Below are 57,671 nucleotides of genomic sequence, written 5' to 3' on the forward strand. Positions count from 1 at the left end.
ATTTCATTATTTTCCCTGAAGCATTTCGAGGGAGTTGATCGACAAATAGTACCTTTCTCGGTACTTTATACCCAGCTAGATGTTGCCGAAGAAAATTTATTAGTTCTTCTTCATCAGCTTTTTGTTGGTGTAAAACGACGACAGCGGTTACAATTTCTCCCCAAGTCGTATCAGGAATACCAATAATTGCAGCTTCCATAACAGCAGGATGTTGGTATAAACAATTTTCTACTTCAATTGAATAGACATTTTCACCGCCTGATATAATCATATCTTTCTTACGGTCTACTAGTTTAATAAAACCATGTTCATCCTTCACTGCTAAATCCCCGGTAAATAACCAGCCTTCACGTAATGCATCTTGAGTTTCCTTTTCCTTTCGGTAATATTCTTTCATAATCGTTTCACCGCGAAGAATAAATTCACCTACTTCACCAGGTACTACGTCCTTACCTTGTTCGTTGACAACCCTTGCTTCAGTTAACAATGTTGGATCCTTCCCTGAAGCACCCAAATTCTCTTTATGATCTTCCGGTGTTAGAAAAATTCCAGCCGGTCCACCTTCAGACAATCCACATAAATTATAAAATTGATCAGTTTGAAATAATTCCATACTTTTTTTCACGAGTTCTGGTGCCATTGGTGCTGCACCGTATGAGCACTTTTTAATAGAACTCAAATTGTATTCCTTTGCATTTGGTACGTGCAATAAAAAGTTATACATCGTTGGTACTCCAAAATATTGCGTAATTTCATATTTTTCAATTGCTCTCAGTACTTCGACAGGATTAAATTCTTTATGAATGACATGTGATGCACCCACACTAATACCAGGAATGAGAAATAAACCTAATTGAGCACTATGAAAAAGAGGTGCAACATGTAATAGTTTTTCAAATGAAGCTAAACCAGTTGTCCCGATTGATGCAATGACGAGGTTTAATACTCGTTTATGATCAAATAAAGCACCTTTTGGGTAGCCTGTCGTTCCAGACGTATATAAAATATGCAAATCATCCTCTTCTATAACTTCTACCTCTGGTTCCGAAATGTTTTCAGATACTACTTCCTTGATTGAAAGATGTTCAGGTCTGTTTGGACGAGTTACTGCTATTACTTGCCTTATTGAATGAACATCTTGTTTTGCTTCATAAATAATGTCATCAAACTCTTGATCATATATCACAACAACACTATCTGATTGGTGCAAAATATAATTTAATTCACGTGCCATGAGACGAAAATTAAGCGGAACGACTACAGCACCTATTTTCGCAGCAGCAAAATAGCTAATTACGAAATAATCTGAATTCTTAAGTAATAGAGCGACTTTTTCACCCTTTGTTACTCCTACTTTTAGAAGACCGTGCGCAAGTTGATTTACAACTTGGTTTAACTGTTTGTACGTATACTCTCTGTCCTCAAATATCACAGCCCATTTTTCTGGATGCCTTCTTGCATTGATCGCGAGACAACTTCCAATATTCAAATTGATCCCCCTATATTATTTTACGTGACCAATATCGTGTACAATATCTCTGAGAACAACTATTAAACGAACTTTAAGTCTTTTAGTATTACAATCTTTCAATGTGAGTGGTCAGACACAGCGCTAAAAATTCATTCCTTTCCACATATAACATACAATTACAGAAATTGTTCATTAATTACGGCTCTACTCGTAACCTATGTTGATATTGAGACTAATTTAGAAAGGCTATTAATAATTTTATGGTAATTGACCTCATTATAAATGAGAAAAGGTAGTATCTAGTTCTTAGTACAATATGAACCACCAATGCGAAAACAGCGTTAGTCAAAGTTCACAATAAGCTAATTACATAACATGTGGGTTCCTCTGATTACTTTTTTTAAAAATAGCACAGCTTATTAAGTTTTTTAACTCCCTCCTTCTGCACTCTCATGAAACAAATACTCTTTCGTAATTTAAGAAGCAAGTTCTGTGCCAAATAGTTAATAGTTATATAGTTATTTAGTAACTTTATACGTATACACATGAATACTCATTTGCAAATTCAAACAACACTGATTATTACAGCTAGGTATTTACAATGCTTATGTATATTATTAATACAATTGTTTAGATTGACTGTCTTAAATTAAGACAAACATAACCAATATTAAGGAAACACTTTTTACATAAGCTGATATTTTTCAAGTTTTTTATATAGTAGAGAGCGACTTATACCTAGCATTTTTGCAGCTTTTGTTTTATTACCTTCTACTTTTTCCATCATTTCTTTAATAACTCTCATTTCTGCTTCATCCAATAATGCTTGTTTGTTCATGGAATTTTCCATTTTTGTAGAATGTATCTTTACTTTATTTAGTAAATAATCAGGTAAATCATGAGCTTCAATTTTCCCATGCTCTGCAAAAACCATACCTCTTTCTATTACATTGCGAAGTTCACGTATATTTCCAGGCCAATCGTATGACAACATAACCTTTTTGGCATCATCATCGATCCCCGTTATACTCGTGCCATTTATTTGATTGAGATCATCTATAAAAGCATCACTTAAAATTAATATATCTCCCTGCCGCTTCCTTAAGGGAGGTACTTCAAATGAAATGACATTAAGTCGATAATATAAATCTTCTCTAAATTTTCCACTTTCTACCATGTTTTCTAAGGGCCGGTTTGTCGCTGCAATAATTCTAACATTTACTTGAACCCTCTCATTTCCTCCAACTCTATAAAACTCTTTCTCTTGTAATACCCTTAATAGTTTTGCTTGAAGCTGCAAAGACATATCACCGACTTCATCCAAAAACAGCGTACCCTCATTTGCATGATCGAATTTTCCGTATTTCCCCTTTTGTTTAGCGCCAGTAAAAGCCCCAGCTTCATAACCAAAAAACTCAGATTCCAGCAAATGCTCAGGTATCGCAGCACAATTCACTGTAACAAAAGGACCATTACTAGTCATACTGACACTATGAATAGCATGAGCAAAAAGTTCCTTTCCTGTCCCACTTTCTCCTCGAACTAAAATAGTAGATTTCCCCTTAGCAGCTTTCCTAACACTTCTAATTAACTTTTCCATATTAGCACTTCTTGTAATGATGTGATCAAATGAATACCTAGATGTTTCAGTTACATGATTACTTATGCTAACTGTTTTATTTTCCTGGTCGATTTTCCTGAATTGTTCTTGGACTTCCTTTAGTTGACGAAAGCTGATTTTACCAATTGCCCCAATAATCATGTTGTCTTGATAAACAGGAATACGATGAAGCATGTATTTAATACCTTTGATCTTCATAACCTTACTTACAGTAGCAACACCTGTCTTCATAACCTCTTGCAAATTGAAATGAGGAAGAATTTGATCAACATGTTGATTTTTTATATGATGTGAGTCCAACTCAAATAAATCACATAACATCGAATTGAAAAAAACAATTTTTGCTTCCTCATTTATCATCAATATTCCATCATAGGCATTATCAATCGCTGTTTCTACTAATCTTTTAAGTTTTTTTACAGTCTCTAATTCTTGAGCTATTTGTTCAAGTTCAGTTACATTTTGAAATAAAGCGATGTATCCCTTTTTTCCATTAACTAAGTTGTATGTCGAAACTCTCACAATCGTGTGGTGATGATTGAATGTCATTCTTTTCGGTAGCTTTTTTTCCAAGTCATTTAAATAATGTTTTGGGAGGTAATTTGTGACGTCTTCATGAAGTACATCTTGTTCATTAAGATCAAAAATGGTACAGAGCTGTTCATTTACATATGAAATATATCCGTTCTCATCAGTCATGCATGCACCTAATTGAGATGTTTCTAATATCTTTTCTAATTGATTCGTTAAATATTGTGACGATTGTAAAAAAGTCACTACTAAATCTGTTTTTGTTACGAGACCAACTACTTTACTACTCTCATCTATTACGACTGCAGTACCTACTTTGCTTTCTAAAGTAAGTGGATGTAATTTTTCGTACGGTGTATTAGTCGGCAGCACATATACTTCTTTGCGAATAAAATCTCCTATTGAGCTAGAAAGATTAGTATGATTTAATAATTGTTTATATAGAATGCTCCTCGTAAAAACACCAACTAATTTCTGATTATTATCACATACAGGAATCGTATTCCATTTGAGCCTTCTCATTATATCAATTGCTTCAGAAATTGAACTATGCTCATAAAGAAACTCTTCTACTTTTGTCATAATATCTGTTACTCTTAACATTCATTCACCTTCTAACTCTATTAATACCAAAACCTATTGTTACGTTTTTCGATAAGTATTGGCAATTTTCCTCTAATCACATACATCAATTGTATACATCTAGTCACCAGTTATTACAATATATTAAAAAGTTTTATAAATATATTTATCATTTTATTTAATAATTAAAGAATTTTAGCGAAAAAAGATGATTTTTGCTAGTTTTTCAGCTATTAGCAATGTTATTCATAGTTTATAGAAAATTCATAATTATATAATATATTAATTATAAAACTAAAGGAGGTTTTTATATTGAAAAAAAACATGAAATCATTATTACTTACAATGATTGTTGTACTTTTAGTTATCCCCATTATAAAAACTAGCAATATTGCAAGTGCAGCAAACGACAATTCAAATTGGATGGAGCAAGTTAGTATGGCAAACCCTGAGTTTGGGGAAAGAACATTACGTGAGGTTATTTTACCAGGAACGCATGATTCTGGGACAGCCACTATGGATGATGCGAATGATCCAAGAGATCCGGGTCCAGATTTTTGGGATCTTAAGAACTTGTTACAAAACGGAGCTGCACAAGCAGGAAAGTCTATCGTTGCTGACTGGTCACAAACACAAGGGCTTACTATTGAGCAACAATTAAATGAAGGGATTCGTTATTTTGATTTACGTGTTGCACCTAATGTATGGCAACCGGTATTTGATGACTATCAAATACAAGAAACTAACTTACGCACTCTTCATGGCTTATACGGTGAGTCTGTAGATGAAATACTTGCTGCATCAAAAAGATTCATAGAAAATAATGAAAAGGAAATCATAATCTTAGACTTCCAGCACTTTTACGAAATGACTCAAAAAAGCTACGATTACTTAAATAACCTACTCATAAATACGTTCGGAGAATTATTAATTCCTTCATCATATGGGGTCCATGTACCTTTAGAACAACTTTGGAACGAAAATAAACGTGTCATTGTCTTATATGGTACTGATCATCAACGATATACGAATACATTAGATATAAGGGCTCTCTATGATGATGAATTTAACAATTGGTTGTGGGATCGAAAATCTAGTATGCAATCGGATTGGGCAAATACAACCGATGTAGAGATCCTTAAAGAAAAGCTTAATGAAAGTATAGAGTCGGCAAGCCAAAACAAGCTTTTTGTACTTCAAGGTGTGTTAACGGCCGATGAAGATGTTATTGTTGATGCAGTTCTAGGTGGTTTTGATCCATTTTCTGCAACAGGAGTTAATTCGTTACATGATCTAGTCAGGCTTGCCAACAATGAAATTCCTAGCTTAGTACAAAATGAATGGTCTAGTAAACCATTAAACATCATCATGTTGGATTGGTTTCACGAAACAGAAATCGTAGATATAATTAAAAGCATGAATGAAGGAAGCACGTTTGATGGGCCTAATAAAGAAGATTTAACGCTGATTGGGACTATTTCATCTGAAGGTGGACCACAATCTGGTCAAAAACACCGTTCTAGTAACAATTTCACCACAACTAATATACCAGCTGGTACAAAACAATTATATTGGGAGATAGTTGGCAATGCTAACGCACAGTCGATTAGCTTCAGTGTGAAAGAAGATGTTGCCATTTGGACTGACCCTATCGTTTTTAACTCATTAAAAAATGGTTCCTACACTGAAGTAGTAAAAAATGATTCTTTATATATTGCTGACCCATTAAGTACATCAGGTCAATCATTTACCGTTAATATATATGCTGTTAAATAAATCAATTCCCAAAGTTTTCAAGAGAAGAATTGATTCATGGCTTAAAATATGCATTTCACCTAAGACAACTACACAAGCTGATCAATTTTGCTCGCATAAGATATACTAATCCACTTGTAAATCCGGCCTCCCTACTTAAACAAACACCTCACCTGTGATAGTAGGGAGGTTACATACGTATACAGGAGTAAAAATTGAATGTTTAAGATAAAAGTTATTGTTATAAAATTTTAAGGATAAACTGTTTATGTATACCCATCGTACCTTAAAAATAAATTCTAACATCTCAGTCACTTTCATATAGTAATCTTTAAATTGGAAATTCGAACATGAACATTTCGTACTACTTTCCACTAAGGCTTTATTCGTTAGCTTTGTTGTTCCAACAAAAACACCATAGGTATATTGCTGAATTCTGCTGATTCTTTTAATGAGAGGAAACATCCTAGGGAACTTTTATTCATACGATTAATAAGGTTCTTTTCGTAAACTTTGTTACTTTTTTCACTTACATTTGAGTATCTGATGGTTATAAAATGACTCATATGGACTTTAGCGAAGAAAAAATGCCCCGAACGTTAGTTATACTCAGGGGTTTTGCTCTAATTACGAAAAGTAACAATCAATGCTAAAACAGCTTTTGAATTAAAATAGAGAGGTTTTTGGACCTCCCTATTTGAAATGACAAGTTTTTTATTTACACAATTGCACACACACCGACTAGTACGATAATGAGTAGAATAAATAATACAACGATCAATGCAAACCCTGATCCAAATGCTCCTCCTACTCCAGGGCCATAACCGTACCCAGGGTAGCCAGCACCTGCTACACCACCATAACCACACATAATATCACCTCCCCATTCTTATCTATATATTTCTATGAAAGATTAGTGTATTTTGTTTGTACGAATGGACATGATGAAAACGTACAATTTTTTGGGTACATTATAAAAATATGGAATAACAAGAAAAATTTGATCTATACTTATGCTGTTACACAAATAAATATTTTTAGAAAACGTAATCATTACTATTTGCAAATCGTAACGATTACGATATAATACATAAGTAGTTTGAAAGAAAGGAAGAACTTATATATGTCATTACTTAATCGTGTATACGCAATAGCAATAATAATTATGCTTGTATTGGTTGGCTGTAGTAACCAGAATAATACAGTAGCAACAAGCCCAACAAATGAGGAAACCTTACAGATTTATACGACTCTTTATCCATTGGAGGATTTCACAAAAAAAATAGGAAAAGAACATGTTGAAGTAGTATCCGTCATTCCTGCTGGAGCTGACGCACATACATTTGAACCTACCCCCAAAAAAATGATCGAAATTGCCAATGCAAATCTGTTTATTTATAGCAGTAATCAACTAGAAAATTATGTAGATAAAATGAAGGATGCGTTAGAAAAAGAGAATGTTCAATTTGTGGCAACCGCTGACAAATTGATGAGTGAGGAGCAAAATCATTCCGAAGAAGAGAAGCCGGAAGAAAATGAGCATGAAGATAGCGATCATGACCAACATGACGATGATCTTAATCCACATGTTTGGCTAGACCCGACATTAGCGATTGAACTGGCTGCGGAAATAACAGATGCCTTAACTGCCTTAAAACCTGAGGCAAAAGATGATTTCGAAAACAACTTTCTATTATTAAAAGAAGAGTTAACAAATCTCGACAATCAGTTCCAGACAACAATAGAACAAGCAGAACGCAGAGAAATACTTGTATCTCATGCTGCATATAGTTATTGGGAATCAAGGTATGGCATCAAACAAATAGCTGTTGCTGGAATTTCTTCAACTAATGAGCCGTCACAAAAACAATTAGCTGAAATTATTGAAACTGCTAACGAACATCAAATAAAATATATTTTATTAGAACAAAATGTAAAACCAAAAGTGATAGATGTTATTAAAAACGAGCTTAATGCAACTCCATTACAAATTCATAACTTGTCTGTCTTAACTGATGACGACATTTCAAATGGTGAAGATTATTTTAGCCTGATGGAGAAAAACCTTGAAACTCTTAAAATAGCCTTGAACTAAATTAACAATAACAACAGTTTATCCCGTATCATAGTATTGTGGTACGGGTTAGTTGTGATATAATCATAGTTTATATTAAAGGTGTTTGAACAACCAACTAAATAATGATTTTTCTCATTACTTTGTCATTTTCGTCCTATGCATAACAAAAAATCACAACCGCTTATGGTTCTCGAAGTAAAAATCAATTTGCTCATAAATGTATGTTAGGTTTTCCACTTTATCTATTTACATCCGTATAAATGTTCATCCCACTATTTGAGGAGATTACAAATGAAAGAAACTAACACAAAATCTGAAAAGCTAAAACAGTTTACCTCCATTTTAATTCCAATTCTAATTACTCAGCTAGGCATGTTTTCGATGAATTTTTTCGACACAATTATGTCTGGTCATGCCGGAAAAAATGACTTGGCTGGTGTTGCAATAGGTTCAAGCCTATGGGTACCAATATTTACAGGATTAGCAGGAATTCTTATGGCACTAACACCCATAGTTTCACAATATGTAGGTGCTGATGAGACAAGAAAAGTCTCTTTTTCTGTCATTCAAGCAGTATATTTATCATTAGTCATCGCCTTAGTAGTATTCATTATCGGATTATTCTTTTTAGAACCGATTATTAATGCTATGGATCTAGATAACCATGTAAGTAATATTGCTTTTGACTATTTAAAAGCATTGTCGTTCGGTTTACTTCCTTTATTTTTTTACAACGTTTTACGTTTCTTTATTGATGGTCTTGGGCAAACTCGAACAACAATGATCATTACGCTTATTTCACTCCCTATCAATGTTCTATTGAACTATTTACTGATTTTTGGGAAATTTGGTTTTCCAAAATTAGGCGGAGTAGGAGCTGGCTATGCCTCGGCTATTACGTATTGGTGTTTATTAATTATTACAATTTTTATTATTAAAAAAGTACAACCCTTTGCTAAATTTCAACTCTTTTCTAAGTTTGAAAGATTGTCATTGACAGCTTGGAAAGAGCAAATAAAAATCGGTGTACCCATTGGATTTGCGATCTTTTTTGAGACGAGTATATTTGCTGCCGTCACTTTGCTAATGAGTCAATTTAATACAGACACCATTGCAGCTCATCAAGCTGCACTAAATTTTTCATCATTTTTATACATGCTACCGTTAAGTATTTCAATGGCATTAACTATCTCGGTAGGATTTGAAGTAGGCGCAAATCGATATAAAGACGCTGTACAATATAGCTACTTAGGAATTAGCATTGCAGTCATATTAGCTATTGGGTGTGCTGTAGGTTTGTTTATATTTAAAGATACTGTTGCAGGCCTCTATTCAACTGATCCAACGGTCTTATCATTAACTAAGCAGTTTTTATTTTTTGCTATTTTTTTTCAATTATCAGATGCAATCGGGAGCCCTATTCAAGGAGCACTCAGAGGCTATAAAGATGTAAATGTAACCTTTATGTTGGCATTTGTGTCTTATTGGATTATTGGTCTTCCACTAGGATATATACTCGCTAACTATACATCATTTGGTGCATTTGGTTATTGGATTGGCTTAATATCAGGATTAACGGTTGGAGCAATTTGTTTATTTACACGCTTAATATTTATTCAACGAAATAAGTTTGTCGTTCATAAAATGGAATTATTACAAGGAAAAAATTAATTATTTATCTGTCCCCCTTCTCTAAGCATTAAGATGGGGGATTGTTTTTATTAAATTTTAATGAATATACAGCCCCATAATATACACTCCGCTTTTATTTTCTGGATTTTGGTCAATTTGATTTGTATAACATTTTATAGTGAAATTCCGCAAAGATGATATCCTTGATGTAAAATGCCAAATTAACAGGTTCATTTTTTGTTATAGAAGCAATACATTTAATTGTTTAACTATGTTCAGTATTTGTTAATAAACAGTATTACACCCTAATAGTTATGAAGAAAATAATAATTGCAATTGTTTTTAACCAATAGATAATTTTTAATTTTTTGTAAGAATAAAAGGGACCAAGTATCTTACAAACATTCGTAGCCTTTTTCCTTCAATAAAAAGCGATTTCAATCTTTTCTTTTTTATGCCGTATAGAAACTATTTCAACAAAATATACGAAAAACTATAAAGAACTTACATAAACGATTTTACTTTTTGCCTTTCTTCTCTCGTTCTAATCCCTAGTACTTGTTAACTATGTCGTACTACTCATTTATTGATAATTCTATTTTCTTGCCTTTTTATAAAGTTAATAATGAGATAGAATACCTTTTGAGGATAATTATACTAATAGATTTTTCAGATCTAATTTCTGTATAGCTATTAAACCACCTTAAAAATAACGAATGGAAAAGGAGATGAGAAGATGACAGGTTTTCAAAAGATAGCTCAAATATTACTAGCAATTACTCTGTTAACAGTTGGATTCAATACTAACCACGTGCATGCTAGTATCATGTTTTCTGATGTTCCCTCTGATCATTGGGCTAAGGAAGAAATAGAAGGTTTAGCTTCACAGGGAGTTATTAATGGTTATCCAGATGGCTCATTTCATCCGAACGAATATATTACTAGAGCTCATGCTGCAGTAATTATAGGGAGGTCACTAAATATTGATCTAGTTAATCGGCCAAATCCACATTTTGTAGATGTTAGCACATCAAATTCGGCCTACCCATACATAGCTGCTCTAGTAGATGAAGAAGTTTTTGGTAGAAATGATGCATTTAATCCTAACAATCCCTTGACTCGTGCTCAAATGGCAAAAATATTAGTAGAGGCCTTTAAGATTGAAGGCGAATCTAATAAAGTGTTCGATGATCTTCCCTATCATCATTGGGCAACAACTTATGTTACCAAGCTAGTGGCTTCTAATATTACGACTGGCATATCTCCCACTGAATTTTCACCTAATGGGTACGTAACGCGAGCGCAAATGGCAGTGTTTGTAATTCGAACACTAGATTCTCAGGAGAAAAATACCAACAAAGTTGAAAACTCTTTTATTTATGATGTACTAGATTTAGTAAACATAGAACGAGCAAAAGAAAACATACACCCACTTGAACTATCTACTGAAGTAACCGAAGTAGCTCAAATAAAAGCTGAAGATATGCGTGATCAGAACTATTTTTCACATACATCTCCGACATACGGAAGTCCATTCGATATGCTGAAGCAATTCGGTGTACAGTGGACTAGTGCAGGAGAAAATATCGCAGCTGGGCAATCAACACCAGAAGCAGTTGTAACAGGATGGATGAATAGTGACGGTCACCGTAAAAACATTCTTTCATCTAACTATACTGAAATTGGTATTGGATTTGCTGAAGGTGGTTCACATGGTTTCTATTGGGTACAGATGTTTATTGACAAGTAGGAATCTTTTCAAACACTTTTAACTATTTTTACTTAATAAATGCAGTTGGACCGAGGATCTTTCTACAAGGCAAGGCATATCACACGGTTTTCTGGACTAATATGTGGTATGCCTTGTATATGTATCGCTTAAATATAGTACATTCATAACTATCCAAATATTATATAGTTGTTTTATTTTCAAAGTAAACACCTTGGCATTATATTGAAAGTTAAATTAAGTCGTTAATAGTGCCATTTCGATGAATACCCATCCATCTGTGTTTTGCTTCAATACCCAGTAAACTCACACTATAAAAAAGGACTAATAATAGTCCTTAATCACCTCAATGATCAACATATTTATTTGATCATTTAAATCATCTATATTTATACACGATAATAGTCTCCACGCCAATGCTTTACTGCTTTTTTAATATCTTTAGGTTGTAGATTTTCTTTAATAGCACGTTCACATAAAGCTGGGAACTCATCATCACTCGCAAAACGCAAAGCAATGATTTGTTGGATCGTTAACCTTGAGTTTAGCATAGTATTCGTAAGCGTATAATGACGTAAATTCTCTTCTGAACGTATGATACGGTCTTGCATCTTCGTAGAATATAGTCTTACTAAAGAAAATGTTATAAATAAGCCTAATGTAATCGCTAACCACAATAAAGCTGTTAAAATCCCTTCACCACTATAAATTGCCATAATTAAATTGACAACTGTTGCAATAAAGACCACTGTAACAAGTGGCGCTCCTATGTAATGATAAATTGGATGCATACGAACATGGTTTTTAAAATTTTGACTTTTCATTGCAAATTCCCCACCCCTTTTTATTATTTGAGAAAATATCTACTAGAACGTTAAATATACTTAATTTTACCAATATTCGGATAATTTAGTCAAGTGTACTTAACAGTTTAGCTAATTACTACTCCTATTTAAATGGATTTCTTCGTAAACTTTTTGCTATTACTGAGTATGATATAGAAAAGCTGCCGACGAAAAATTTATTCGTGCAATACTAGGAATGGAAAGTATTAATCAATGTGAAAACAGCCAAAACAGCATTAAACTCTTATCATTATTAAATCTTATTTTCTTACTGAATTGTTTCATAGCTCCTGCATTATTGAAGATGATATTTACTTATCTTTTTCTATTTTATTTAACTGTCATCACCATTAGAATAAGATTTTATTCATTTTGTAATGTTAATTTATCTATCATTAATGATACTTTTTCACTATTCTGTAGAATTGTTGCCTAAATAGGACCACCTCTTTCGCATTTGTGACTCATTACATTAAATAAAAAATTGTATCAACTACATCATTACTTTCTACATACATACTATGTTTCTTTTCATAGTGTTTGCACATTCCAACTTCTTAACAGATTCAAATGTTCATAGTTGACGTAACAACCTCATTCTGCATTTTTTCAACCGCTATATTTCCCTCTATTCCCTCTTGAACAACAAAGTAGCTTTTTTGGACTTATAAGTAATGATAAATAAAAAATTATTTCCTCATATTTTCATTTATAATTTTTTTTTCATAAGTAGATAGGCTCAAAATCGGTAGGTCAATAGTATCCGTTCACCTAAGGAATAAAGAAAAATAAGTGAATCATCCTATAGGAAAGATTATCATACAAATGTAAAATAAGGGAGGTATATTTTCGACATATGAGGTGATATTTTGCAAGATCCAACAAACGCTAGTGTAGAAAACAAATTTTTAACACGTAAAATGACGATTTATGCAATTCTATTTATTATTTTCATAACAATAGTTACAGGTAATTATTTATTTAGAGCAAATAATCCAACAGAAGCAAGTACTGAAGCTCAACTCGAAAGCAAGAAGTTAGATTATGTAATAGATACTAATAATAATGACGAGGTAGAAGATTTAAATTCACATACTAATGAAACGCTACAAGAAAATGAAGACTTCTCTACCGAAGATAAAACCAGCACAAGTTCAAATCGTATCAGTGAAGATTCTGTTGAAGATGTACAAGAAACTGTAGAGGTTGCAGAGCCTGTTTCTGAGTCTGAATCTACAAATACAGAAGAGGGACAATCTACTAAAATAGAGAGTAAACAATCTTCGGAAACCCTTTTTAGTTCTACGGAGGCATCAATTAATAGCCAAAAACAGATTTCCATCCAATATGAGATTTCAAAGGGAGTAACACTTTTTCAAATTTCCAAATTATTTTATAATGAAAATAACACTGAATTTTTACAATTACATAATAATATTACGCATCCTGAATTAGATGTCAAAGAAGGAATGCAAATTGTTGTTCCAAATCCAGACAAATTAGCTGTTTATACTGTACAAGATGGTGACACATTATATCAAGTAGCAAGAAAATTCTATAGTAAATCTAAACTATTAAACTACATAATGGAATATAACGCTATACTTAACCCTGAAACCGATGTAAAAGCTGGTATTAATATTGAAATACCTACTAGTACTGGGATCGTAGTACATACCGTCCAACAAGCAGAAACGCTATATAGTATTATGAATACATATTATCAACTAGCGTATTATGTTGAACAAATAAGTAAAGTAAATGGTAATATCGAATCAATAAAAACTGGTGAAACATTAATCATACCTAATATTTTCAAACAGCATCAAACAGCTATGATCGGAAATAACCCGGCTGTAAATACTAACTATTTAATAGAAATCAATAGATCCAATAATCTTCTTATCGCATATAAAAATGGTGATGAGTTTTTCAAAACAACAGTTTCAACGGGTGAAAATCTATCAACTCCTTCGGGTATATTTGAAATCATTACTAAATTTGTTGAACCCTCATACACCGCTAAAAATATTCCAGGTGGAGATCCGTCAAACCCATTAGGCAGTAGATGGCTAGGTCTAAGTGTACCAGGTACAACAGGCAGAACATATGGCATACATGGGACGATAAACCCTGGATCAATTGGAGAATATGTAACACAAGGTTGTATTCGAATGGAAAATGAAAAGATTGAATGGTTATTTGATCGAATTCCAATAGGTACTAAAGTAAAGATCGTATAACCTTGCTTTTCATAATAATAAATATACAACCTAATATAATACTAAACTACGAACAAAAAGAGCCTAGTAAAACTTTTAGGCTCTTTAATTACAAAATATATATTATGAGCAATTATCATTTTTTAGATGCACTGTTCTAAGGTAATTCGTTAATTCTATAAACCTAACTTCTTATATTCCGAACAAACTCCCTTCCAAACAGCTTACATTTTTCTATTTCTTCGTCTTGAGGACCGTCCTCTATCTTTAAGCTCTCTTGAACAAGTATTCCACCTTGTTGTAAAATAGCTGACTCAAAAATATCAACTGCTCCGCAGTATATTTTATAAGACCTATCTCCTGAACCAAACACTGCAAACGTCTTCCCTGATAAATCTATCTCCGTTAACTCATCATAAAAATCTAAAAATTCATCTGGAAGCTCCCCATCTCCCCAAGTATATGACCCGAATATGATTGAATGATATTTATCTAAAATATTTATATCTACGTCAAAGACATCTTTCTTTTCAACTGTTACACCTTCGCCCTGTATCCCTTCTTCTATTAAATCAGCTATCGATTCAGTATTACCAGACATACTCGCGTAAATGATAAGCACTGTTGACATTATTAATCCTCCCTTAAGTAAAAAGCAAGAAGTATTTAATTGAAAATTATTATCATTAATATGTTATTAGTATAACTGATATTGATAATCATTGTCAATTTTATGCCTATCTCTGTTTCATAATTAATTGATACTTCCACCCTTACAAATATTTCTTAAGAAAGGATGCTAGATATATATAAAATAAAGTAAAAATTAAACATCACTATACATTTATACGACTTCTTCATTCATTACCGGGCTAGTAGCAGAAGTTCTTTTCAAAATAGTAAGAAGCACAAAGTTAATGACTCCTACACTAGAAAAAATAATCCAAGGAAACATACTATTAGAAAAATTTTTCATCAAATAGGTACCTGTGAAATTTCCTAAAGTTGCCCCAATAGCAAAGGATATTTCAAAAAAACCAAAATATGAACCTTGAAACTGCCCAGAAGTAAATTCTGAAATTGCAATATCTGATGAGGGTAATACAAACGTTTCACCTATTGTAAATACGATTATACATATTAATAACCAATATGGCGATGAATTGAGACTAATCATTAACAAAGAAAATGACATGGTGAGCACACCTACTGTAAGCAGGCTGTATATGTTCATTTTAAGAAATAATTGTTTGATCATTATCATTATCATCAGTCCTGTTATAGCATTGACTGTGATGACTAAACTAACATAACTCTCACTACTGGTTAAATTGTACATATGTAACGGTATCGATACTGTTAGCTGAGAAAACATGAACCAAAAAAATATCATTGCTACACAATAGAGGATGTATTTTTTATTTTTGGCGATATGCTTTACGCTTATAAGAATAGAAGGGCGTAAACTCATTGTGTAATCGCTACGCTTTACTAACAGAAGTTGGACTACAAATAATATGTAAAAAACAATGCCACTAATAACAAATGGGTAGCTAGGATTAACAAATAGTAACACCCCTCCCATAAGAGGTCCAATGATTGCTCCGGCATTTAGTGAAAGGTTTAAATAAGTAAACACTCTCTTTTTTAACTCCTCTTGCTTTACTGATGAAAAATATGCTCTTGATGAAGGTTCATAACATGCAGATCCTACCCCAATAAGAGCAGCTCCACAAGAGACGAAGTAAAAGGACTCTGACATTGCTAAAATAATGAAGCCTGTTCCCCTTATTAACAATCCGAATCCCATTAACTTTTTATAACCGTACTTATCTCCGAGTCCTCCAGTTAAAAGAGGTAACCCACTTGAGGTTAAAGCGATTAAAGATAATACTGTTCCAGTCTCTACTACTGAGAAATAAAGTGTATTTGACAAATAAACTGCAAAAAAAGATATAACGGCAAACCCTGCAAGATTCATACAGAATGCTGAAAATAAGATAACTTTCGTTGTTTGATTCATAGTAACCCCCTTTAGTTGTAACCTTCTTTTTATTTAGATGGTTACATTTATGTTATGTTATAATGAATAGGAATGCAACCTGTAAAATTGATTGGTGGTTACAATTATGGATAAGAACAAAGAAATTAACGAAGTATTATCTTTTTTGAACACTTGGGAAATTCCTAACAAAGACAGAATACCTAAAGATCATTTTGGAACTATATCTGATGTCTCGAATTATATTCATGAACATCTAACAATCGAAGATTCCAATGATTTTTTAGATGAAGTTATTTTATTTCGGTCAGACATACGGACGACAATTGAAAAAAATGATGGAGAGCTCATCAATGAATGGATTAACAGAAGGCAAATAACATACGAGGTTCAAATACAAAACAACAAACCAGTCTATAACCTGATTTATAAATATAAAAGAAAAAGTCTAATCGACTATATACTGATAGACATTTTGACTTTAATCAACACAGGAACCTTTCATCGACTAAAAATTTGTCCAGATTGTAAGTGGGCCTTTTATGATCAATCAAAAAGTGGTACTAAAAAGTGGTGTAATATGAACGCAAATAGTCCCACTGGAAGAGCATGTGGGACGATATCTAAGGTAAAACGGTATAGAGAGAAGAACAGAAATAAATAGAAATCTATACATTATACGGATTTTTAGCCACGTTAAAATGTTCTACACGGCTTTTTAGCCATGTAGAACATTTTAAGTGTGTCTCATCTCTCAATAAAACTAAAATTCACAAACGAACCCTCTATTAACTCTACATCATTTGGTACTTTTAAATAAATAACTTGATATACTCTCCCATCATATTGATTAAAAAGTGACTCTTCTGTAAATTGCCGAACTGGAAACGGAGCTTTTACCAGTTTAATATTTATATCCTGTGAAGGAGAGTTAATAATAAGTCTATTATCATTTAATATAAAACCAACTGGAGCTAACTTTCTAGAAAAATCGATACCATCTACAAACAATCCACTACTTAAGTTAAATACTTCGATCTTGTTATCACTACTCAATTTTCTTTCTACAATCACGTGGGGACTGTACTTTTCTGTAAAGTTAACTTCCAATATTTGATTTCTATAATCATCAAAGCTTTTTGCTTTTATAATATAGTCTGGATCAAGCTTATCTATCTCCATACTGCTCAATAATGAATAGAAGTCATGATCTGTTTCACCTTGTTTAACTTCCTGCTGTTTTAATGAATCATCGGAGACGAATGCTATAAATACAGAACTTAATAAAAGTAATCCTGTGTATATAAAAAGTAGCCAGTGAGTTATTTTTAAAGAGCTAATCTTTTTCCCAGCTTTAATCATTAAAGAGAACAGCCCTACTAAAATGATAAATAAAATAATTTGAAATGTAGCTAGCTCGAAGGAAATCATTTTCTTACCTCCATTCGATTCAGGATGCTAATGGCGGCCATAAAAAACAAGCTAGAAGTTATCAAAACTTTTACAATAAATAATACAAATATTGGCTCCGATACATAAAATTGAAAAATTTTGATGACAGATAAATAGTTATCCCTTATCGTCCCTTCAAGTAAGGTCGCCTCAAGAAAAATGAAACCTAACAACGACACTGGAATAACAATGATAAATAACTTACTTACTTGAATCAGTGTTCCAATAAAGTAACCTATTGCACAAACAATTAGCCCATACAAAAAGATTGCGCTTATACCGATAACAAGTTCTTGGATTCCAGTATTAAGAACATAGAGCTGTTGGTCAATGAAAATATATCTAAGGACTTGTATTACATTCCCAGATAAAATGGCTGTAATGCTCCCTACAATGGTAGCCGTAATTAAAAAGAGAATATTCGAGAGACTGCTGCTAAGTCGATTGGTTACAAACGTAAAATCATGGTTTCTATGTGGTTTAGTCGTAATCGTAATTGCTGTAGAGAAAGCCCAAATTAATGTAAATACAATGACGATATCAGCTGCATAGTACTGGATATTGATATTAAAGTTATTACTGCCCGTAGAAATTGTTCCAATTCCACCAAGTGAAAAGATGATACCTAAAACCTGGATTCCTATGAGTGAACTAAACGAATCTATGTTTGCTTTGAGTTTGTAAAAATATTGGTTTTTAACAGTATTAGCTAATGTCACTGTCGTCAAAGGCATCTTCAATACCTCCCTTCGTTTCACTAGTCAAATAAACACATAGATCACTGACTTTAACTTGAGAGATTTCAATACCTCGATGACGAGCTTGAAGGGTTGAAGTGTCAGAACCATCGTTTTTTACAACCACATAATCGGTATTCTTACCTAATCGATTTTTGAAAATAACTTCTTTTCCATTAGTCATTTGTGCTATTTCATCGGTCGGTCCTTTTATGCCAACTGCCCACTCCTTCAGTTCATCCATCGACGTATGCAATTGTTTTTCTCCATTTTTAATAAGTAAAACATCCTCCAATATATCTTCTATTTCACCCAAATGGTGACTGGATAGAATAATAGTACGCGGAAAAGCAATATAATCCTTCACCAACACCTTATAAAAATCTTTTCTAACCGCTTCATCCATTCCTGTAGTTGGTTCATCAAAAATTGTTAACGGACAACGCGACGCTAAACCGATAATCATGTTAAACGTACTTTTCTTTCCTTTTGAAAGTCTAGTGTGATAATACTTAGGATCAAAAGAAAAATACTTAAATAAATTACTTGCTAATTGCTTATTCCAATTAGGATAAAAGCTTTCAGCAACTTCTAACAGTTCACCTAGTGGTACCGCTTGAGGAAAACTCATTAAATCATCCACAAAAATGGCATTTCCTGAGACGTGTAAATTATTGAATGGCTTGTTGGAAAAAACTTTGATTTCACCCGATGTTTCTTTTAGGAATCCTGCTATTATTTTTAACAAGGTCGTTTTTCCAGCGCCATTCCGACCAATTAATCCTGTAATTTTATTTTCCTCTATGGAAAAAGATAGGTTGTTTAAGACTTTTTTTCTTACGTATCTTTTAGTTAAGACAGAACATTCAATTACAGTCATTGTCTCTCCTCCTTAACCATTTCTTCTCTTATCATTTCAATTAACTCGTTATCTTCTATTTGCAACTGATTGGCTTCTAAAACCAATTCCTGTATTAACCCCTTCAATGTTTGATTTCTTCTTTTAGCTATAATCATGTCTTTTGCTCCACCAGAGACAAACATTCCAAGTCCGCGTTTTTTGTAAAGAATATTTTCGTCCACTAGAAGACTAAGCCCTTTCGCTGCAGTTGCTGGATTAATCGTATACATGTCAGCTAATTGATACTGTGAATACACCTTGTCATCACTTTCGAAATGACCGTTTAATATCTCTGATTCAATCCATTCAGCAATTTGCACATAAATTGGCTTAGTACTTTCTGTATTTAGAATTGTCTCCGCCTCCTTTCTAACATAGTGCATTACTGTTGTAATGTAGTATATAATAAACTAAAATATTCCACAATAGGCTTTCAGTATTTTTGTGTATTAACATAAAGTTTATTTTCGTATGGAGCTATAAAAACTAACACAACTACATATCGTTTTTGTCCAGGAACGATGAAATTAGCTTATAACCTTATTCACGAGGACCTTGTCCAAAGACAAAGTAGTTATTATTACATTTTTAAAAGATGTCTTAAAAACGAACACAATCTTTCTCTATTCTGAGTTGCTACTATGTATGAATATAGAGTCTTGTTTTTTTTTATAACAAATAAGCCTATCATAAGTTGATAGCCCATAATAATAATCATAACTTTAATTGTTTAGAGAGCTGATGACATTTTAAATTCAGATGGAGTAATGAAATTTGATGAACTAAGTTTAACTGTCGAGGCATAACAAAGTATGTTGTGTACATGAGAGGGTTTTACTGTTTGTGATTTCAACTTTATACAATCTAACAATGCATACCCAGCAACAAAGACTACTATAGTGACCGCTGTTTCGTTTACAATTATATCAAAGATGAAAAGCGGAATTGCTAATAAATCAACTTAGAGAAGTCAAGTATAAGAATGGACAATTAGCAAAGAGAGTCATCGGCATTAAAAGCCAAATAGCATATAATCGTCCCAGTTGTCTAACATTTTATATTCTTAATATAAAAATGGGAACCAATCATTTATGGCTCCCTAATAATCTCACTTACTCTTTTTTTAATGAGGCTCGTTCGTTAACTTTGTTGCTATTTTTCCGAAAAAGAACAGTATGAAGGGTATTTATGAAACCTCATTATTGTAAAAGATGAAAGGATGGCACGACCGTCCTTATATATTAGAACGAAAAGCAAAAATCGTTGCGAAAACAGGCTTAAATTCTTTAATTGCTTTCATATCGATCTATATCTGCTTTTAATATTGAGTACATATATAAATCATCAAATTTACCACACGTATACTCATAACTTCTAAGCAACCCTTCTCTAGTAAACCCTTGCCGTTCAACTAGTTTTTGTGATGGAAGATTAGCAGGTTCTATTAAAGCCTCAATTCTTTCTAACTGACAATGACGAAACCCATAATTAATAACAGCCCCTAACGCTTCACTAGCTATACCTTTCCCCCAAAAATCTTTACTTAATTCAAATCCAACTTCAGCTCTGAAATGTTTAGATTTCATGTTTAGAAAACCACAACTTCCTATCACCTTGTTATGACCTTTTAAAGTAATTCCCCACCTAATACCTGTGCCTTCTTCTATAATAGAATCATACCACTTAATCTCATCCCAAACGTCGGATAATGATTGGAAAGGTGTTAAACCAATATGTTTCACAACTTCTTCATCTGAAAGATATGCAAGCATTTCATTCGCATCATTTTTTGTCACTTTTCTTAAGATTAATCTATCTGTTTCAATAATTGGAAAATTACCATCCATGCGTTTTCCCTCTCTCTTTAAACAATAATACGATTATTGATGGATTTCATGTCTTTATTTCTAAAATTATAATTTTTTTGTATTTAACCTAATTTTTTGCTGATATATATCGAAAAACGAGCATAAGATAAGTGGTTTTTTCGAATCATTATGATCTATTTTCATCATTTACTTCTATTTGTAAATTCTCCTGCAAAGCAAAATAGTATGTATAAAGCTAGTTGTTCATATATATTTTTACAACTATGGAAATACTACAATAGTTAATAAATGCTAGCACACAATATGACAAAAATCACCCTATACTACGCATTTTCTTATGATCCTCAAGTTCAAGGAAGATATTGCTCCTCAATCATGATGACTTCATCATGATTTATATATAAGTAAAAGAGTCTCTCATATGGTTCAATAAGCATGTTAAGATCTTCTGTGTAGCTTTTATTGTTACCGTCAGCTATATATAGCAATAAATCCGAACTAAGCCTATAATTCATTTGCTCAACTTGCTTATTTTGTATATAAAAACCATTAGGTAAGAAGACTTCCTCTCTAGACACATTCGCATCATCCATTATGGCTCGTATCGCTTGTTCTCCACTTAAATAATTAACAGCATCGATAGTAATATATTTATCAAGATTGTCAGAGTGCCAGTCAGTTATAAACCCAGTAATAATCTCAATACTAGGAAGTTTTGTTATTAAATGTTCTAATTTCTCTAATTTTTGGTTATCAAGCAGGTACATGTCTTTAACTCCAACTCTGAAGTCTTCTTCTTTAGAGTCCATCATGTCATTCACCTGGTCTTCACTGATTTTTTCATTTAGACGCTCTTCCAACTGAGCAACTCGTTCTTTTAGTTTAGCTATTTGAGCTTGCTCTTTTGAATGTATGTCATGATTACAACCAACTAAAACGAGTAATAAAACTATAGGTACGATTCTTGTCCACATGGCACATTTCCCTCGAATATCATTATTGAATAGGCTGTTATTGCATAGATTGTTGTTTTTTGTCAAAAAATAAACACATTTGCAACTAGACGTCGTGCACCTTTTCTTCTGTAAAACGACATTTTTCTCTATTAGTTTAGTAACCATAGCAACAACGTTTACGAAAAGAGTCTAGTTTAATCATCTATGCCCTTCCCTTGTTCTAATAACGGCTCATACATCATAATAGCGTGGTTTTCAGTAATATATTCGTCTTTACAAACATCACCATTGTTATTGTAAACTTTCCTATGTAGTACATTGTGTCGGACGTATTTGCCAACAGTGGACATTGTAATGAAATGGTCCTTTTCATAAATTTTATAGGAATGTACAGGCTCTTTTTCCGCACGCCACTCACCAACTAAATAATCTTTAGTTAAATATAAATGAAGTTGATAGTTTTGTGTTGTTTCATTTCTTATTTGTAAGTCTATATAATTAAAATAGCAAGTAGCTCCACTTCCGAATGGTTGTGTCCTATTGGAGTCTGGAAAAACGTCATAGCTATGACGATGCCTCTCAATTACAGTTAATGGGGTATGGAGTGTCATCCAGTAGATTAAATTTGACAATTGGCATAACCCTCCACCTATACCTACTTTATACGAGCCATGAGACAAAACCATTCCATTAACATACCCTTTACCCTTCGTAGGTTTCCCTATTAATTTCCAATATGAAAATGTTTCACCAGGTTTTAAAACAATGCCGTTAATATTTTTTATTGCTAAATGTATGTTGTGAACTTTATTTTGTTGTAGCCACATATCAACATTTTTCAACTTGCGTAACAGTGGTGTTTGATGTTTATATATGATAAAAGGAAGCTTAGCATTGTGTTTTTCATTTGCAAAATATGTATCATTAAAATACCATTTTAAATAACGCTTAGAAATATAATAGATCTTTCCTACGTTTGTTCTCAATTTTGAACGCTGAACGGGTTGTTTCATATTCACTTCATTCCCCCAATATGAAATAAATACACAGGAGCCTTGGATAAGTTCGTTCTTTTGTAAATAATTTTTCTGAACTTTTGTATAAATAAATTAATTGGATAAGCTCTTTATGAGATTATTATCCTCTAAATAGAACAACAGTTGCCACGATCACGAGACTATTCTTTTAAAGCTCCTAGTATGATAACCCACAATTAAATTATTTCTTCATGTTCTCTTTAATTAAATTGATAACTCTTTCAATTGAGTTATCATTATTTGATCTTTCCATCTTTTCTATATATTGATGTCGATCTTTATAAACATTTTTTATTGCAGCTTGTAGTGATTCTTTTGAAAGTTTTTCTTCAAAAAGAACTTTACTAAAGCCTTGATCTTCAAATGATTTGGCATTTAATAATTGATCCCCACGACTTGCTTCTTTTGTTAATGGAATAAGCAGCATTGGCTTTTTCAATGCTAACAGTTCAAAAATAACATTTGAACCTGCTCTTGATATAACAATGTCAGCCATCGATAAAAGATCAGGTAATTCTTCTTTCACATATTCAAACTGCTTGTAGGAACGATCATTTATTAACTTATCTACTTGTCCCTTCCCACAAATATGCACGATTTGAAATTGTGGTAACAGCTTGTCAAGACTTGCTCTTACAACTTCATTAATTCGCCTAGAACCAAGACTTCCACCTACAACTAACAGCGTAGGTTTATTTTTCGTAAAGCCCGTGATTACCCTTCCTTGGACAGGATTACCTTCAAATATTTCTTTACGAACAATCGCCCCAACGTGTTCAACCTTATGCGTAGGTAAATGATCCCTTGTTTCTGGAAATGTCGTACATACCTTAGTTGTAAAGGGGAGTGAAAGTTTATTTGCTAAGCCTGGTGTTAAATCTGATTCATGAGTGATTATAGGTACTTTGTTCAATTTTGCACCAATAATTACAGGTACGGAAACAAACCCCCCTTTTGAAAAGACGACATTAGGTTTCCTTCTTTTTATTATTGTATAAGCTTGAAATACTCCTTTTACGACTTTGAAAGGGTCTTTAATATTATTCCAATCAAAGTATCGACGCAACTTTCCTGTTGAAATGCTATGATAATTTACTTCCTGAATACTCTCAGTAAGTTCTTTTTCAATCCCATTAATTGAACCGATATAATCAATTTCCCAACCTTCTTTTATAAAATAAGGAATCAGTGCCAGGTTTACTGTTACATGCCCTGCTGATCCTCCTCCTGTAAACAAAATTCTATTAGTCATTTTTATTCACCCTCATTATTTGCTTATCATGATGTCAAATCATAAACAAATGTTACCATATCAACTTACTCTTGTGGAAGAATAAACTTAAAAAACCATATTGAAATTGTTATAAAAAATGATATACTTATTTTAATTATTGTTATTCCTAAAACTTTTTATGAATGTAGTTCATATTATAGAGCACTAGGAGTAAGAATAAGCATTACATAGTGGAAGATATCCACACAGGAGGAAAAAATGGCACAAGGTAAAGTTAAGTGGTTTAATTCAGAAAAAGGTTTTGGATTTATCGAAGTTGAAGGCGGAGACGATGTATTCGTACACTTTTCTGCAATTCAAGGTGATGGATTCAAAACACTAGAAGAAGGTCAAGAAGTTTCTTTCGATATCGAAGAAGGTAACCGTGGCCCTCAAGCTTCAAACGTTCAAAAATTTTAAGCTTTAACCTGTATTAAACCGTCTAATTCTTTAGGCGGTTTTTTACATTTACAATGTTGTGAGCTTTAATTAAGGCTTATAAAAAAATCTCCAAAATAAAGTTCTTTTGCAATTTCGTGCTTTCTAATTCATTTGGAAGGATTTACTATCACATGCAGTAAAACACACATCTTACAAACTAATCAACGTGTTAGTTATTTCGCGCTTTTTACTTAATACGTATACAATCATGTGAAAACAGCCTTAAACAATTTTATAATGCCTACAATTGTTGCAGGCATCATGTTCACAATACAGCTTTATCAGGATCAGCTGTCTTCTTTGTTGGTAACTTGAATAAAAACCCTTCCGTATATGGTGTTGGCTCGTTGTTTTCATATTCCTTCACTGTCTTAGCTAAATAATCCCTTGCTTCTTGCTCAGTACGCTTTCTTGTGACAATTTCATGCATAATATTTAACGCAGCATAGTTCATCGCCTCATTATCACACCTTGCAGTCACTTCACCTTTTGTACGATCTAATATGATACTCCCATCAAATCTTGCAATATTATCGTATAAATGTATCGGTACTCTATAGGCTATGGTTTGTTCAATGAAATCAACATGTTTTTTAGGAAAATTGTGCGGTATGGTTTCTTTATATATTACTGTGCGTTTCCAAGGTTCATTGTTATACCAAATGATCATTCTTGGTGTTGCCTCATCTGGAAGGCCATATTTTTTCATGAACTTCAAAGCTTCATTTCTTGGGCCATCATTCCACTTTTGTATCACTTGCTGTACATACATTTGCATTGGCGTTCTTACGCTGTTCATTCTCTTCGGAAACTGAAGGTTTGTTTGTTGTGTATAATAATTGCCTCCAGGCTGATAGTACATTTGATTTCTACCTCCTCCTATTTCTCGTATTTAGTGTATGCGTTCGCCCCTTTTTCGCTACTACCTAATTTCTATAGTTTTTATATGGTGTAAGGATATTTTTTAAAATTTTATATACTCGCTGAATAAAAAGAAAAAAATTGGTTAATGTAATCAATAACAGGAAAAATTTATATTGTATAAAACACGATACTAATACAAAGGTGACTATGATGGAGCTAAAAGAAAATATGCAATTTGAAATTACGACAAAGTTTGTTCCCAATTTCTATAATTCTAAAAAATTAAAAGTAGTAAAGATCAATGCTTCTAATGTAAGGATTGAAATGGAGAATGCAAAATATGGCGGTGTTTTTCCGCTTGATTTATTCCAGTCATTAATTCGAAATGGGGCATTATTACTTGACGATGGTAGAGAGTCTGAAGAGGATACAGCCTAAATAAAATAGTGACACATCAAAACATCAAAAGCATTTCTTAAGTTCTACTCTTAAGGACTAAAAGACATTATAAAGTATGATTGGATTGAATAACATAAAAACTCGGCTAACTAGCCGAGTCTAGTCTGTTGCTACTAAAATTTATCTAGGTCTATGTCCCAAAACAATTCAGTACCGAACCATTTTTTGAACTCTTCTTGTTTTTCTTTATTTTCATTATACCTTTTAATCATACCTTCTGTTTGTGTACGGTGAGCCTTCAAAGCATTTACTTTAATATCGAATACGTCATTTACATCGGCAGTGAAAGTTGGGTTACCGAGTACCTCAAAACGATTTTTTGATATTGCATGACCTAATACTCTCGGTCTATTGTCATCCTTTATTTTTTTTGCTGCTTTAACTGTAGCTAAACCGCATGCATCATGGTCAGGATGAACACCATGATCCGGATAGTGGGTAATGATCAATGACGGGTTCACATCATCTATCACAGCTTTTATACTATTAACTAGTTTTGCTTCATCTTCGAATTCTAACGTTTTATCCCTAAACCCTAACATACGCAAATCCTTAATTCCTAATACAGAACAAGCCTCTTGTAGTTCAGTTTTTCTTAACATTCTAAGGGTCTCTCTATTTGCGATTGGCGGACTCCCCATGTTCCTACCCATTTCTCCAAGTGTAGCGCAAGCATATGTAACAGGAATTCCTTTTTTAGAATATTGTGCTATTAACCCACCTACACCAAAAGCTTCGTCATCTGGATGTGGTAATACTACAAGTACATGTCGTTCCATCTCTTTCTACCTCCTTACTCATTAAATGGTTGTTTACTAAGCTGTAATGATATGGCTAAACGGCCTTCCTTATCATGCCCAGCAAGCAATACTTGGGATTGGTCATTAATCTCCCAATCAGTAATTCCTTCTGCATAAACCCAGCCTTGTTCTATTTTTAGTCCTATACGATACGGTCCGGGGCCCTTAATTTTTGCTTGTGAGAAACAAATTGGCACGTTTCTTATAAAAGCGGCAACTGTCATATTTTTTTCATCGAAATGATTAGCATAGGCACCAGTAGTTGTTTCTAAATGTACGAATAACTTTTCGTTCAAGAGTTTATCGAGTACCTCTTGGACATTTTCCTTTTCAATTGGCTTCACAGTATCTCACTCCAATAAAAATGTAATAGGGATAAAGAGAACATTTTAATACATGGGACTACCAACTAATATCGTATACTTTCTTCCATTTATTAGTATACAAAATAGCATATTAATGAAAGAAACACTTGGAACAAGAATATTTAAGTTTATTTTACATTTCAAATGGCTGTTTTCGCATTAATTGTTGTTTTTCGTATTAAGAATAAACACGTACACAAATAGAGTTCGTGGCATCTTTTCTTCAGTACAACCATTTCTAACAATATAAAACCATTTTTATAGTACTAATTTGATAACAATAGCAACAATGTTCACACAAAGGGCCTTTCAAATAAACTCCACGATAGCCCTCAACGTTAGTCCCACGCAAAAAATGAAATCATTACATAAACTATAGTATATTCATTGGATTGAAACAACTAGTATGCTTACATCACAAATAAATTCATTAGAGAGGAGATTCAAACAATATGTGTCAACATATTTACCACAGATGTTGTTCATATACAGGAAGACCTGTGGAAGTTCGCTTAAGAGGTGGAGGAGTTCATCGAGGTATTGTAGACAGTGTAACACCCTCACACGTATATATTAGACCAATTGGCCCGGGACCGAGACGTTTCGGCGGGTATGGTCTAGGATTTGTTGGAGGATATGGTGGTTACGGTGGGTTCGGTGGGGCTGCTGCAGTTGCAGCTGTTGCAATAGTCGGTATAGTCGCAATAACTGCACTCGCATTCGCTTTTTTCTGGTAAGTACTTTGCTTTCACTCTCAGTTGAATTCATCTCTCCAAAGGCACTATAGCCTTTGGAGAGCCATTTTTTACTGCCTATGATTACTTTAAAATAAGCTGAGAATTTTACTAACCTTGTACTTTCTCTTCTTTTATAGCTTCCTTCTTAGCTATAAAAACGCCATAACCTAAAATATGTCGATATTTTTGGGTCATATCATTATGATTTGCCCATAATTTAAATAACTCAGGGTCTATGTTCGCTGAAAAATTGAATTCTGGTTGCTCTTGCCTAAATAAAGAATTGTTTACAGTTGATGTTTTTAACACATCTACTGTGGCAAAACCAGTTTGTGTTAATTTTGTTATCCATTGTTTCTTTGTTAATATTTCTGATATATCATACATGCTCTTTATTTCTTTAACTTCATGCTGTAATAATAGCTTATCTGTCGTCATTTCAATGGCTAATAATACACCATTATCCTTCAATACACGGCTATATTCTTGTAAGGATGTTGAAATATCAGTAAAACACGTAACAGATTCAGCTATTACGATATCAAAAAAGTTATTAGGAAACGGCATGTATCTAATATCAGCCTCTTGAACGTGTACTTGTAAGTTATTTTCAGCAAATCTCTTCTTTGCTTTTGATATCATAACAGGATGGTTATCAAGTGCATACATATTACATTTGTATTTCTTTTTAATGTAAGCTGTCGTTTGACCTGTTCCACATCCAACTTCTAACACACGACTAGATTGATCAATCGGCAATTCAGATAATACCTCTTTTGACAAAAGAAATCCACCTGGGTGAGCTCCGCCAATACCAAATTCTGCAAGAAAATCAATGTATTTAAAAGTTTTCATTGATCCCAACCTTTTTTCATCATGATGATAGCATTATATGAATATTCTTAAAAGATGTACCATGAAAACATAGGTACAACAAAATGAATGTTGTTATCCACAAGTGGCTATAATTATTTCATCATGTTCTTTTACATTTACATAATATTTTCATATTTTACAAGTCAACATTTCATCAGCTGCATATAATAATGCTGAATCGTTTAGATGCTATTTAAGGGTTACAGATGGAAATCTAGATTATGCCATTTTCCTATGTGTTTTCAGTATAGGTGCATCATGAAAGGTTGTTATCACCTTGATTGTTGTTTTTCATGTTATGAAATATACACGGGGAACAACTAGCGTTTCGTGGCATCATTTCTTCTGTAATATGATTACTAACATATAAAGCCGCTTCTTATGGTATAAACTTGGTAATAATAGCAACAAAGTTTACAAATGAGCTTAATGAAAAAACAAATGTAAGCGAGTGAGGGAAATGTTATTTATAGCGCACCGAGGTGCTTCTGGATATGCACCTGAGAATACATTTGCAGCATTTGACAAAGCAGTTGCCTTAGAGGCTGACTACATTGAAATAGATGTACAAATGACAAGGGATCAAGAGCTTGTCGTCATACATGATATTACAGTAGACCGTACAACTAATGGAACCGGGAATGTGAAAGACTATTCTCTTAGGTCTATTAAACAATTAAAAGCGGGAAACTGGTTTCATGCAGATTTCAAAAAAGAAAAAGTTCCTACTTTAGGAGAGGTGCTCGATCAATATTCTGACAAAATAGGGATTATCATTGAATTGTGCAACCCCTTTCTATATCCAAAGATCGAACAAAAACTAGCTGCAGAGCTCAAAAAGCGGAACCTTGAACAACAAAATTCCAACATAATTATTCAATCGTTTTATCCTTCTACGCTAAAGAAACTTCATAAACTCTTACCAAATGTAAAAAAAGCATTGTTATTACATTTTTTATTTCACGATTTTTCCAAACAAACACTTGAAAGTTACCGCTCTTTTATTCATTATATGAATGCTTACTGGACCATCTTAAATAGCTCTACGATAAATCATCTCCATTACTATAATTTTGAAATCTTTGCCTGGACAATAAACGACATGAATACGATGAACGAGCTTGCTAAATTAAAAATTAGAGGGGTTGTCACAGATTTCCCAGACTTTAAAACAAGATTTCAAGTTTAATGTGTGTCTCCCCTTTACTCTGTTCATCTACTAAGCAAGGATATACACTTGCTCGGAATGAACTTATTTTCATTTTCTCAGCGAATAACCTATACAAATCAAAATAATTTACATAACCTATTTTTGAGAAAACTAGTGCTAACACACAATAATTTGTTGAGAGGAGAGGAACTACGTTGGCGAATGAAAAGAAAAGTCAACCAAACAAAAGCCCAATGAAAATAATGAATGAATTTTTTCAGGAACGGCCGCGAAGATCTGCTTTTTCAGCAATAGATGATTACTTTTTACTAGCTGCCCCTGAAAACTCTTTCCCTGTAGATGTCTTTGAAACAGAAAAACACTTTGTAATACAAGCTGAACTACCAGGTGTACCGCGTGAGGATATTATTATTGACAGATTAAGTAATGAATTACGAATCAAGGTAAAGCGAGAACTCAAAAATAACAGAACTAACAACAATCCGTTTTCCAGACCCCAAAGACCACCTAAGAATGAAAAGTCTATTTCACTTCCTGAATATGTTTTACCACATAAATTAACGGCTACTCATCGAAATGGTATATTGGAAGTACTAATCCCTAAGAAAAAAAGGAAAAAAATCGACATAGACTAATTCAATTGAAAAAACAAAAATAAAAACAGGGTGAATCCAATCCCTGTTTTATTTTTATATATATAACTTCGGAACAGACTGTCCCTCTGTATTTTGCGCTTTGCGACTTTGTGCTTCTCGATTTTTCCCTTGGGAATTTCCACTTGTTTTTCTTTTTGTTGTTGTTTTATTACTGTCAGATGTTTTCTTCTTTGGAGTACTTTTAGTCCCCTCATTCGATGTTTTTTTCTTTACATTTTTTTTATTTTGATCGCCCGTTTTCTTTTTTGATTGGCTCGTTTTATTACTATTATTATCCTGCTCTTCTTCTTCCTCTTCTGTTATATCTGTATTTTCTGACTCTGATTCTGTGTCATCTTCGTCTTCACTATCATCATTGAGTGATCTCATCATCTTAACCATTGATGGAATGTTTCTAACCAAGGGTCCATATTGTTGCACCATAGGAATTGTTTGTTGTGTCATATTTAACACTTTTTGAACATTACCTAACATTCCCATGATGTTTGAGCCACCAGTAGCCCCGCCGCCACCAAGAAATCTTGATAAAAGCCCCCCAGTTTGTGCTGCCTGTTGTGTCCCAGCTGCTGCCCCGCCAGTAGCATTAGGTAACATTCCACCTAATTGCTGAGCGCCCCCTAAGCCTCCAAACATTTGGTTTGGTACAGTACCAGCAACATTTCCTGGATTAACTCCTCCACCCCCTAGTAATCTACCAAGAATTCCTGGTCTAGCTGCTGCTTGTTGCATTTGATTGGCAGCTCCCCCAATCATATTTGCTCCTCCTGTAGGGGGTCGAAACAATCCGGGTCGTATTGGCGCTTGGTTTGCTATTGGTGGAGGTGTCGGCCTTTGAAATGGAAACATATATCTATCCTCCTTTCTGTAGTAATCAGAAAGTTATCTTTATTGGGTACATAATATGTTTATTCGTTTCAAAATGAAAATGAAACTGCTTTATAACAAATAGGCTATCTTAAAATTGAACAGGTTGTAATGATGCATCAAGCTTAAGTAACTCATAATGATTTTCTGTTAAGTACTCTAATAATTCACGTAAATGGTTAACAGTGGTAGTTTTGTCATGTAATAAGATGACAGGAGCATGATCTTGTTCGCTTAATTTCTCTATTTGCGCAATTGTATCATGTACATACCTTTCATCTCTGTATTTCCAATCTTTACTATCGACATTCCAATCCCACATTATATATCCATTATTAGTAACTGCAGCTTTATATTCGTCCGTCATATAAGGAGCACTACCATAAGGCGTCCTTATTAATGGTGTGGTTTCTCCAGTAATCTCTTTTAATGTTTCATTCGAAACAGACAGTTCATTAAGTAATGATTGACGAGATGCATAAAATTGATGTTTATCATGTGTGACAGAATGTAAGCCTACACCATGTCCTTTTCTAACCATTTCTCGAACGAGTTCAGGATACTCTCTCATTTTTGGTTCTACCATAAAGAAAGTAGCTTTAGCATTATATTCTTCTAAAATATCTAATATATCTTTTGAGCTACCGTAAGGTCCATCGTCAATAGTTAAATATGCGACTTTTTTTTCATGCTCTAATTGTTCTTTATTTATTTCATTTCCAACTTCTAAGCCAGTTGCGATAGAGCTATTCGTTGGTTGTGTTTGTTCAGACTCATCAATTTCTTCTTGTTCTACAGTTGTTTCATCAACATTTCCATCTTCCTGCTGATGAATATTTTCGTTTTCGTCTGAAACATCCACAGTGAGATTTTGTTGCTGATTTTCGTCATTGTCTGTATGTTCGGCAATTGTATTATTGTCATTATCAATTATTTCATCCTCTACAATATCTGTTGTAGATTCAGTTTTGTTACTTTGTTCTGCTGCAACTACTTTATTATTTGAAGCAATTGGCTTATCACTGCCAATGTTTAAACTCATAATAATTATTAATAGCACAATTGAACTGCAAATTAATATACCTTCCCTTAATCTTAAAATCTTTCTTTTTTGTCTTTTCTGTCTCAACGTCATCATCCCTTTTAGTCTATGTTGTTAATAAAATTATAAAATTGAATGAGAGATAAATAGTAACAAAATGGTTACAATAAACGACAAATTTATACTGTATATCGATGACAAGACGTTTTCTCGAATACATTAAAATAAAACAAGCAAACTAGTAAATATGAAAAAACAATTATTCTATGTACAACATTTACATATTCGTATTTAATCAATTATTTATGTACGTCAGATATATATAAATGTTAAAAAGAACCCAAGCATGTGTCATTGGGTTCTTGTCTTTATTTGTAACTAACGCGATTTAACATTGATTTTGTGCCAGAAGTAATGACTCGTATTACAAATAGAGATTGATACAATTTTATTTATTTTAGAAAATAATACGAAATGTATCTAAAAACAGAAAGCTGCTCCAACGATGATTAATAAAATAAATAACACTACGATTAACACAAAATTTGAAAATCCATGATAGCACCCATAGCCATTATGAGGACCATACCCTCCATAAGCTGGGCTTACTCCTTTATAACCATCCATACTTTTTTCCACCTCCTATTACGTGTAGTAACAACAATAGTTGTTAATATCTAATAAAGGCTGTACCAACTATAATTAATAAAATAAACAATACAACGATTAACGCAAATCCACTTGCAAATCCTGCTGCAGCCACTACAAAACACCTCCTTCAAATATTCCTTAATACGTTATTCAAATTGGGTTCTTGACGTAAGGGATAAACACCTAATTTAAGGCATTTTTTTGATGAATTTGTACTATTATTGAAAATTTTCTTAAGTTAAACATGGATAAGCGTACAGGCAAACATCATTGACAAACATACGCTAAATGGAAAGGAGGAGACATATATGAGTTTACACTGGTACAATATGTGCCGTAGATACCATGGGCAAGTCGTTCAAATCGATGATCACTATGGAAATCGTCACGTCGGTAGAATTGTGCATCTTACACCAAATAAAGTATATCTTCAGCCTGCTGGCCCTCCGAGTAGAGGGTTTGGATACGGTCCTAGAGGCGGCTTCGGATATGGCTTTTATCGACCATTTGGTGGATTTTTCCCAGGGTTAGCTGTTGGTATCGGCCTTGGAGCTATAACTGGCATTGCTTTGGCTAGTCTATTTTTTTGGTAATCGAAGCCTATTATCAACATGCTTGTTGTTATGTAAATATGATCAAAACAGAATATCTAATGTTATAGCAACAAAGTTTAAGAAAAGGGCCTAATAAAAAACACTTCCATAATTTCAAAGTGGAAGTGTTCATTTTATATATAATAATTATTAGACTGCCTCAACGTATATAGCTAACTTGATCAAGGATCATGCCTCATCCCAAAATTACAAATTATTCCTACTATATTTACTTTGAATAGCCTTTAGCTCTAATAAGCGCATCTCTAAATCAGTAAAAGTAGGTCGCTATACTTTTTTTGAGAGTAGACGCTTACTTGAACGAGTTTGTTAACCTCTAACAATCGTTTTCATTAACATATGCATTTTAGTTAATAGTTTCGATTTTATTGTTTCGTCTAAAGATATTTCTTCCATACTTTCCTCCATCACTCGTATCCAAATTTGCGCATTTTCTGGTGTCGTGTTAAATGGGTGTCGTGTCTGAACTTGCTGCTGATGATTAGCATTTACCTCTGTTTCATCCATTAAAGCAAGAATAAAAGATTGCTGCCTTGACTTTAATAGATTTAGATCTACACCTCTAGCATTAAACGTATCTTTAAAATATTGCTCTTGTAAAAGATTTTGATAAAATACCTCCACCAGTTCTTTAATCTTTTCTGTATTTAGATTGAGATCTTCACGGTTAGCCATTTCTATCACCTCTAAATGATATAGAAAATACGATTTTATTTTATAACTAATTCTTTGCAGTTAATCATTTTGTATAATTGTCCTTATAATACTTAACGTTTGATAAAGCTTCAGTTTCTATAATCCTTTGTTAAATGTAAGTTTCTAGTTGCTACCTAACAGCCGCTTTTTCATTTAGTATTGACACCTTAAATCTCTTGTTCGCTGAAACCGTTAACGTAAGACAAACTATAGAAAGGATTGTAAAAAAAGCGAAACCAACAGAGTAGCTATTAGTCAAGTTCACTATATAAGCAATGATAAGAGGTGGAAAAAATCCCCCTAAGCTACCCGTAGCTGCTACAATACCATTCGCTGTACCTGTTTGTGTTTTTACTAATAACGGTACAAGCTTAAAGACAACGCCATTCCCAATTCCTGAGCAGAAGGAAATGGTCATAATTGCAATAACGAATATAGCATACTCATTTGTTAACGCTATGACTATACTTACTATCCCTATAACAACAAAGACTTGAATAAGAATCACGTAAGGGTTGAATTTATCTGCAAGCAACCCGCCTATCGGTCGAATTAATGTAGCAATGATAATAAATATTGCTGGAATAAACCCAGATTCCACCATAGGTATATTAAAATTAGATACAAGCATTGTTGGTAATAACACAGTAAACGTTACAAACGTTCCGAATGTTAGGAAATAAAAAAGAGATAGCATTGAAACTGCTTGATTTTGTTTTAAATATTTTAGCGGGTTTACAAATTTCTCATTTACAGTTTTTTCTTTCTTATCCCCTAATATAAAGTTGACAATGACCATAAAAGCAATTAAAAATAAGTAAAATTGAATAGTTAATCTCCATCCTAATTCATTTGCAATAATTGGGGCAAGGAAAGATGTAAATGCAGTCCCTATATTACCTAATCCAAAAATACCATTTACTAATCCATGTTTTGCTTTATTAAAATATTTAGGTAATGAAGTAACACCAATTGAAAATGTGGCGCCACTAATACCAAGAATTAAACCGAGAATAAATAAGTGAATAAATGATGTCGAAATGCTTACTAAATATACTGGAATAAGCAAGATTATAAAGTTTGCTATAAATAAGTTGCTAGCACCGTGCTTACTTGTAAGAAACCCAATAGGAATTCGCAGTAGTGATCCTGATATAACAGGTGCTGACGTAATTAGAGCAATTTGAGATGTGGATAAAGTTAAATCCTGTGAAATAAATGGCATTAACGACGATAATATTACCCACACCATAAAACTAGCAATTAAACTAATGGTTTGTAATGATAACTGCACTATTGGTCTACTATTCACTGTAGTTGAAAGCATGCAAAAAACCTTCCTTCTCTTCTAGTAAAAAATTGGTTTCTCTCTTATGAGTGGTTCATCTCCCAAAAGGGTTTAAGCTATTTTTAACGTGTTGCAATCATAATAAGTGGAAGCTGCGTTTTTCAACTCATTATGTAAATTCATCTATCAAAACCTCCTAAACCAATTTGTTTTTATCATTTACACTATCATTATAGTGTAAACATAAACTCTAAATAGTGACCTGAATCACACTGTCACCAATCCTGTTAGTATGTTAGTTTAATGATGGGCTGAGCACATAGTAGAAGGGTTTTTTTAAGACTTGTCGAAGAGTATGATGTGAGATGGTTATAATGAGGTGAGGAATTTATGGATGGTTATATACAATTTGCAGTTATTTTCTTATTATTTATCACGCTTATACTTCCGTTTACAACATTCATTCATGAACTTGGTCATGCACTTCCAGCTTTATTAATAAGTAAGGATCCTGTAGAAATAAGATTAGGGAAATCCGATAAAGGTACTGGGATTACTTTTGGTAGACTAACAATTAAAATTCAGCCATTAAGTGGTTGGCTTGGATTTGCTTTTTTTCATATTCCAAAACATAAAAGTATGAGTGTTCACCATGCTTTAGTCTTATTATCGGGTCCATTATTCTCATTTATGTTAAGCTTATTTTGTTATGTGTTATATACATTTCTAGACTTTAATTCGATAAGTAGTTTTCTTATTAAATCCATTATGCATGCATCTCTCGGACAATTCATTTTAACAATCTTCCCAATAAAATATCCATCATTTTTATGGGGATACGGAGGTATGCCCAGTGATGGATACAGAGTATTGAAACTATTAATGAATCGTGGATAATAATGAAAGGCTGATTTTATATTAACTGTTATTTTTCTTATGATCACAAGTGGCAGTTAACACAACCGTGGCATTTTGTCCTATGAGGTCAAATAAATCACTGCCTAGTATCTTACTTTGAAGAACAACTATAAACGTTAAGGTAATTTTTAAACTCTCATTTCAAAAAGGGAAATCTATTGAACTGCTGATAAGCATACATCATAGAACTTGTTAGGCTCTTCAAAATTAGGAGAATGAGCAGAGTTTTCAAACCAAACTAGCTCTTTTGTTGGTGCCTCAATCGAATGATAATATTCTTGAACAAGTTCGTGCGGAGTTTGATAATCGTAACGCCCAACGCAGAAATACATAGGAATTTCAAACTTTAATGCAAGATTATACATATCTACTTCCAGTAACTCTTCCCATAGATTATCCAAGGAAAATAGAATACCATCTTTAATAGTCCTAACCCAATCTAGCATTGTATATTCCCGTAATGTAAACGACTTTAGCGCTAATTTTGGAAATGTGCTTTTATGCACTGTTCCTCCAAATTTTTCTAACCACTTTCTTTGTATACGAAGTTTCATTAAATTTTCAAATGGTGGCTCACCTATGTTTTCTAATTGTGTAATTGCTTTTATGTTATTTGTTTCTTTTGCTTTATCAAGTGTAAATTGGTAAGAAACATTCTCACCTCGCTCCATGTTAACTATCTGACCTACCCCAATGTATGCATGTATAAGTTCGGGATACTTATAAGCTGTTATGATACCTAAAAAACTTCCCCAAGAATGTCCGACTAAGTATACTTTTTCTTGATTGAAACGACTCAAAAGAGTAATAATCAATTCATAAACATCTGTAGTGAATTGCTTAATATTCATTGTTTCCCTACTAATATCAGCTGAATATGATTTACCAGATCCTCTTTGATCCCAATTCACTACAACAAAGCTTTCCTCAAGCTTTTTTTGTAACTTTGGTGCGAATCCTATTTGAGCTGAACCTGGACCCCCATGTAAGAACAGTAATATTGGAGCATTTTTACTTTTCCCTCTCATGAGAACATACTGATTCACCCCACCGATCATCATTTTTTCCAATGAAGCAATACTATCGTCCACCAAATTTCCCTGTTCATCTCTAAATCTTGATGTTTTACTTTTAATCATATAAACCTCCTTGTTTTTAAGGTAAAGAATCCACCTATTCCCAACTGTTATAAGAAAGTAATATATATTATAAATACTGAATATTAAACAGATATATGATTAAAAGAAAAGTTGATAAATATGTTAGTAATCTACTTTTTAATTTGCACCTTATTTGTGATTAGTGTAGGGGGAAGTATATCTAATTGTGTAGGACCATTTCTATCTAGCCAAAGTTCCAACTCAATTTTTTCTCCAGCCACCAACTCTTCATACTCGGCCTCAGTAATTCCCCCAACCCAATATACGTCATTGTTCATCATCTGTTCCACTGTTACCTCTTGGCCCGGTTTAGCTATTAAATGATCAGACATTAAAATACGAAAAACACTATCATTTACTTTTTCTTTTGAGATAACATAACCTAACTTAGTTATTTTTATTTGATTATTATTTATGAAGGTAGAACTTAGAAAAACAATAATAATAATAAATGATAAGATAACAAAAATAATACTACCTACAGTAACCTTTTGTTTATTCATAATTTTTCTCATCCTTTTCAAGATTGTATTATATATGTACTTGATAAGGTAAAACTCTATACTCTCAGTACAATCCACCTATTAAAATTACGTATCTTGCCTCCATATGAGCCCACTTGTCACTTCAGTTGTTATTACTGATTACATACATTTTTCATTTAACTAAGCCTATATATAAATCAGTTATCCAGCCGCTAAAATAGACTCAAGTAAAAGATGCGCGCCGCTCGTTTAATTTGACGCATGGTAATGTGAATCATGCCAGCATCGAGATATATGCTCATCTAATACACTGTGACCTATCCTGAAATTGAAGAACTTTTCTAAAACTTGGATTCAGTATTATTTGACGCTTCAAGGAAAAAAAAGTTACACAAAAAAAGGTGTAATAATTACCATGTAAATTATTTTCACCTTAGTTAATTTTCTTTTATAAAATTGGTGTTGTATAACTACTTTTGTTGTTCCAGTTTAGTTATTTGTAACATCACATAACTTTTCAAAAGCAAAAATACTATATTTCCATTCCAAATATTTCTTTACTTCTGCTTTTGAACACCACTTATATAATTCATGTTCCGTTGATAAATATACAGGTTGTATTTGAGGAACTTCAACTCCAAAGCTAATGTCCATCATGCTCATCTTAACATCGCTTTTAATTGTTTCAAATTTATATGAGTAATCCAAATTAAAAATATTAGTTACATTTGTTATTCCAGTTTCTTCATGTAATTCTCTCTTTACAGCTTGTATTGGTTGTTCATTTATCTCTATCCCACCGCTTACTGGTTGCCAATACCCTCCATTATTTAAAACTCTTTTTAAAAGCAAAAAAGAAGGTACTGGATTAATTGTATAAACAAAAGCCAAAATATTAACTCTATCAATCAATGGATGTCCCCCCTACAGAAATGTCCAATAATACATCTATTTGTTCAACTGTTCATTATTATTGGTATAAGATAAAAGATGGACTGATCACCTGTTGATCTTTGAGTAAATGTTCCGTCATATTGCTAAAGATTATTGAAAGACTAACTTCTTCACACTTTACTAAAATGATATTTGAAACGAGAAACACCTTACATTAAAAAACATAAAGTCCAAAATTTCAATACTTACAGTTTACTTATGCTTCCGGCAAAGGTGTTATAAATATAGTAAACTATGTTGTTCTTGACACTAATTTAGAGCTGCAATAAATAATTTTATACAATTGACCCCATTTTATATGAGAAAAGATGCCATAAATGCTTGGGTTAATACATGTTTTATAAGTACGAAAAGCTGCAATCAAGACGAAAACAGCCTAAGTATACTACTCTTCTTCAGGATAACTACAATTTGTTGAAAAACATTTTAGTGTTATACATAAATAATCTTATCTTGTAACCACAAATCATTTTGTTTCGTATAAAACGATATAGATTTCTACGAACCTAGAACCGAAAAATGCTTGTCGGTTTTAAAACAATATATCCAACTTAATTTCATTAAAAGAGTTCAATGGTGTTCTTCGCTATCAATAAGTACACAAACAAGACTAAGTAGGTTTTCTTTGAATTGATGTTTAAGCAGATTCTTCTATTTATTATAAATGACAGGAGTTTTAAATGCCCATTTTTCCCATATAATATCATCTGAAACTAGTTCAGCCATAAAATGACTTACATTTATTCTGCTCGTTTTACCAGCATTAAAAATTGGGCTTCTTATTGGAAATTCACAAACTTCATAAGAACTTTCTTCATCAATGTTGACTAATGTATCCGGCCGTACAGCAATCCAATCAATGTCCCCATCTTCTTTACCAATATTTTCAATCAAATAATTAGCAGCCTTGACATTATCACGATGAGGAGGAAGGAATAAATATAGTAGTGAAAGGATGAGTTTTTCTCCTATAGAATTTCTCTCACTAGATAAAGTATTCGTATAACCTGTTGTACTCATAAGTATGAGTTTTACTTTTGTATCTTTAACTGTCTCACTGATTCTTTTTATTACATCAAATACCAAATAACGAGGTTTACCAAACATCCCTTTAAGTGTAGGGTTGTGACCAAGGCAGGAGATAATGACATTACAATTAAGTAGGAGGTTATTCATCTCAGAGTCATTTAAGTCGTTGATATTACCCTTCTTGATTTCCACTAATGGATGTTCTTTTATGTCTTTGGAAAGAGTTGCACTATTTCTGATAAGAATCCGTGTATTGATTTGCCTTTTGATTAATTGTCTGACGACTTGTTTGCCGGTAGCGCCACTTGCCCCAAGAACTAATACTCTCATATTCCATCTCTACTTTCATACTATTTTATTTCATGTATGATTGAATCGATCAAACAGTCATACTCTTTAATATATCTTGGAACCATTTCTTTTGTATCGTAATGCTGAAACTATTGTACTTCAAATAATTAACGTTCCACAGACACTTAAGTGTTGTTTGTTAAAATAATGAGGCAATATTGCTAATTGATTTACCAATAGATTTCATATAATAGCTTCATTTTTCCCATATCATTTTATATGCTATATATAATTTACTTTAAATGGTAAAACAACAACTTAGACATTCGTTATAAAAACTTCAGGAGATGGCAAATCGTTATAGATTGAATGTATATCATACAACTCTTCTATATGATAGACCCCCTTCTGGTTTTGAACAGTGTAAAGATTTTCTGCTACTTTGGCTGCTACTTTGGCAGTAATCAAAGATTCTTTTTGTCCTTGAATCCCACATTCAGCAACTACTTTTTTACCGTTATACACCCCAAAAGCGTCAACTTTCACTGCATACGTATCTTTTCCGAACCTAATGTTACTTAACAACCACACCATCATCTTTCGAATAGATTGATATTTTAATAGCTTAAATACCCCAGCCCTTTTTAACAATGCAAACATACTAGTCATAATACGGGAATCAAAGCACGCCCTAGTAACAACAGCCGGAACCTTCAATGTGTCTGGTAGCGTATGTTGGTCTGAAAAATTGAAATAAAATCCCTTTCTCTTTCCAATATTTTTACTGAATGAAGTTTCCTTTCCCCCGCTAAAAGCTTCTATTTGAGTCTTATCACTGCCCGAATGAATTTGATACGTGCTATTTAAGTTATTTACCGTCCACTCAATGGCCGCTTTGCCATGATAATCTCCTAGCCCTAGCATGATATAAATATCAATTGCCTCCGTACGATCAAGGTAGCTTTTGGCAAAAGAGGCTAATAAATTTGTCAGTCCAGGCGCTAACCCCACACTTAGAACTGCGCATACATTACTTTTCTCTGCTTCAGCTTGTAATCTTTTAACACTGGATAGAAACGTGTATTTTGCAGAAATATCAACATAATGGATATTATGATTAAAGCAAGTACGAACGAAGTCTAAGTTCCTCTGATCTAAGCACATTACTACAACTCTCACTTTGCTTAATAACTCTGAGGGAACAGGCTTTGAAATATCTAATTCAAACGGTATTACCGTACCTTTTGTTGTTTGACAAAACTCCTCCGCTTTCCTTAAATTTCTTCCAGATGCAATCACTTTTCCAGGTAAGTTTCTCCCAAGAATCTCACAAACTATTTTTCCAACATGTCCATACCCACCAATAACAAGAATATTATCCTTCATTTCATTTATCACTTCCTTTGATTGTTTGTTCTTTATACAGCAACTACCATTAATATGGCACCTATTGAAATCATAAAGATTGTTAGCAAACTACGAACTGTTATAGAATCGGTACGTTTCAACAAAATCCCACTAATTAATACCGTGATGATCGGCTCTGTAGAGGTAATGACACTTACATAAGATACTTGAATCGATTGTGTTGCAAGAAAAAAGAATAATGGGCCTAAACTCGTAAATAGACCCGCAAGTAAATAATAAGGGTTAAATTTATTGAAGCTTCCCTTAATATTGTTTGTTAAATTGCCACGGATTGATTGATAAATCAACACAAAAACTAAGGATGTCATTGCTCCAACCCACGCTCCAAAAAAAGCGTGATCCATAGTTAATAAACCTTGTTTCCGAAGTGCTTGCCCAACACCAAAGGTAAATGCTGAAAGAATTGCTAATTCATATCCAAACGTTTGCTTATTTTTGTAATGCAAGCTCTCTTGGGATTTGATTAATTGCTTATGAGATGTTCCAATTTTCCGTAAACCCAATCCTTCATTCATAATCCCTGCCATTAACAACATCATTCCAACTCCTGGTAGTAGAGAAATTGTTTCATTTAGAAAAAGGATTGCGAATAGCGTTGTAAAAATCGGTGTAGTATTTCGGATTGCAGATGCCCTTGAAGGGCCAATATAAGAAATACTAGAAAATAAGGTCAACCTTCCGATCCCTGTCGTGCATAATCCAGCCAACGAAAAAAACAATACAGAAGTCCATGAAAAGGGTATGTTCCAGCCTTTCACAGCAATTGTAATGATACAAAGAAGCCCTAAAAAAATCACATTTATGAAAATAGTAATAAAGAAACCATTATCTGTATTGTTATTTCTTATTATTCCTTTTTTAATGATCACGTTATTTACTGCAAACATTAACGCTGATAAAACAGCATAAAGCTCACCCATATAAATTCTCCTCCATTCTTCTTATGCAGAATAATGTTATTGAAGATTATATTAGTTTAGATACTAAACCTTATCATTAAAAATAGTTTAGTTACTATACTATAAATAGTAAAAAACTACAATCAACAGAGAGCTGTATGCTGATTGCATTGTTTTGTCAGTATTTTATCCTTTATCTTCTTTTAATAAATCAGTAAATATTTTTATACATCTTTCAAAGATTGCAACTTCGTTTGGGTCTAATTCTTCTCTAATTCTTGCGTAAAATTGCTCGTGAAGCTCCTCATGGGCTTGAAAAGCTACCTTCCCCCTCTCTGTTAATGAAATGAGTACTGCTCGAGAATCTTTATAATGCGGAGAACGAAAAACCAGTTTCTTGCTTTCTAAACGACTGATAACCTGTGTAACGGCTCCTTTCGTTACATCCAAGCGCCTTGCAAGTTCACTCATTAGAATCTCACCTTCAATTCCAATTGCATCTATCGCATGAATTTCACTCGGCGTCAGATTTATTTCTCCACCAAAAGTTCGAGGATGTCGTTCGAGTCGTTGTAATTGAAAAATTAACCTTCCTATATTATGGCTACTATGCTTAGCTTGGTCTGTTGTGTTTTTCTTTTTACTATTCATATCATTTAGTATAGTTACTAAACTAAATAAGTGCAAGCGATTTATTCACATTTTTTCACAAAGTCACTTTTCGTATATTTTGTTGCTATAGATCGTAAAGCTATTGTTTACTGGAGTATTAGTTAAAAAGAAATGTATTTGTATACGCATTTTAATTTTTCATACTACAAACAACAATCAATGCTAAAACCAGTCACAAAAAGATAATTAAGTCATGAATTAGTGAAATATATCTACGTATATGGAAAAGCCAAATTGTAAAATCAAATAAAAACTATGAACCTAATATTATATAATTATTTTACACAATGCGTCGCAATATGAAGTTTATTGAATCGTTACAGAAATAAAAAATGGCAATTATGAAGCATTCGTCCATTTTGGTTTTATTATCCGCTAAATACAATTGAGGGCAACCTAGTTAGATAGGTTCCCCTCATCTTTAATTAGCAGCGTTTTTTATACATCTCAATGATTGTTAATCACATACACTACGTACTAGAGACATTTTTTCTTGCACCTATTACCTTCAAACCGATTTGCTCTATAATCTCAGGAGGTATGGAAAAAGCAAGTGCTGCTGGATCCATAGCAACAGCCATACCTGCTGCCTCTAAATAATCTTCTTCGATGCCGTAATCTGCAAAATCCGCAGGTAATCCAACTTTCATCTGTAAATCTCTAATTTTCTGTACTACCTCTTTAAGGAGAACTTGTCGATCCTTGCCAGCTGTTTCTATTTGTAAGGCTTGAGCAAATTCAACGATTTTCGGCAAGTATAAGTCAGTTAATGATTCAATAACAATTGGAAGAAATACAGCATTGGCAAGCCCATGCGGAATTCTAAACAATGCACCGTAGGCATGAGCTAAATTATGGACAGGTATCGCGTTTAAAGAATAGCTGAAGGCGGTAATCCCCATCGTACTTGCTTGTAGCATTTCTAATCTAGCTTCTAAATCTTGACCATTTTCAACAACGGTTGGCAAATGTTTTTCTATTAAACGAATTGTGTGCAAGGCATTTGCATCTGTAAAAGGAGTCGCATTCGGCGATGCCAATGCTTCTATGGCATGAGTCAGTGCATCAAATCCTGTAAATGCTGTAATGAAAGCTGGAAGTCCTGTCGTCAAGTCTGGATCAAGAACCGCCATATCAGCATTGATAAATGGATTAATCATCGTCGTTTTTAATCTAAGTTCTTCATTGTATATGACTGCAATAGGTGAAGCCTCTGAACCAGTTCCTGCTGTTGTTGGTACAGAAATATGTGGTATTGTCATATGAGTGGCTTCTGGCCAACTTTCAATTAAAAGCCCTCCTGGAATTGCAGTTTTAATATCGGTTAACCCCTTAAATAATGCATATTTCACACCTTTAACCGTATCTAAAACACTACCCCCACCTACTGCAAGAAGCGCATCAGCATTTACTTCTCTTGCAAAACGTGTTGCCGCGTTGACACATTCACTACCAGCATCCTGAACAATATCTAAATAAACACCAGCTAATTCAGGTCCCGTTCCATAAGAAGTTAATGAAAACAATTCAGCTATTTTGTCGACAATTCCAGCTTCCTTAAGGCCTTTATCACTGAATAAAACAACTCTTTTAGCTTGCATGTTTTGAAATAAATCTGGAATCATTGCTCGTGTTCCTAATCCACTATGAATGGCAGTTCTTTGCATATATTGGTTATATGATAATGTCATATACACACCTCATTTCATTAATTATGAAAAATCCCTCTTTTTCGAAAGTGAATATGTTACAGTAAAAAAGGTAAATAAGTTGGGTATCAAGTTGATAAGTGATAGTCAATAAACTAGGATTATAATTAAGTCTCGTGGAGGTTGGAAAATAACAATTGATTCCAACGTCGTTTATGAAGGTCAGGAACCATCGAAGTATGGACATGCTTTAACTGTGTATATGCATCTAATGAGTATTTTCCCATCTCCCTGCCTATACCACTCTGCTTATACCCACCAAATGGTGCATCATTTCTTAATAAATGCCAATCATTAATCCAAACAACCCCTGCTCGAAGTTGTCGCACCACTTCGTATGCTTTATTTACGTCTTTCGTCCAAACCCCCGCAGCCAGACCGTAAATCGTATCATTCGCCATTTTAATAGCATCATCGAGCTCACCATAACGAATAATTGATAATACAGGTCCAAATATTTCTTCTCTCGCAATTTTCATATCATTCGTGACATCAGCAAAAATAGTTGGCTCAATAAAATGGCCATTTTCACAGCCTTCAACTACCGCCTCTTTTCCTCCGCAGACTAACCTAGCTCCTTCTTTTTTTCCTGATTCTATATAAGAAAGGATCGTTTCCTTTTGTTGTGAAGATATAACAGGTCCCATATCAGTTTCAGGATCAAGCGGATTTCCTAACTTTAATGTACCTGCCAATTCTGCAAGTTTTTCAATTACCATTTCATATAGACTATCAGGAACAAATAATCTAGTTCCAGACTCACATAGCTGTCCCGAATGTAAGAAAACGCCAAATAAGCTACCAGGTAACGCAATATTTAAGTCAGCATCTTCAAGAAGTATATTAGGAGATTTTCCACCAAGCTCTAGCGTAGTATTCTTAACTGTATGTGAAGCAAGGCTCATTATATGACGTCCAACTTCCGTAGAGCCCGTAAATGCAATTTTATCAACCTTTGGATGTGTAGCAAGCGGCTCACCTACTTCATTTCCGGAACCGGTAACGACGTTTATAACTCCTTTCGGTACAACCTCGGAAATAATTTCAGCCAGTTTAAGAGTTGAAAGTGGTGTATAACTAGCTGGCTTTATGACAATTGTATTTCCCATTGCTAATGCAGGTGCAATTTTCCAAGTAGCAATTAACATAGGCATATTCCAAGGGGTAATCGCTGCACAAACGCCAATCGGTTCTCTCCATACAAAGTTATGTGCAGGACCAGGGAAAGGAGGTACAGGCAACGTTTCGGAGAATGGATATTCTAGAACAAACTTGCCTAAAGTTTGGAATAAATCAGCCATTTGCATAACGTCACTAGAGGATAATCTTCTAACAGTTCCGCCAGAGCTAATCGTTTCTAGGTAAATAAGCTCTTTTGAGTTTGCTATGATTTTATGCGCAATCGCATATAACAATTTGGAACGATCTTTCGGGTTCATATCGCGCCACTCAGCTTGCTCAAATGCTGCGCTGGCTGCATTAACTGCTTTTTCCACATCATACTTATTGCCTTTTGCAACTTTTGCAACCACATCTCCTGTTGCAGGATTGTGTACATCAAAAGTTTCTCCGCTAACAGCTGGTACCCACTCCCCATTAATAAATAATGGGAAAGTACTTACATCAACTTTTATAGACATATTTGTCCCTCCTTTTAATTTTTAGGCTCTTGTCATAAACATTATTGCTAATGAGACTAATATAGGACTGCAACAATAAAATTTATGGACCTCTTTGTAAAGATACCAAGCCCGCTTCGTTTATCAGTATTTCTTTCATTGAACGAAAAGCAACAATCAATGCGAAAACAGCCATTTTTTTAACAAAGATCTATTTTGAATAACATATTTAAAAAACTACGTAGTGATAGGAATTTGCCAATGATATATAAAAAGTGTCACAATCGGATATCACATAAGAGTTTATGTGGAGTCATTAACTATCCCAACACAGCCTGAAATAATGAGAGAAAAATGTATTCCTATATCACACCGACATCCGCTTCATTCGTTTTATATATTTCCTCGATTTTTTTCCCTCTTGCTCTTGAGAGAATTTCCATTCTAATACTAAGTTGTTTCATCGTATATTGCATTGTTTCTTCAGTCGGATTTCCAAATGAGCTCATTTCTCTTCCTGCTATTCCTTCTTGATTCAACTGTAATGCTAGTGGTGCTAACTCTTCCATTTTGTTACTTACTAAATCAAAGATATGTGGATGCTCTGAAATTAAGCGCTGAAGTAAATATGTCCCGTACCCTATATGTCTGGACTCATCCCTCTTCAACAGTCCAATTCCTTTCATTAAGCCTGGCATAATACCCGCTTTGTCAAGAGAAATGTAAAAGGAATAGTACCCTGTCTCTGCCAAGACTCCTTCTACAAACATGTTATATACTGTAGCAGCTTCTGCAATGGCTTCAGGAGATTGATCGTAAACAATTTTTTCCATTGCATTTGGAAGAATCTCAAAAAAGATTTTCTTATAAATAGGTGTATGGAAATGAGATAAATCACCCTTTTCTCCAATTATATTAAGTACGTTACGGAAAAACTCTGTGTGTTTAGCTTCCTCAAAGAGAAAGGTAGTTAAAAACATTTCCTCCTCAATACGTCCTTCTTTTGCGATTGCCATGATCAGAGGTAGTAAATCTAAAGTAACTGCCTCTTCCCCTCCTTGAAATTGGGCAATAACACGTAGAATATCTTCTTGCTGAACTTCATTAAGTGATTTCCAGTCTTCTCGATCTTTTGAAAAATCAATATCTTGAGGATTCCAAATTCCAAACCGTTTAGCCTTTTGATATAATCGGTATGGCAATAGATCTTCAACAATTCCCCTTTCACTAGTAGTAATCACGTGTTTTCTAACCATTTTGCTCCTCCTTTGACATATAAGTTGATGAATTGCTCAAAAAATTGTACAATTAAGTTTGATAGATATCTAAATTTTCTGTTAAATAAATCTAGTAAACGCTTACATTTATCATAAGGGATTTAATTAATCGTTTCGATTCCTGAAAATATAGGGGTGAATAATGTAAATGTTTGATGGAGAGGTAATTGATTTTATTCATCGTTTAGTAGACACGAAAAACATTAATAAGAGGATTGAATTAATGCTCAGAGGTAGTTTGACTTATTTTCCTTTTGAAAGAGCATCGATATTTTCATATTCTCAACTGAGTTTTATTGGTGAAGGTGTAATGCGAGTAGATGCTGATGGTGTTTATCCTATAACCTATATTCGAGAAGATGTTAGAACGATACCTCCTATTCAAGCCGCAATTACAAGAAATAAAGCGCATTACTTATTTCTTGATCAACTTCGTAAATTCATACCTAACAGGTATATTGATCAATTTGAGCTTTCATCCTTACTAGTTATTCCATTAAGCTACTTACGAAATGTTTTTGGCTGTGTTCTTATCGACAGATATGTTGGTACAAAGCCAATAGACAATGCACTCATAACGAATGTTATGGAATATTACCAATTAGCAGTGCATTCTGTTAAGAGATCCGAATCGCTAACAGACATATTAAGCAGAAGAGAGGTTCAAACACTGCAATTTCTATCAAATGGGTATAGTACTAAGGAAATAGCAATTTTATTAAAAATAAGTGAATTTACAACGAGAGATTATATTAGCTCTGCAATAAAAAAACTTAACGTAAATCATCGTACAGAAGCTGTTGCTGTTGCATTACGCGAAAAGATTATTCATTAGCACCTTTACAGCTATTAAAATAGTTATAAAGTAATCAGTAAACTCAAAAAATATTATAGTATAAAACAACCTTTTAATGCTCCATAACATCATATCTGCTAGGTAGTTTTGAAAATCATTAAATCACTTTTTATCATGTAACTATATAAAAATAGTAACAAAGGTTACAAAATAACTTATTGATATTTCGATACTCCTATCCATAAAACTAACTAAATAGGAGTATCTTTATATGATTGTTTGAATTCACTAGCTTAAGTAGTTTCGTCACCCTATTAATAGAGTTCTGTTATATTTCTTATTTATTCAAGATACTATCGAGAATAATATTATTATCATATAACACTTTAGCAACATCCTTCCCTACATAACGGATATGCCAAGGCTCGTATTGATAGCCCGTGATATCTACTTTGTCTTTTGGATATCTAACAATAAAGCCAAACAAATGAGCGTTATTTTCAACCCATTGCCCTTCGATTGTATCAGCAAAATCAGTTGTTAATAAAAAGTTTACACTTTGACTACTTATATCCATTGTTAAACCTGTTTGATGTTCGCTATGACCTGGAACAGCAACAGCCTGTGATGCTTTCTCTTTTCCATACTTAGCCACCTCAGCGGTGAATAGTTCATTTTGTCTTTCAAATGAACGATAGCCAGAAACAGCATATAAAGTAATATTTTCTTGAGATGCCTGCTTAAACATTTCTTCTAAGGCAAGAGCAGCTTCCGATCGTAAGTAGCTTTTTTCTAGTACTTGGTCTCCAAATGAGAATGCTACATTCGGTACTACCAAGTCATCAGGAATATAATCGCTAGGTAAGCTTTGTTCCTTATTGACGATGGATAATATATTTTCTGGATTCATAATCACTTTAAGTCCATTTTGCTCTTCTATGACATTATTAAATTGTTCTAAGGAAACCAGGTCCTCGTTATTATTGGACGATTGTTTGTCTTGGTCTTCGCCTTGTTGGGCTTCATCTGCTGTCGTTTCAACTTCTTCTTCAACTGCTAAATTTTCTTGCTGACTTTCGTTGCCTTGGTCAGAAACGTTTTCTTCTACTGTCTCCGTTCCTTCAGTTGCTATTACTTCTTCATCTTGCAAATTTACACTTCCATTTGAACAACCTGAAATTAACAGTATTCCAATGAATGTTGAAGTAATAAATAATCTTGTTAGTGTGAAAAATTTCATGTTGGTTGTCCCCTTTTTCATATTAACTTATATAATAAGACCTCTGATTTTATATTTTACCAAAATATAATCAATTATAGGAAAGTTTTTTCCGATCTATTTAACAACCTTTTAGCAAAACCATTCACTTTTAGTACCTTACATAACAATTTACTTTACTCTATATTAGCTTAAAATGATTTGGTTATAATCTAGTCAATATATAAACAAGCCCTTGCTTTGCAAGGACTTGTAAAAGCCAAATAGTGTTTTCATGGCTCTAGCCTAACACCCATGAATTGAATGGAGAAATCCATTTTCCATATATTCAAAACATGAAAGTTTATTGATCACAAGGTATATTAAACTTCAATATACTTACTTAATTGCTGCATCAAGTGCAACTTCAATCATATCATTAAAAGTAGTTTGGCGTTCTTCAGAAGTTGTTTCTTCTCCTGTTAGTATATGATCACTTACCGTTAACACTGATAGTGCTTTGCGACCGAATTTAGCAGCTAATGTATATAGAGCAGTTGTTTCCATTTCGATTGCTAAAATTCCATACTGAGCCCACTTTTCAAATTCGGCATTATCGTTATAGAATTGATCAGCTGTAAAGACATTACCTGCTTTTAAATTCAAGCCTTTTTCAACACCTATATCGTACGCATTCTTCAATAGTTCAAAGTCTGCAGTTGGTGCATAATCAATCCCACCAAATCTAATTTTATTCATACTTGAGTCTGTAGATGAAGTCATCGCTAAAATAACATCACGAACTTTAACATCTTTTTGGATCGCTCCACAAGTTCCTACACGTATTAATGTTTGTACATTGTAGCTTTGCATTAACTCGTTTATATATATAGCAATCGAAGGTACCCCCATACCTGTACCTTGAACTGATATTTTTTCTCCCTTATATGTCCCTGTAAAACCAAGCATACCTCGTACTTCGTTATAACAAATAGTGTCATCTAAAAATGTTTCTGCTATATACTTAGCACGTAATGGATCTCCTGGTAGTAATATTTTGTCAGCGATTTCATTTTCTTTTGCTCCAATATGTACGCTCATCGTAATTCCTCCTAATGTTGTTTACTAGTTCAAGTACAATATAACATAGTTACATGTAGAAAAAAAAGAACATTTTGCGAAAATTTGTTTGGATGTCTGACGTCGGATGTCTAATCGGAGTTATGACATTCATGTTTCAAATTTGTTCAGCAAAATTGCTAAGCATTCTGAACGAGTGTATATCCTCATTAAATAAAGGGATTAACATTACTTTCTGTGATTTAAATTGTTCCTTAATTTGATCTAAATAAACTCTTTCTTGTTGTTTTCGTTGTTGAAAAAAAGTGTCAGACATATCGTCAGGTAATACTTTATTAACAACAATTGTCTCAACTTGAAAGTCATTATCTTGAAGTAACATTACAGCTTTTTTAGTTTCAATAATTGGAAGTCGTTCTGCATTTAACACGAACAAGTATCCTGTAACTTTACTATTTAATAAAATATCTCTAACTTCTTTAAATCTATTTTTTCTCATTTTTAAAATTTTATAAATTGGATCTTCAATTTCCTCACCGTCATTAAGTAATTGAGAATAATTTCTGTTTATTTTCTTTCGACGACTTACCATTCCGTTCATCCATACAGTCATTAATTCTGGTAGCGATAATAGCCTAAGTGTGTGTCCTGTAGGAGCTGTATCAATAATTAAATGATCGAACTTGTCTTTTTTTTCGATGATAATTGAAACCAATTTGTCAAATAATGCTGCTTCATCCGCTCCTGGGGAGCATTTAGCTAAATCAATTTGACGATTCACCTCCTCAAGCATGTGGGGTTTAACCGTTTCCCTTATATTGTCCTTAACTGTCTGAATGTATCGATCAGCTTCTTGATGTGGATCTATTTCAAGCGCAAATAAGTTTGAATACACTTCTCTTTGTGTATGTCCTACTTGTTGATGAAAAATATCACCAATATTATGTGCTGGATCTGTGGAAATGATTAATGTTCTTTTGTTATTTTTTGCAAGTTTCAGCGCAATGGCGGCAGCTGTTGTTGATTTCCCTACCCCACCTTTGCCTCCTACAAATAGAATTTTTTTAATATCCATTAGTAACCTCCGTTTATGGTTTTAATCATTTAACAGCATCGAATGCCATCTAGTGGTGAGTGCTCCATACCCATACGTAAGTGCCATTCGTGGAAATTTTCAATCATATAAGGGTATAATTCTAGCGTATAATAAAAAATTGGATTAGGAACACCCAGTAACTCTGAACTACAAAGTAATACAAATAAATCATCTTCGTCTCTGAGCTCCCTTGCAATTTCTATGCGGTGAGGTAATTTAAGCATTTCATCATAATTCCTAATGAGTATTTTCAACATATTCCATGCCTTGTCCATTATTTCACCATCCTTATACAAAATGAACCTTACGTTTTTAGAATCAATCTTCTTATATATAAAAAAGGTGACTTGCCTTAAAAGGATAGCCACCTATGCCAGTTTTTGATTATCAAATTTTTAAATACTACCAAATCAGCTTTTTCAACGAATGAAATAGGCGTTACAACTATTACGTATAAGCGTATATATAACTTTATCACCACCACCAATTAAGAAGAGAACAGCAGACTTTGGTAGTTACATCGGAGTATTAATATTATTAGTGTTGTCCTTTTTCGTTAATGAAGAGAAGGCAATCAACAATATCCAAAAAGCGAATACTAATATAACTCCACCTAGTATGAATAGAAGTAAATTTGCATCTGATTCACCATATCCTGACCACTGAAAAACAACTTGTTGTATCATCGCCCAAAGCGTCATAATAATAATGAACAACATAGGAGCTAGTGTAACAATATAATTTCTCCCTTGTTTTTTGAGCCAAATTGAAATAAGTAACAAGCTTATACCTGCTAATAATTGATTCGACGTACCAAACAATGGCCAAAGCAAGTACCCACCTGACCCAAAACCATTGGGACCTTTTGGTAACAATATTAGAGCTGCACTTGTAATTACAGCAACCGATGTTGCAACATGCGTCTTTGTTAATGGATTTATCTTGTACTCATATCCTAATTCTGAAATAATATATCTCATTAATCGTACTGAAGTATCTAACGAAGTTGCCGCAAAGCTTACGACGATAATCGTTACTATCGTTTTTGCAATTTCTTCTGGAATAAATAACCCAGTTGCTAGCTGAGCTGCCCCGCCAATAAACGCACTTAAACCTCCGCTACTAGCATTATCAAAACTACTATAAGCAGTTAAAAATTCTCCAGGTGTAGCGAAAAATGTCACGACTGCAATGATGGCAATCAACGCTAGCGACCCTTCACCTATTGCCCCTAAATAACCAACAAAACGAGCATCTGTTTCTTTATCTAGCTGTTTAGAGGTTGTACCTGACGAAACCAATCCGTGAAACCCTGAGATAGCACCACATGCAATTGTGATGAATAACAATGGAAACCAAGATTTGTCTGTAGCAGCTGTATTTGTCATAGGCGCCGTTATTTCAGGCCTTAATAATAATAGTCCACCATATAAAATAAATAACCCGACGATAAGTTGATGAGAGTTAATATAGTCTCTTGGCTGTAATAACTTCCAAACTGGTAAGATAGAAGCGATATACAAATACACCATTAAAATGATGATCCAAACAAAAAATGCCATTGAAACACCATCAAGTCCAAATAAAACAGTGTTATTTGCACCACCGAAATATCTCACTAAATCTATTTGAAGAATTTGATACTTACTAGTTAAAACTGCAGTTGCGTACATTATCAAAAGCGCAATAATTGAAGGTACAAGCATCCCTTTTTTCTTTCTATAAACTGCATACCCTATCCAAATGGCGAGAGGAATTTCAATAAATACAGGGATAACACTGGCTGGAAATGTAATAAATAAATTTGAAATAACCCAAGCAAAAACTGCATTTACCATAAGCACTAAAATTAAGATAATAAATAGAAATAAGATCTTAGCTTGCTTCCCGATTAGTTTATTCGTTAAAGTACCGACAGATTGTCCTTTGTGACGAACAGATAAAACGAGTGTACCAAAATCATGTACCCCTGCAGCAAAGACAGTTCCTAATACAACCCATAGCAATGCAGGTAACCATCCCCAATAAACTGCTATAGCTGGCCCAACAATTGGTGCAGCACCTGCTACCGAAGTAAAATGATGCCCCCATAAGATGGATTTTTTCGTTGGCACAAAATCAACACCGTCTTCATACTTATGTGCTGGAGTTACATAACTAGAGTCAAGACGATAAATTTTCTCCGCTATAAACTTCGAATAATATCGATACCCGAGTGCAAAGACTACCATTCCGAATATCGCTAACCAAATACTATTCAACTTCATTCCCCCCTACCAAAGAAAATTTGTACAATAGTGATAAAACAACTACATTCTTGTCCATTTTGAACCTTGTTAATAGTAATACTATTCAAGTGACCAATTCGATATTATATTTTTCTGAAAGAAAAGGCTATTTTCATAAACTTTGTTTTTGTTTTGACTAAGGTTGGACTGAAATATAGAGATTTATGAGTGGGATATATTTTAAATAAAGTATAGAACACTAGACTGATACGTGATTGATGTTAGTAAGAAAAATAACAAAAAGTGCGCAAACAGTATTTAAAGGCTCTTTTCGCAAACTTTGCTATTATTTCATTTAAATTTGAGTAACTAATATGTAATAAATGCTTCTTTAGTTCATTGAAAAGAAAAGATGCCACGAAGGTAGCTTATTGCATGTCTACCTCTCTTAGTACGAAAAGTAACAAATAGTGCACAAACAGTATATAAAGGCTCTTTTCGTAAACTTTGCTATTATTTCATTTATATTTGAGTAACTAATATGTATTAAATGCTTCTATAGTACATTGAGAAGAAAAGATGCCACGAAGGTAACTTATTGCATGTCTACCTCTCTTAATACGAAAAGTAACAAATAGTGGACGAAGCTAATATAAAGGCTCTTTTCGTAAACTTTGCTATTATTTCATTTATATTTGAGTAACTAATATGTATTAAATGCTTCTTTAGTTCATTGAAAAGAAAAGATGCCACGAAGGTAACTTATTGCATGTCTACCTCTCTTAGTACGAAAAGTAACAAATAGTGCACAAACAGTATATAAAGGCTCTTTTCGTAAACTTTGCTATTATTTCATTTATATTTGAGTAACTAATATGTATTAAATGCTTCTATAGTACATTGAGAAGAAAAGATGCCACGAAGGTAACTTATTGCATGTCTACCTCTCTTAATACGAAAAGTAACAAATAGTGGACGAAGCTAATATAAAGGCTCTTTTCGTAAACTTTGCTATTATTTTCTAAATTAGAACGATTGGTAACCGGTTATATAAACACCTGGATTTCAATTAGCAAAGACACATCAAATTCTAGCTTTTGAAAAGGAGAGTTTCTAATACGCAAAACTTCCATCAAGGCTAAACATATTATAGAAAACGAATAGAATTCTTCAAAAAAGGAATAGTATAAACGGTGAAGTTGGTTAATCTCGATGTAACGTTAAGCAGGTTAGGTAAAGTTCTAGAAGCTGTAATTAAGTAAACAATTACAAGGGGGTTTGACTGATATGACTAATAAAAAAATAAAGCAGGCCGTAGACTATGCCAATGAAACGAATCCAACATCGCGGTCTAATAAAAAGAAACCAAATTCTTCGAAAAGTGATAAAAAACTTTAGAATAATCATAAAGGAGAGATGATGCATGGGTAAAAAGAATAGAAATCGTATTAATGCACCTAAAAAAAACAACCATCTACCACCAGAGGCAACGAGAGCTGAACAAGAAGCTCACGGTGAGGAATTTTCTGCTAAAAAGCGAAAAAAATAGTTTGTTACCCTTATAAAATCTAGCAATAAAAGCAGCCAAAGAAAACTCCTACAAAAATAAGAGTAATTTCTTTGGCTGTACATCTTCATTTGACCTTTGTTCTAAAGAGACCCTTCCTAGTTAATGATGTGGTTCAACCATTTCTCTGCTATCTCTTTCATGTCTATATGTTGATAAATTACGATATATTTCTACCCTAGCTCGGTTAATACCCCCGATGGGTTGATGTTCAACAAGAGCATGTCCAGGTGAGAATGTAAAATCCTCTGCTAACTCGTCTCTTTGCTTCGTTCTAAAAATTTGTGATGGGATTTTAATAGTCGCAACTTTTATAAATGGAGAATCCTCTTCTTTCCACTCTACTCCAGCATCTTCCACAGGCATAAGTTGTGGATCTTTTTGAAATTGAATGAAAAAGTCAAAACTAGCCTCCTCTTTAGCTAAGTGCTTTTCTATATTATCAGTTAAATAACGGTCAGTTAAAGGTTCTGGTAGCGTACTTTTATATGTAGATGTTGGGATGATTGAATATTTCACTACTTTATTAACACCGAACATATAAGGAGTTGTACTCCAATAGCGGATATCTAAAGGAGATGAATGATTTTTTTTACCATTATTTAATTCCTTAATAATATCTCCTCTCCCAGACAAAGTCATCTTCAACAATAAAACGAGTGGATTCCACTTTAAACTATAATAAACAGCATCATGAAATAGTTTTACTGTCCCTAATGGCATAGTTGGATGGCTCATTAGTACAAAATCTTGGGTTTCATTTTCATCCTTCTCATATTTTTTCCCCTTAACTCCCATTAATTTTACCGCAAATCCTCTGAAGTCTTTTTTCATATCCGACTGTATTTTACCATTTGCATTTGATATACGAATCCACGCATCATATTTGTTTGGTTTTTCAAAAATACCTACTTTTAGTTCATCAGGAAGATTTGGCTCAATAATAAACTGAGCCTGTAACAATGCGAGGTGTTTTGGGTGAGCATCTCTTTTCGTATTTCCTTCAGTATATTCCATCTCCATTTTTTTTCTTAGTAACGATTCCATACTTTCAATTAAAGATGCTTCATCATTTGGTATTGATTCAAA

General features: G+C 33.4%; 53 protein-coding genes and 2 pseudogenes (2 of these 55 running past the window's edge). 15 read left to right on the forward strand and 40 right to left on the reverse strand.

Translation table 11 applies throughout. The features are described from left to right. Positions 1–1,489, reverse strand: partial view of an acyl-CoA synthetase gene (locus JM172_RS08950; protein WP_214481844.1) — the 5' portion only. The gene continues 35 nt to the left of window position 1, outside the view; only the first 1,489 of its 1,524 coding nucleotides appear in the window; it begins with the start codon at positions 1,487–1,489; the stop codon falls past the left edge of the window. Positions 1,490–2,156: 667 nt separating this feature from the next. Beyond that, positions 2,157–4,226, reverse strand: coding sequence for a sigma-54-dependent Fis family transcriptional regulator (locus JM172_RS08955; protein ID WP_214481845.1), 2,070 nt, complete (start codon positions 4,224–4,226; stop codon positions 2,157–2,159). A gap of 291 nt (positions 4,227–4,517) precedes the next feature. Between JM172_RS08955 and JM172_RS08960 the strand changes: the two genes are divergently transcribed. Then, on the forward strand, positions 4,518–5,981 hold the full coding sequence (locus tag JM172_RS08960; protein WP_214481846.1) for a phosphatidylinositol-specific phospholipase C domain-containing protein: 1,464 nt from the start codon (positions 4,518–4,520) through the stop codon (positions 5,979–5,981). Between the two features lie 697 nt (positions 5,982–6,678). On the opposite strand, the pseudogene JM172_RS08965 reads toward JM172_RS08960, so the two are convergent. Further along, a pseudogene (locus JM172_RS08965) lies at positions 6,679–6,801 on the reverse strand (YjcZ family sporulation protein); the annotation flags it as partial. A gap of 282 nt (positions 6,802–7,083) precedes the next feature. On the opposite strand from JM172_RS08965, the gene JM172_RS08970 reads away from it, so the two are divergent. From JM172_RS08970 to JM172_RS25410, 3 genes are all read left to right on the forward strand, one after another. Next, on the forward strand, positions 7,084–8,055 hold the full coding sequence (locus tag JM172_RS08970; protein WP_214481848.1) for a metal ABC transporter solute-binding protein, Zn/Mn family: 972 nt from the start codon (positions 7,084–7,086) through the stop codon (positions 8,053–8,055). A 273-nt stretch (positions 8,056–8,328) separates the two neighbouring features. Further along, positions 8,329–9,708 carry an MATE family efflux transporter gene (locus tag JM172_RS08975; protein ID WP_214481849.1) on the forward strand — a complete coding sequence of 460 codons (1,380 nt, stop codon included), beginning with the start codon at positions 8,329–8,331 and terminating at the stop codon, positions 9,706–9,708. A 697-nt stretch (positions 9,709–10,405) separates the two neighbouring features. After that, the gene (locus JM172_RS25410; protein ID WP_214481850.1) at positions 10,406–11,419 is read left to right on the forward strand and encodes an S-layer homology domain-containing protein; all 1,014 of its coding nucleotides are present in this window, start codon (positions 10,406–10,408) and stop codon (positions 11,417–11,419) included. Between the two features lie 368 nt (positions 11,420–11,787). Here the strand turns inward: JM172_RS25410 and JM172_RS08985 are convergent, their stop codons facing one another. Next, a complete protein-coding gene (locus JM172_RS08985) occupies positions 11,788–12,222 on the reverse strand; it encodes a DUF6526 family protein (protein WP_214481851.1) in 435 nt (144 codons plus the stop codon). A gap of 890 nt (positions 12,223–13,112) precedes the next feature. Between JM172_RS08985 and JM172_RS08990 the strand changes: the two genes are divergently transcribed. Continuing rightward, positions 13,113–14,486 (forward strand): L,D-transpeptidase family protein, encoded by a 1,374-nt coding sequence (locus JM172_RS08990; RefSeq protein ID WP_214481852.1) that lies wholly within the window; start codon positions 13,113–13,115, stop codon positions 14,484–14,486. Between the two features lie 163 nt (positions 14,487–14,649). Here JM172_RS08990 and JM172_RS08995 read toward each other — a convergent pair whose 3' ends face one another. Together JM172_RS08995 and JM172_RS09000 are read right to left on the reverse strand one after the other, a co-directional pair. After that, positions 14,650–15,096, reverse strand: a complete 447-nt coding sequence (locus JM172_RS08995) for a flavodoxin (RefSeq protein WP_214481853.1) — start codon at positions 15,094–15,096, stop codon at positions 14,650–14,652. A gap of 213 nt (positions 15,097–15,309) precedes the next feature. Then, complete coding sequence (locus tag JM172_RS09000; RefSeq protein ID WP_214481854.1) at positions 15,310–16,488, reverse strand: MFS transporter; 1,179 nt, start codon at positions 16,486–16,488, stop codon at positions 15,310–15,312. Positions 16,489–16,594: 106 nt separating this feature from the next. Here JM172_RS09000 and JM172_RS09005 point away from each other — a divergent pair, with 106 nt between their 5' ends. Further along, complete coding sequence (locus JM172_RS09005) at positions 16,595–17,131, forward strand: CGNR zinc finger domain-containing protein (protein WP_214481855.1); 537 nt, start codon at positions 16,595–16,597, stop codon at positions 17,129–17,131. Positions 17,132–17,214: 83 nt separating this feature from the next. Here the strand turns inward: JM172_RS09005 and JM172_RS09010 are convergent, their stop codons facing one another. From JM172_RS09010 to JM172_RS09045, 8 genes are all read right to left on the reverse strand, one after another. Beyond that, positions 17,215–17,898 (reverse strand): hypothetical protein, encoded by a 684-nt coding sequence (locus JM172_RS09010; RefSeq protein ID WP_214481856.1) that lies wholly within the window; start codon positions 17,896–17,898, stop codon positions 17,215–17,217. Then, positions 17,895–18,653 carry a hypothetical protein gene (locus JM172_RS09015; protein ID WP_214481857.1) on the reverse strand — a complete coding sequence of 253 codons (759 nt, stop codon included), beginning with the start codon at positions 18,651–18,653 and terminating at the stop codon, positions 17,895–17,897. Before JM172_RS09015 ends, JM172_RS09010 begins: the two co-directional genes overlap by 4 nt. Beyond that, positions 18,625–19,536, reverse strand: a complete 912-nt coding sequence (locus JM172_RS09020) for an ATP-binding cassette domain-containing protein (protein WP_214481858.1) — start codon at positions 19,534–19,536, stop codon at positions 18,625–18,627. Before JM172_RS09020 ends, JM172_RS09015 begins: the two co-directional genes overlap by 29 nt. Next, positions 19,533–19,940 carry a GntR family transcriptional regulator gene (locus tag JM172_RS09025; protein ID WP_214481859.1) on the reverse strand — a complete coding sequence of 136 codons (408 nt, stop codon included), beginning with the start codon at positions 19,938–19,940 and terminating at the stop codon, positions 19,533–19,535. Before JM172_RS09025 ends, JM172_RS09020 begins: the two co-directional genes overlap by 4 nt. Positions 19,941–20,843: 903 nt before the next feature. Continuing rightward, entirely contained in the window at positions 20,844–21,404 is a 561-nt protein-coding gene (locus tag JM172_RS09030; RefSeq protein ID WP_214481860.1) for a GNAT family N-acetyltransferase, read from the reverse strand. Positions 21,405–21,736: 332 nt separating this feature from the next. Next, positions 21,737–22,360 carry a hypothetical protein gene (locus JM172_RS09035; RefSeq protein WP_214481861.1) on the reverse strand — a complete coding sequence of 208 codons (624 nt, stop codon included), beginning with the start codon at positions 22,358–22,360 and terminating at the stop codon, positions 21,737–21,739. 176 nt (positions 22,361–22,536) lie between these two features. Continuing rightward, on the reverse strand, positions 22,537–23,355 hold the full coding sequence (locus JM172_RS09040) for a VanW family protein (protein WP_214481908.1): 819 nt from the start codon (positions 23,353–23,355) through the stop codon (positions 22,537–22,539). Between the two features lie 205 nt (positions 23,356–23,560). Continuing rightward, positions 23,561–24,631, reverse strand: a complete 1,071-nt coding sequence (locus JM172_RS09045; protein ID WP_214481862.1) for an undecaprenyldiphospho-muramoylpentapeptide beta-N-acetylglucosaminyltransferase — start codon at positions 24,629–24,631, stop codon at positions 23,561–23,563. Positions 24,632–24,871: 240 nt separating this feature from the next. Between JM172_RS09045 and cspD the strand changes: the two genes are divergently transcribed. Further along, positions 24,872–25,072 carry a cold-shock protein CspD gene (cspD, locus tag JM172_RS09050; RefSeq protein WP_214481863.1) on the forward strand — a complete coding sequence of 67 codons (201 nt, stop codon included), beginning with the start codon at positions 24,872–24,874 and terminating at the stop codon, positions 25,070–25,072. Positions 25,073–25,358: 286 nt separating this feature from the next. Here cspD and JM172_RS09055 read toward each other — a convergent pair whose 3' ends face one another. Continuing rightward, positions 25,359–25,955, reverse strand: a complete 597-nt coding sequence (locus JM172_RS09055; RefSeq protein ID WP_250886586.1) for a hypothetical protein — start codon at positions 25,953–25,955, stop codon at positions 25,359–25,361. Between the two features lie 230 nt (positions 25,956–26,185). On the opposite strand from JM172_RS09055, the gene JM172_RS09060 reads away from it, so the two are divergent. Then, entirely contained in the window at positions 26,186–26,395 is a 210-nt protein-coding gene (locus JM172_RS09060; protein ID WP_214481864.1) for a hypothetical protein, read from the forward strand. A 134-nt stretch (positions 26,396–26,529) separates the two neighbouring features. On the opposite strand, the gene bshB2 is transcribed toward JM172_RS09060, so the two are convergent. Both bshB2 and JM172_RS09070 read right to left on the reverse strand, forming a co-directional pair. Further along, on the reverse strand, positions 26,530–27,195 hold the full coding sequence (gene bshB2 / locus JM172_RS09065) for a bacillithiol biosynthesis deacetylase BshB2 (RefSeq protein WP_214481865.1): 666 nt from the start codon (positions 27,193–27,195) through the stop codon (positions 26,530–26,532). 14 nt (positions 27,196–27,209) lie between these two features. Further along, the gene (locus JM172_RS09070; RefSeq protein ID WP_410629503.1) at positions 27,210–27,551 is read right to left on the reverse strand and encodes a YojF family protein; all 342 of its coding nucleotides are present in this window, start codon (positions 27,549–27,551) and stop codon (positions 27,210–27,212) included. A 482-nt stretch (positions 27,552–28,033) separates the two neighbouring features. On the opposite strand from JM172_RS09070, the gene JM172_RS09075 reads away from it, so the two are divergent. After that, a complete protein-coding gene (locus tag JM172_RS09075; protein WP_214481867.1) occupies positions 28,034–28,318 on the forward strand; it encodes a hypothetical protein in 285 nt (94 codons plus the stop codon). 108 nt (positions 28,319–28,426) lie between these two features. Here the strand turns inward: JM172_RS09075 and JM172_RS09080 are convergent, their stop codons facing one another. Then, a complete protein-coding gene (locus JM172_RS09080) occupies positions 28,427–29,173 on the reverse strand; it encodes a class I SAM-dependent methyltransferase (protein WP_214481868.1) in 747 nt (248 codons plus the stop codon). 481 nt (positions 29,174–29,654) lie between these two features. Here JM172_RS09080 and JM172_RS09085 point away from each other — a divergent pair, with 481 nt between their 5' ends. Both JM172_RS09085 and JM172_RS09090 read left to right on the forward strand, forming a co-directional pair. Then, entirely contained in the window at positions 29,655–30,383 is a 729-nt protein-coding gene (locus JM172_RS09085; protein ID WP_214481869.1) for a glycerophosphodiester phosphodiesterase, read from the forward strand. 176 nt (positions 30,384–30,559) lie between these two features. Continuing rightward, positions 30,560–31,000, forward strand: a complete 441-nt coding sequence (locus tag JM172_RS09090) for an Hsp20/alpha crystallin family protein (protein ID WP_214481870.1) — start codon at positions 30,560–30,562, stop codon at positions 30,998–31,000. A 54-nt stretch (positions 31,001–31,054) separates the two neighbouring features. Here JM172_RS09090 and JM172_RS09095 read toward each other — a convergent pair whose 3' ends face one another. From JM172_RS09095 to JM172_RS09110, 4 genes and pseudogenes are all read right to left on the reverse strand, one after another. Beyond that, complete coding sequence (locus tag JM172_RS09095; protein WP_214481871.1) at positions 31,055–31,867, reverse strand: YqfQ family protein; 813 nt, start codon at positions 31,865–31,867, stop codon at positions 31,055–31,057. 109 nt (positions 31,868–31,976) lie between these two features. After that, positions 31,977–32,927 carry a polysaccharide deacetylase family protein gene (locus JM172_RS09100; protein ID WP_214481872.1) on the reverse strand — a complete coding sequence of 317 codons (951 nt, stop codon included), beginning with the start codon at positions 32,925–32,927 and terminating at the stop codon, positions 31,977–31,979. 480 nt (positions 32,928–33,407) lie between these two features. Beyond that, a pseudogene (locus tag JM172_RS24745) lies at positions 33,408–33,524 on the reverse strand (YjcZ family sporulation protein); the annotation flags it as partial. A 73-nt stretch (positions 33,525–33,597) separates the two neighbouring features. Further along, the gene (locus tag JM172_RS09110) at positions 33,598–33,690 is read right to left on the reverse strand and encodes a YjcZ family sporulation protein (protein ID WP_214481874.1); all 93 of its coding nucleotides are present in this window, start codon (positions 33,688–33,690) and stop codon (positions 33,598–33,600) included. Between the two features lie 196 nt (positions 33,691–33,886). Between JM172_RS09110 and JM172_RS09115 the strand changes: the two genes are divergently transcribed. After that, the gene (locus JM172_RS09115) at positions 33,887–34,171 is read left to right on the forward strand and encodes a hypothetical protein (RefSeq protein ID WP_214481875.1); all 285 of its coding nucleotides are present in this window, start codon (positions 33,887–33,889) and stop codon (positions 34,169–34,171) included. 330 nt (positions 34,172–34,501) lie between these two features. Here JM172_RS09115 and JM172_RS09120 read toward each other — a convergent pair whose 3' ends face one another. Further along, entirely contained in the window at positions 34,502–34,867 is a 366-nt protein-coding gene (locus JM172_RS09120; RefSeq protein WP_214481876.1) for a globin domain-containing protein, read from the reverse strand. A 151-nt stretch (positions 34,868–35,018) separates the two neighbouring features. Continuing rightward, positions 35,019–36,215 (reverse strand): nitrate/nitrite transporter, encoded by a 1,197-nt coding sequence (locus JM172_RS09125; RefSeq protein WP_214481877.1) that lies wholly within the window; start codon positions 36,213–36,215, stop codon positions 35,019–35,021. A 351-nt stretch (positions 36,216–36,566) separates the two neighbouring features. On the opposite strand from JM172_RS09125, the gene JM172_RS09130 reads away from it, so the two are divergent. After that, positions 36,567–37,073, forward strand: coding sequence for a M50 family metallopeptidase (locus JM172_RS09130; protein WP_214481878.1), 507 nt, complete (start codon positions 36,567–36,569; stop codon positions 37,071–37,073). Positions 37,074–37,249: 176 nt separating this feature from the next. Here JM172_RS09130 and JM172_RS09135 read toward each other — a convergent pair whose 3' ends face one another. The 10 genes from JM172_RS09135 to JM172_RS09185 all read right to left on the reverse strand — a co-directional run bounded on the left by JM172_RS09135 (position 37,250) and on the right by JM172_RS09185 (position 48,596). Then, the gene (locus JM172_RS09135) at positions 37,250–38,233 is read right to left on the reverse strand and encodes an alpha/beta fold hydrolase (RefSeq protein WP_214481879.1); all 984 of its coding nucleotides are present in this window, start codon (positions 38,231–38,233) and stop codon (positions 37,250–37,252) included. A gap of 131 nt (positions 38,234–38,364) precedes the next feature. Continuing rightward, the gene (locus tag JM172_RS09140) at positions 38,365–38,757 is read right to left on the reverse strand and encodes a hypothetical protein (protein WP_214481880.1); all 393 of its coding nucleotides are present in this window, start codon (positions 38,755–38,757) and stop codon (positions 38,365–38,367) included. Positions 38,758–39,228: 471 nt separating this feature from the next. Continuing rightward, complete coding sequence (locus JM172_RS09145) at positions 39,229–39,651, reverse strand: NUDIX hydrolase (RefSeq protein WP_214481881.1); 423 nt, start codon at positions 39,649–39,651, stop codon at positions 39,229–39,231. 693 nt (positions 39,652–40,344) lie between these two features. Next, positions 40,345–41,052, reverse strand: coding sequence for an SDR family oxidoreductase (locus JM172_RS09150; protein WP_214481882.1), 708 nt, complete (start codon positions 41,050–41,052; stop codon positions 40,345–40,347). A 279-nt stretch (positions 41,053–41,331) separates the two neighbouring features. Then, a complete protein-coding gene (locus JM172_RS09155; RefSeq protein ID WP_214481883.1) occupies positions 41,332–42,399 on the reverse strand; it encodes a saccharopine dehydrogenase family protein in 1,068 nt (355 codons plus the stop codon). A gap of 32 nt (positions 42,400–42,431) precedes the next feature. Then, complete coding sequence (locus tag JM172_RS09160) at positions 42,432–43,361, reverse strand: DMT family transporter (RefSeq protein ID WP_214481884.1); 930 nt, start codon at positions 43,359–43,361, stop codon at positions 42,432–42,434. 165 nt (positions 43,362–43,526) lie between these two features. Further along, entirely contained in the window at positions 43,527–43,991 is a 465-nt protein-coding gene (locus JM172_RS09165; RefSeq protein WP_214481885.1) for a MarR family winged helix-turn-helix transcriptional regulator, read from the reverse strand. 491 nt (positions 43,992–44,482) lie between these two features. Then, positions 44,483–45,703, reverse strand: a complete 1,221-nt coding sequence (locus JM172_RS09170; RefSeq protein ID WP_214481886.1) for an iron-containing alcohol dehydrogenase — start codon at positions 45,701–45,703, stop codon at positions 44,483–44,485. A gap of 125 nt (positions 45,704–45,828) precedes the next feature. After that, complete coding sequence (locus JM172_RS09175; RefSeq protein ID WP_214481887.1) at positions 45,829–47,361, reverse strand: aldehyde dehydrogenase family protein; 1,533 nt, start codon at positions 47,359–47,361, stop codon at positions 45,829–45,831. Positions 47,362–47,702: 341 nt separating this feature from the next. Then, positions 47,703–48,596 (reverse strand): R2-like ligand-binding oxidase, encoded by an 894-nt coding sequence (locus JM172_RS09185; RefSeq protein ID WP_214481889.1) that lies wholly within the window; start codon positions 48,594–48,596, stop codon positions 47,703–47,705. 169 nt (positions 48,597–48,765) lie between these two features. On the opposite strand from JM172_RS09185, the gene JM172_RS09190 reads away from it, so the two are divergent. Next, entirely contained in the window at positions 48,766–49,452 is a 687-nt protein-coding gene (locus JM172_RS09190) for a response regulator transcription factor (protein ID WP_214481890.1), read from the forward strand. A gap of 298 nt (positions 49,453–49,750) precedes the next feature. On the opposite strand, the gene JM172_RS09195 is transcribed toward JM172_RS09190, so the two are convergent. From JM172_RS09195 to JM172_RS09215, 5 genes are all read right to left on the reverse strand, one after another. Beyond that, entirely contained in the window at positions 49,751–50,653 is a 903-nt protein-coding gene (locus JM172_RS09195) for a M15 family metallopeptidase (protein ID WP_214481891.1), read from the reverse strand. Between the two features lie 357 nt (positions 50,654–51,010). Then, positions 51,011–51,712 (reverse strand): purine-nucleoside phosphorylase, encoded by a 702-nt coding sequence (deoD, locus tag JM172_RS09200; protein WP_214481892.1) that lies wholly within the window; start codon positions 51,710–51,712, stop codon positions 51,011–51,013. A 136-nt stretch (positions 51,713–51,848) separates the two neighbouring features. Then, the gene (locus JM172_RS09205; protein ID WP_214481893.1) at positions 51,849–52,766 is read right to left on the reverse strand and encodes an ArsA family ATPase; all 918 of its coding nucleotides are present in this window, start codon (positions 52,764–52,766) and stop codon (positions 51,849–51,851) included. A 29-nt stretch (positions 52,767–52,795) separates the two neighbouring features. Further along, complete coding sequence (locus JM172_RS09210) at positions 52,796–53,062, reverse strand: cory-CC-star protein (protein ID WP_214481894.1); 267 nt, start codon at positions 53,060–53,062, stop codon at positions 52,796–52,798. 240 nt (positions 53,063–53,302) lie between these two features. Then, positions 53,303–55,048 (reverse strand): carbon starvation CstA family protein, encoded by a 1,746-nt coding sequence (locus JM172_RS09215; RefSeq protein WP_214481895.1) that lies wholly within the window; start codon positions 55,046–55,048, stop codon positions 53,303–53,305. A 1,390-nt stretch (positions 55,049–56,438) separates the two neighbouring features. On the opposite strand from JM172_RS09215, the gene JM172_RS25140 reads away from it, so the two are divergent. Further along, a complete protein-coding gene (locus tag JM172_RS25140) occupies positions 56,439–56,564 on the forward strand; it encodes a hypothetical protein (RefSeq protein WP_284730443.1) in 126 nt (41 codons plus the stop codon). 120 nt (positions 56,565–56,684) lie between these two features. Here the strand turns inward: JM172_RS25140 and JM172_RS09220 are convergent, their stop codons facing one another. Beyond that, positions 56,685–57,671: the 3' portion of a catalase family protein gene (locus tag JM172_RS09220; RefSeq protein ID WP_214481896.1), read on the reverse strand. Its footprint extends 27 nt past the window's final position; 987 of the gene's 1,014 nt are visible here — the last part of the coding sequence; the start codon falls outside the window, past its right edge; its stop codon occupies positions 56,685–56,687.

It is taken from the genome of Bacillus sp. SM2101 (assembly GCF_018588585.1).
Lineage (GTDB): Bacteria > Bacillota > Bacilli > Bacillales > SM2101 > Nanhaiella > Nanhaiella sioensis.

What these genes read in the sequence shown, in the direction of transcription:
- JM172_RS09000 (WP_214481854.1), bottom strand. Translation starts at nt 16,488, where the DNA reads ATGAATCAAACAACGAAAGTTATCTTATTTTCAGCATTCTGTATGAAT.
- JM172_RS09005 (WP_214481855.1), top strand. Translation starts at nt 16,595, where the DNA reads ATGGATAAGAACAAAGAAATTAACGAAGTATTATCTTTTTTGAACACT.
- JM172_RS09040 (WP_214481908.1), bottom strand. Translation starts at nt 23,355, where the DNA reads ATGAAACAACCCGTTCAGCGTTCAAAATTGAGAACAAACGTAGGAAAG.
- JM172_RS09160 (WP_214481884.1), bottom strand. Translation starts at nt 43,361, where the DNA reads ATGGGTGAGCTTTATGCTGTTTTATCAGCGTTAATGTTTGCAGTAAAT.
- JM172_RS09135 (WP_214481879.1), bottom strand. Translation starts at nt 38,233, where the DNA reads ATGATTAAAAGTAAAACATCAAGATTTAGAGATGAACAGGGAAATTTG.
- JM172_RS25140 (WP_284730443.1), top strand. Translation starts at nt 56,439, where the DNA reads ATGGGTAAAAAGAATAGAAATCGTATTAATGCACCTAAAAAAAACAAC.
- JM172_RS09150 (WP_214481882.1), bottom strand. Translation starts at nt 41,052, where the DNA reads ATGAGAGTATTAGTTCTTGGGGCAAGTGGCGCTACCGGCAAACAAGTC.
- JM172_RS09210 (WP_214481894.1), bottom strand. Translation starts at nt 53,062, where the DNA reads ATGGACAAGGCATGGAATATGTTGAAAATACTCATTAGGAATTATGAT.
- JM172_RS09125 (WP_214481877.1), bottom strand. Translation starts at nt 36,215, where the DNA reads ATGCTTTCAACTACAGTGAATAGTAGACCAATAGTGCAGTTATCATTA.
- JM172_RS09045 (WP_214481862.1), bottom strand. Translation starts at nt 24,631, where the DNA reads ATGACTAATAGAATTTTGTTTACAGGAGGAGGATCAGCAGGGCATGTA.
- JM172_RS08970 (WP_214481848.1), top strand. Translation starts at nt 7,084, where the DNA reads ATGTCATTACTTAATCGTGTATACGCAATAGCAATAATAATTATGCTT.
- bshB2 (WP_214481865.1), bottom strand. Translation starts at nt 27,195, where the DNA reads ATGGAACGACATGTACTTGTAGTATTACCACATCCAGATGACGAAGCT.
- JM172_RS09170 (WP_214481886.1), bottom strand. Translation starts at nt 45,703, where the DNA reads ATGACATTATCATATAACCAATATATGCAAAGAACTGCCATTCATAGT.
- JM172_RS09190 (WP_214481890.1), top strand. Translation starts at nt 48,766, where the DNA reads ATGTTTGATGGAGAGGTAATTGATTTTATTCATCGTTTAGTAGACACG.
- JM172_RS09140 (WP_214481880.1), bottom strand. Translation starts at nt 38,757, where the DNA reads ATGAATAAACAAAAGGTTACTGTAGGTAGTATTATTTTTGTTATCTTA.
- JM172_RS09185 (WP_214481889.1), bottom strand. Translation starts at nt 48,596, where the DNA reads ATGGTTAGAAAACACGTGATTACTACTAGTGAAAGGGGAATTGTTGAA.
- JM172_RS25410 (WP_214481850.1), top strand. Translation starts at nt 10,406, where the DNA reads ATGACAGGTTTTCAAAAGATAGCTCAAATATTACTAGCAATTACTCTG.
- JM172_RS08955 (WP_214481845.1), bottom strand. Translation starts at nt 4,226, where the DNA reads ATGTTAAGAGTAACAGATATTATGACAAAAGTAGAAGAGTTTCTTTAT.
- JM172_RS09030 (WP_214481860.1), bottom strand. Translation starts at nt 21,404, where the DNA reads ATGGATGGTAATTTTCCAATTATTGAAACAGATAGATTAATCTTAAGA.
- JM172_RS09015 (WP_214481857.1), bottom strand. Translation starts at nt 18,653, where the DNA reads ATGCCTTTGACGACAGTGACATTAGCTAATACTGTTAAAAACCAATAT.
- JM172_RS09115 (WP_214481875.1), top strand. Translation starts at nt 33,887, where the DNA reads ATGAGTTTACACTGGTACAATATGTGCCGTAGATACCATGGGCAAGTC.
- JM172_RS09080 (WP_214481868.1), bottom strand. Translation starts at nt 29,173, where the DNA reads ATGAAAACTTTTAAATACATTGATTTTCTTGCAGAATTTGGTATTGGC.
- JM172_RS09075 (WP_214481867.1), top strand. Translation starts at nt 28,034, where the DNA reads ATGTGTCAACATATTTACCACAGATGTTGTTCATATACAGGAAGACCT.
- JM172_RS09165 (WP_214481885.1), bottom strand. Translation starts at nt 43,991, where the DNA reads ATGAATAGTAAAAAGAAAAACACAACAGACCAAGCTAAGCATAGTAGC.
- JM172_RS09205 (WP_214481893.1), bottom strand. Translation starts at nt 52,766, where the DNA reads ATGGATATTAAAAAAATTCTATTTGTAGGAGGCAAAGGTGGGGTAGGG.
- JM172_RS09100 (WP_214481872.1), bottom strand. Translation starts at nt 32,927, where the DNA reads ATGAGTTTAAACATTGGCAGTGATAAGCCAATTGCTTCAAATAATAAA.
- JM172_RS08995 (WP_214481853.1), bottom strand. Translation starts at nt 15,096, where the DNA reads ATGTCAACAGTGCTTATCATTTACGCGAGTATGTCTGGTAATACTGAA.
- JM172_RS09175 (WP_214481887.1), bottom strand. Translation starts at nt 47,361, where the DNA reads ATGTCTATAAAAGTTGATGTAAGTACTTTCCCATTATTTATTAATGGG.
- JM172_RS09095 (WP_214481871.1), bottom strand. Translation starts at nt 31,867, where the DNA reads ATGTTTCCATTTCAAAGGCCGACACCTCCACCAATAGCAAACCAAGCG.
- JM172_RS09195 (WP_214481891.1), bottom strand. Translation starts at nt 50,653, where the DNA reads ATGAAATTTTTCACACTAACAAGATTATTTATTACTTCAACATTCATT.
- JM172_RS09035 (WP_214481861.1), bottom strand. Translation starts at nt 22,360, where the DNA reads ATGTGGACAAGAATCGTACCTATAGTTTTATTACTCGTTTTAGTTGGT.
- JM172_RS09020 (WP_214481858.1), bottom strand. Translation starts at nt 19,536, where the DNA reads ATGACTGTAATTGAATGTTCTGTCTTAACTAAAAGATACGTAAGAAAA.
- JM172_RS09010 (WP_214481856.1), bottom strand. Translation starts at nt 17,898, where the DNA reads ATGATTTCCTTCGAGCTAGCTACATTTCAAATTATTTTATTTATCATT.
- JM172_RS09060 (WP_214481864.1), top strand. Translation starts at nt 26,186, where the DNA reads ATGCAATTTGAAATTACGACAAAGTTTGTTCCCAATTTCTATAATTCT.
- JM172_RS09055 (WP_250886586.1), bottom strand. Translation starts at nt 25,955, where the DNA reads ATGTACTATCAGCCTGGAGGCAATTATTATACACAACAAACAAACCTT.
- JM172_RS08975 (WP_214481849.1), top strand. Translation starts at nt 8,329, where the DNA reads ATGAAAGAAACTAACACAAAATCTGAAAAGCTAAAACAGTTTACCTCC.
- deoD (WP_214481892.1), bottom strand. Translation starts at nt 51,712, where the DNA reads ATGAGCGTACATATTGGAGCAAAAGAAAATGAAATCGCTGACAAAATA.
- cspD (WP_214481863.1), top strand. Translation starts at nt 24,872, where the DNA reads ATGGCACAAGGTAAAGTTAAGTGGTTTAATTCAGAAAAAGGTTTTGGA.
- JM172_RS08985 (WP_214481851.1), bottom strand. Translation starts at nt 12,222, where the DNA reads ATGAAAAGTCAAAATTTTAAAAACCATGTTCGTATGCATCCAATTTAT.
- JM172_RS09130 (WP_214481878.1), top strand. Translation starts at nt 36,567, where the DNA reads ATGGATGGTTATATACAATTTGCAGTTATTTTCTTATTATTTATCACG.
- JM172_RS09155 (WP_214481883.1), bottom strand. Translation starts at nt 42,399, where the DNA reads ATGAAGGATAATATTCTTGTTATTGGTGGGTATGGACATGTTGGAAAA.
- JM172_RS09120 (WP_214481876.1), bottom strand. Translation starts at nt 34,867, where the DNA reads ATGGCTAACCGTGAAGATCTCAATCTAAATACAGAAAAGATTAAAGAA.
- JM172_RS09085 (WP_214481869.1), top strand. Translation starts at nt 29,655, where the DNA reads ATGTTATTTATAGCGCACCGAGGTGCTTCTGGATATGCACCTGAGAAT.
- JM172_RS09025 (WP_214481859.1), bottom strand. Translation starts at nt 19,940, where the DNA reads ATGCACTATGTTAGAAAGGAGGCGGAGACAATTCTAAATACAGAAAGT.